Origin of the sequence: Sphaerochaeta associata, assembly GCF_022869165.1 — a bacterium.
In the GTDB taxonomy this organism is placed as follows: Bacteria; Spirochaetota; Spirochaetia; order Sphaerochaetales; family Sphaerochaetaceae; genus Sphaerochaeta; species Sphaerochaeta associata.
The window spans coordinates 172,526-228,881 of record NZ_CP094929.1; the positions used below are offsets into that span (position 1 = coordinate 172,526).

The following is a 56,356-nucleotide window of genomic DNA, read 5'->3' on the forward strand; positions in this document are numbered from 1 at the left end:
GATCTTCCTACTGCGATTCGAATGTTCCTCGTTCGTTCAGTTCTCGAGAAAGGAATTCCGTTTCCAATGAAGCTGGAAGATGATTCCATTACCCGCAATGCAATCTTTGCCATGAAGGAAGCAAGTCGTCTGGCAAAGGAACATGGGATTTCTGAAATGACGCTGGAAGAGATCAATGCAGAGATTTCCGACGCTAGAAAGTAAGTGGTGTAAAACGTGAGAAGACTCTTTGTGGTTATTGATACAAGTGTCTTGGTCTCTGCAATGATTAAATACGATTCAAACCCAGGTCAAGTTATTGAATTTGCATTCAAGGGAGAATTCATACCTGTTCTCAATGAGCAAATCTTTTCCGAATATAAAGAAGTGCTGGCTCGTCCGAAGTTTAAGCTCACAGAAGAACTGATATCCTTCATTATTGATGGAATCGTGGATAAAGCTGTGATGATTGAGGCAGAAGAAATCAAGGTTGACTTGCCTGATCCTAAGGATGTGATTTTCTATGCAGTTACTATGGAAGCGAAGAAGCTGACTGATATATATCTTGTAACAGGAAATTTGAAACATTTTCCAAGCAGGTCTTTTATTGTTACTCCAAAGCAACTACTCGAAGTGCTTTCGCTCCGACGATAGAATCCAAGGCAGTGTAGATGGAAGAAAGAGAGGGAATTCTTGTTCGAAAGAGCAATGATTTCCTCTCCTGTTAGGCTGGGTCTGGATTGCCTCTCTGCCGCGGTGTAGAATCTTCGATAAGGAGAGGGTTCCTTCATGACCGCAGATGAACAGAAAGACAGGATACGGTACTTCTATGAAGTAGTGGTTTCACAAAATCAGTTGGATAGGTTGTACGACTATGTTGCTGATGACTGTACGGTACGGGTGGGAGAAACAGAGTATGCCTGTGGAATTGCCGGAATGAGAGAACACCTCCAGGCAATCAGGGTTACGTACCCCGACTACTCTATGCGCATCATCCGTCAACACTGTGACGGGGAGTATGTAATCTCTGAATTCATTATGCAGGGGAAGCATGAGGGGCAATGGATCGGCATCAAGCCGACGGGGCGAACCTTGAGTTTCAATGGAGTCGACATCGACCGGATGGTTGATGGAAAAATCGTTGAACATGGCGGTGCGGTCAATACATTTGAGACGCTTTTGGAGAATCGGTTGATACAGCCGGTGTGATTGATAAGGAAATACGAGCATGTACAGCTTTGATGCAATCATAGAGAAGGTGCCCGATCAGGATGGAGCCTATTTAGCAGTTCCAATCGATATCAAGCAGGTGTTCGGAAAGGGAAGGCTTAAGGTGCATGCCACCTTCGATGGGCATCCGTATGACGGTAGCGTAGTGAACATGGGCCTTGCAAATGCCGATGGCAGCATCCGCTACATCATCGGTGTCCGTAAGGACATCCGGAAAAGCATTGGAAAAGAACCGGGAGACATGATAAAGGTGACGCTCCAACAAAGGGAGGTCTGAGATGTGGACGTGTGAAAAATGTGGCCGTAGTTTTCAGAAAACCAATCAGAGTCATAGCTGCGGGAAAAGCGAGCCTACCATTGAGGCCTATATAGCATCCCAGCCAGAATCAATCAGGCTTTTGCTTTCCGAACTGCATCAGGCCATCGGTTCATCAATTCCCGAAGCAGAGCACCGTATGTCCTGGGGTATGCCCACTTACTGGAAAGGGGGCAACATTATTCACTTCTACGGTCATGCCAAGCATGTGGGAATCCATATCGGATTGGATGTACTTGTCCATTTTCAGGCTCGGTTGAGTGCATACAAGACCGGCAAGGGCTCGGTACAGTTTCCCTACGACAAGCCCATCCCCTATGCCTTGATCGCCGAAATGGCAAGGTGGAGTTATGAGACACTGCAAGCTCGACATTGAAGCATTGATACAGCAAACCGAGCATCCCAAACCGTACGACAGGGGAAAGGACAGTATGTGGACCGATCCCTATATCTCGGAAAAGCTGCTTGCAATACACTTGGACCCCTCTGTAGAGGCGGCAAGTCGTTCCCCGAAGGCCATCGAGGCGACGCTCGATTATATCCAGAAACTCGTGCCTCGGGGTGCATCCATCCTCGATCTGGGCTGCGGGCCCGGCCTCTATACCCATCAGCTTGCAAAGCGGGGCTATGAAGTGACCGGCGTGGACTTCTCTTCGGTCTCCTTGGACTATGCAAGACAAAGACGTGATGAGGAAGGTCTTTGCATCACCTACCTGAAGCAGGACTATCGGAGCCTGAAACTCGATCAAACGTATGACTTGATCATGATGATTTATTGCGACTTTGGAGCTTTGGTGCCTGAAGAGCAACACCACTTGGCCTCACTGATCAAGCAGCATCTGAAAGAGGGTGGCCTATTCCTCTTCGACTCCATCACCGAAGTAGGAATAAAGCAGATGCACTTCAATGCTTCCTACAGCTTCTCCAAAGGTGAAGGGTTTTACAGTCCCGAGCCCTACCTATGCCTGGACAGGAATTTCCATTTCCCTGACCAGTGTGCAGTGCTGGAGCAACACTTCATTATCTTCGAGGATGGCGAAACCAAGCTCTATCGCTTCTGGAACCATTACTTCTCAAACGACCAAATCAAAGCGCTGGGCTTTTCACGCATATCCAGGCAAGCAGGCTTGCTCTATGGACATGGACCGTACAACAACGAAGAGGTAGTTTTTTATGCAGTACAACCTTAGGCCGCTCAAACAAGAAGAGTATTCTTTGCTTGAGGACTTTCTCTACGACGCCATCTTTGTTCCTGTCGGGGAGGAAGTTCTGCCTCGGTCGGTCCTGCTTGAACCCTCCATCCAAAATTACTATCAGGATTTTGGAAGGGCGCATGACTACTGCCTTGTTGCAGAGCAGGAGGGTAAACTTCTAGGAGCCGTCTGGGCAAGAGTGCTGTCGGGGCCTGTGAAAGGGTACGGCTATGTGGATGAGCATACCCCTGAACTTGCCATTTCTGTACAGAATGAATTTCGCGGGATGGGCATAGGTACTGCATTGCTTCGTGCAATGCTCGATTTGCTTCAAAGGGCGGGGTACGGACAAACCTCCCTCTCGGTTCAGAAGGAAAATCCTGCAGCGGACCTCTACAAACGCCTTGGATTCACCACCCTTGAGGAAAAGGATGAGGATTATCTGATGCTGTATGCCTTTGCTCGGTAGGCAGAACACTTCTCATACTCGAAGTGACACGGTATTGTATGGAAAAAGGATGCCGATATGTTTCTTTACAGGCTCTCTGTGTTCAGCAAATGGGCCAAGTATATAGGCCTTCTTTCTTACCTGCTCTCCTTGTTCAGTGACTATGCCCTGTTCTCCTACCTTACGCTGTTTGCCTTGTTTGTGGTGGTGGAGATAGCCCTCAATGCATCGGTGTTCTTTGGGTCGATTGCACTGCTGTGGGGCATGCTTGTGATCAAGAGGCGGTACCGGAACAAGCTACCTTCGGTGGAGACTTTTCGCAGTAGTGTAATCTACAGCCTTCCCTTCGAAGGGCATTGGGCCGTTGTCAACGGTGGCTTTACCCAGGAGTACTCACACTCATGGAATATTCCCGTCCAGCGCTATGCCTACGACTTTTTGCAAATGGAGAGCGGACGTTCCTATTCAGGGAATGAACGGGAGGTAGGAAGCTATTACTGCTACGACAAGGCGATTCTGTCTCCTGCAGACGGGGTGGTGGTGAAGGTGAACAACCGCTCAAACGATAGCCTAATATTGGGAAAGGGTAGGTATTTCAACCGGTCAAACCACATTGCAGGCAACTATGTGATAATAAAGCATGCAGAGGATCAATACAGTCTTTTGGCCCATTTGAAGAAGGACAGCATAGTGGTCAAGGCCGGTGAAAAGGTTGTTCGAGCTCAGACGTTGGCACGATGCGGGAATAGTGGAAACTCCACTGAACCGCATCTGCATTTTCATCTGCAGAACGGACCGAATTTCTATACCAGCGTCGGCCTTCCCATTCGTTTCTCCGACATAACAATCCAACCCTGCCAGTTGGATGGCCGGCCTGTCATGCCTCTGCCCTCGATTCCAGACGGGTTCATCAGCAGAGGCTATATCGTGCAAAATGGATGAGGAGGGTGTCATGAACATACAGGTGATCCAGCATACGAGTGTCCCAATCGCCCGGGTGACAAGTAATTCGATTCTCATCTTCGATGTAGACTCGGCCTTGGACCTCATGGCCAGTGTCCACTATCAGAGTGGGGTGCGTAGGCTCATTCTCGACAGCAGTGCCATTGACGAGCGGTTCTTCGACTTGAAGACTCGTCTGGCCGGCGATATTCTGCAAAAGTTCGTCACCTATCAGACGAAGCTGGCCATTATCGGGGACTTTTCAGTGTATACGAGCAAGAGCCTGAGAGACTTCATCCGAGAGAGCAACAGAGGTAGCGATATCTTCTTTGTCGGCAGTGAAGAGGAGGCGATTGCAAGACTCTCGTTCTGAGCAGGTCTTTACAGGTCCTGCTCTTCTCGCTACAGTGAGGACGTCGGTAGGAGCTCTGTTGCATCTCCTTATTCACCCTTACGTTGAGAATATATGCAAGACACCTTACAACAGAAGGCACCCCCATTGTTTTCCAAGCGGGTGGTCCTCTTTCTTCTCAGTCAGAATCTCTCCATCTTCGGCTCTTCTGTAGTCGGATTTGCCATCATCTGGTACATCACCTTGGAAACCTCCTCGGGTATCTATCTCATGCTGGCAACCCTTGCGCAGATGGTGCCCCACCTGGTCATCAGCCTCTACAGCGGGGTATGGGCCGATCGTCACAGCCGCAAGGTCCTGATCATGCTCAGCGACAGCTTCATTGCAGTCGCCACCCTTGTTTTAGCCCTTGTCTTTTCCTTAGGCTGGGAGTCGATCGGGGCCATTCTCGCCGTTTCGGTGATCCGCTCCATAGGTAGCGGAATCCAGAGCCCGGCTGTGAATGCAATCATCCCCCAATTGGTGAGTGAGGAACACTTGGTGCGTATCCAAGGAATCAACCAGAGCATCAGTTCGGCTCTTATGCTGCTCTCTCCTGCAGTAGGGGGCATGATGCTCGGCCTCTTTGGCTTGGTCTCCACCTTTTATCTGGATGTGGTAACAGCAACGCTTGCAGTCGTGGTTTTCAGCTTCATCAAGGTTGCCAAGCCAAAACGGGCGGAAGAGACGCACTCGGTCGCAGCAGATATGAAGGTGGGTATTTCCTACACCTTCTCCAACCCCATCCTTCGTAACCTTCTGATCTGTTATGGCTTTTCGTTCTTTCTCATCACCCCCGCGGCCATTCTTACACCCCTGCTCGTTGAGCGCACCTTCGGCGGTGAAGTATGGCGTTTGACTCTCAACGAGATGGTGTGGACCGGCGGAGCGCTGCTCGGCGGGCTGCTGGTCTCGCTGAAGGGAAATTTCAAGAATAAAGTCACAGCGATATCACTCTCCTTGGTGGCCTTCGGCTCCTGTTTCGCCCTGCTCGGTGTTGCCCCCACCTTTGTCATCTATCTCATCGTCATGGGGTTGGGTGGAATTTTTGTTCCCTTCCTCAATACAGCCGAGATAGTCATGATCCAGGAGATAAGCGATGAGGATAAGCTGGGAAGAGTCTTTTCCATCGTGCAGATACTCAGCGGAAGTGCCATCCCCCTGGGAATTCTGGTTTTCGGACCTCTCGCAGACCGGATTTCAATCCAGATTCTTCTGGTGGTCAGCGGTATTCTCTTGGTTGCAGTGGGCCTGATCTACGGGCGCACTGCGTCAAAGCAGCAGGTGGTCAAGCAGGCTGAGGTACCCACCCAGGGCCAGTGAGAGCTGCTCTACACTGATGTACTCGTCAACCGTATGGGCGAGCTTCTCATCCGATGGCCCGTAGCCTATGGTCGGAATGCCGGCCTCGGCGCAGAAGTGGCTTGCATTGGTGCAAAAACTGTAGTGCGATAGCGTGCTGGAAGGCAGTGCCTTTTTGGCAGTCTGTACCAACGGGTGGTCCTCATCAAGAAGCCAGGCAGGGAAGAATCGCTTAGCACTCATCCCAATACCGGTATAGCAGCAGAGACTGTCCTCGGCCACCGATACGCTTGCCTCGATCGCAGGGTGCTTGTCCAGGACCTGCTGGATCGGAACGAGGATCGATGCTTCCGTTTCTCCGGGGAGCAGGCGCCTGTCGAAGGTGACCTTGCACGATTCGGGTACTACCGACAAACCCGGATAGGGTGAGGAGATTATGTCGGTCAAGACCAGAATCCCGTCCCCAAGCACACTATGGTGCGGTGGTTCGAGGGCAAGAATCTCAGGCAGCAGAGTCAGCATCGCGCCAACTGCATTCACCCCTTCCTGAGGATTGGATGAGTGACAGCTCTTTCCAAACGTTTGCAGCACTATCTCGGCCCGTCCCCGCTGTCCGCGCTTGATGGATAGGGAGGAAGCTTCTCCCACAATGACGATATCGGGCTTTATCCGCGCTGTCACCAGACGGGATGAGACGCCTTCGAAGCACTCTTCAAACACGGTACCCGAGACATGGATTGAACCGTGAAAATTGCCTCCAGTCCTCTTCTTGAAAGTCGCTGCCGAGACGATCATGGCACTCAGGGCGCCCTTCATATCGCTGCTGCCCCTGCCGTAGATGCGTCCATCAACCAAACGGCCTTCAAAGGGACCATATGTCCACAGCTGGGGATTCTCAACTCCCACTGTATCGATATGACCGTCCATGAGGATGGCCGGCCCCTCTGCTTTGCCGTGGATGCTGCCGATCACACTACCATGGGCGTCGATAGAGACTTCATCAAAACTAAGTTTCTGCATGGTTTGCTGGATATAGGAGGCTACGTCGCCCTCGGATCCTGAAAGGCTGGGTCGCTTGATGAGCTCCTGACAAAGAGTGATGAGTTGTTCGTTGGTTTGCATGACCCTATCGTAGGCCGGATAGAGAGAAAGTCAAGCTTTGTTGAGGACCTTGGTGATGAAAGTTTCAATCAAAACAGGATTGAACTGGGTATTCTTGCGTTCTCGCAAGAGGGTGACAGCCTCTTCTTCGCTGACAGAAGTACCATGCAGCCTGGGACCGACAAGGTCGGCATAGATGTTTGCAATGGCAAGAATCTGGGCTTCCTGGGGAATATCCTCGTGCTTCAGGCCTTGCGGATAGCCATTGCCGTCCCACCGTTCGTGGTGATGCAGCACCGCCTCGGAGAAGGGGGCATACTCACCGACAGAACGTAGGATATTGTACCCGATCTCAGCATGGCGTTTGAACTCAAGTAACTCGCTTCGGGTCATTTCTTTGCTTGACTTGTTGATGATCGCCGGTGAGATGGCGATTTTGCCCAGGTCGTGATAGGTGCCTGCAAGGCGCATTTCCTGGATCTGATGCTCCTGGTATCCAAGCACATGGGCAAAGGAGGCAGCGAGTTCGGCAACCTTGCGGCTATGTTCCTCAAGGGTGGGATCCTGGCTGAAGAGCCGTTCAAGCAGTGAGGAAATAACCTGTTTCTTGAATGACAGGCTGCTGGCGAGCTTGTTCTGGTACATGACATCCTCGGCCATCTTGAAAGTGTCCTCGAAGTGGTCGCCGTCCTCTTCCTTTACTGCATAGCCAAAGGAGACCGAGACCTGGATGCCCTTGATGTGTTCTCTCTGGAGTGCCGCATTAAGGCGTTTTACTATGGTCTGGGCATGAAGGGCGTCGGTTTGGGGGAGAAGCAGGACAAACTCATCACCACCGATGCGGCTGATGATGTCGTCCTCACGACAAGTCTTGCGCATCACCTCGGCGACCTTGCGCAGCAACTCATCCCCGGCCTCATGACCGAAGGCGTCGTTGGTAAGCTTCAAGCCATTCACATCGGCGACAACCAAGGTGAGGGGATAGTACGGCTCGGTGTCGAGCTCCTGCTTGACTTGGTCGTAATAGCGGCGGTTGTTCAGCCTCGTCAGGGGATCGGTGAAGCTCAGTGAAAGTATTTCACGTTGTTTCTTGCGCTGCTCGGTGCTGTCCCGGAATACAAGCACTACTCCGGTGATCTGCATTCTGGCATCGAGGATGGGGGCCGCACTGTCGTTGATGTACCGTTCAAAACCGTCACGGGCGATGAGAATGGTATCATCGGCAAGTTCAATGGCCCTCTTTTGCTCAAGCACCTGTCGTACGGGATCGGGACATGCCTGACGGTCCTTGCCGCAGAGAATTTTGAAAACTTCTTCGAACCGCCTGCCTTTCGCTTCCTCCGCATTCCAGCCGGTAAGCGTTTCGGCAGCCTTGTTCATGAATTGAACATTACCTTGGGCATCGGTGGAGATCACCCCGTCACCGACGGACAGCAGGGTGGTCTCAAAGAGGTTTTTCTCGTAGATGAGCTGAGCTTCCGTCTCTTTTTGCTGGGTGATATCGTCGATGATCATCACAAAATAGCCGTGCTCAGGACTGAAGGAGGATATTCTGAAGAGCCTGTGCAGGCCGGCATTGTACGCTTCGAAGGTCATCGACTCTCCGGTTAGGGCGACCTTGCCGTTGTTTTCGAACCATATCGGTTCCACCACATCGATGAGCTCGGTGATGCGCTTGCCGACCGAGTTCTTGTTCTCAAGGCCTGTCTGTGCCTCGAAGTTCTGGTTGACCCTGAGGATGCGGTAGTCGTTGGGAACCCCGTTCTCGTCAAGCAGGATCTGGCTGTAGGCGAAACCTTGGTTCATGCTCTCAAAAATCTTGCGGTTTTCCTCCTCGCTGCGGGCAAGGGCCTGGGCGTCGGCAACACGCTTTGATATATCGGCATGGGTGCCGGTCATGATGAGCGGGTTGTGTTGCTCGTCCCACGTAATGACCTGCCCGCGGTCGAGAATCCAAACCCAGTGGCCGTCCTTGTGTTGCATGCGTACATCGCAGGAGTAGAAGTCCATTTCTCCGCGAAAGTGTTGCTCCAAGAGAGCAATGGAGCGGGCAAAATCCTCAGGTTCCGTCAGCCGCTTGAACGTCTCAATGGTAACCGGTTCGAGCTCCTCTTTTGTATAGCCGAGCAGGGAGGCCCAGCTGTCGTTGACCTGCACCGTACCCGTTACGATGTTCCACTCCCAGGTTCCCAGATTCGAGCCCTTGATCACCGATGCAAACCGGTCGCGGGCAGAACGCAGCTCACGTTGGTCTCGTTCCTGTTGGCGTCGGTATCGGTCCAGACGGACTACTGCTCCGCGGCCCGCAAAGAACGTAATAAGGATAATGAAGATAGGACCGAGGAAGGTGATAATGCGGTCGAGCAAATACCAGAAGTCAACCTCCTGCTGCCGGATCGCCAACAACTCATATTCGGTTGTTTCGATTTGGTCGAGAATCGATTCCAACTCAAGAGAGAGGGATTTGGAGATTTCCATCAACTGATTGAGTTCTTCCTCTTCGATGTGAACGGTAACTTCCCCGGTTAGCGTATCGCGGAAGGCGAGCATTGGTTGTACCGCCTGGACGATCAATTCATTAAAAGTGTCTTTCAGATCCTTGAGGCGTTGCTGCTGCACTTCGTCACCGCGGGTGAGTATGCTGAGCTTGATGTGGTGCTGGTCGAAGGAGTAGGAACTGACACCGATTTCCTGCAAATAGCGCCGATCCCCGGTGAGCAGGTAGCCGCGCTCTGCAATGCGGATGTTGAGGAACGTGCGCATCAGGCTTTTGGTTTCAGTGATTACCTCATAGGTATGGCTAAGCTTGCGGTTGGTTTCAATCGCACGGGTGGTCAAGCTCATCTTGATATACCCTATGACTAAGAGGGCGGCAAGAATGAGCACTAAACCGATGATGAATCGTCGGGTGATGCTATGCTCTTTAATAGAGAATTCTCCTTCCTTATTTTCCATATCATACTCATATAAAGTACGGCATAACAAGAGTTTTGTACTCCATTCAAATTGCTTTGGCCCACAAAGAGGGATAAAGCTCTATCTTGTTTGATTTTCAGCGGAATAGGTAAGACAAAGAAGCTTAATAGTAAAATATACTAATAAGTACTTGATATTATTAATAGGATTGATTACTATTAGTCCATCAGAAAATCACCATAATTAAGGAGACTTACACCATGGACGAAATGCAGAACACCCCAGCCGGCATGCCCCTGATCGGAGACAAGGCCCCCGCTTTCAAGGCGGTTACCACCCAGGGCCCGATGAACTTTCCCGAGGACTACAAAGGCAAGTGGGTTATTCTTTTCAGCCACCCCGCCGACTTCACCCCTGTCTGTACCACCGAATTCATGACTTTCGCATCGATGGCCGATGAGTTCAGATCCCTGAACACCGAGCTGGTGGGTCTTTCCATCGACTCCCTGTACGCCCACATTGCATGGCTGAGAAAAATCCAGGAACTTGAATGGAACGGCATGAAGAACATTGAAGTGAAGTTCCCGGTCATCGAGGACATCAAGATGGATGTGGCCCGAAAGTACGGCATGGTCCAGTCCCAGTCCTCCACCCAGGCGGTCCGTGCAGTCTTTGTCATCGACCCCAACGCAGTAGTGAGAACCATTCTCTTCTATCCTGCTTCCACCGGTCGCAACTTCGATGAGATCAAGCGCGTCGTGCTTGCCCTTCAGAAAGCCGACAAGGATCAGATCGCCACTCCTGCCAACTGGAGACCAGGCCAGGATGTCATCATCCCCACCCCCGGCAGCTGCGGTACGGCAAAGGAACGCATGGAGAGCAAGGACGAGAATCAATACTGCCTCGACTGGTTCCTCTGCTTCCGAAAGGAAAAAAAGTAACCATACCGGTGCCAATCAGTATAAAACCAAGGAGGGAGAGTCGCCGCTCTCCCTCTTTCTGGTACGTGTACATCCTTCGTTGTTTCGTTACTTGTAAGAAATTGCACCCTTGGTGCAGACACGCTCGCACTCGTGGCACACAAGGCACTCGCCCTTGATGATCCGGTGCTTCTCTTCCTTCACAATGGCTCCACTCGGACAGGCCTTTGCGCAGCGGGTGCAGTTGGAGCACAGTGATGGATCGATGACCATGGCCTTTCTGGCAACTCTGCCCGGCAGCGAGAGGATGGTCCCATAGGGACAGAGCCAATGATGCCACAGCTCCTCCTCAAAGAAGAGGGAGAGTAAAACCCCAACCAGGACAAGTGCAGGAAGAACGGGAAGCTTTTTTCCGGTTCTGAATACGACGACCATCACAGCCAAGAAAGCAAGGAGCATGATAATCCTGAACACTCCATTCTTAAAGAAGGCAGGGGTTTTGAGGCTCTTAATCTTCAGCTTCTTTTTCAGATGGCTCATCGGTCTTAGGATGGTGTTGATCGGACAGAGCCAACCGCAGTAGAAGCGGGAAAAGAGGATGGCGAGGAGGGCCGAAGCGACGAAGATTACCATCCATACCTGTATTTTGCCGCTGATGAGCAGGAAGACGAACAGGGCAAGGGATAGGACCTGAATGGTTCGCTGCAATACTTTTTTCATACCTTCTCCGCCTTATATGCCCGTGGGTGAGGTGCTTTGACAATGAAGAATTCAAGAGCTTCCTTGCCGGTGTTGGAAATGTTCATCTTTGTATGGAACGGCACGTTCACCACCGATGCCTGATAGTAATTCGCCTCCTGCTCATCCAGCTGAATCGTCAGGCTTCCGCGTACGACAACGAGGTAGACGTTCGAGTCTGAATAGTGTTCAGGCAGAGCATCGCCTGTTGCCAACACTACGTGGTTGATCATCGCCACATCGTCACCGACCAGTTTTTCAATGACTTTCTCATGGGTTTGCGTATAGGTATACTGCTTTTCAATCATGGTTGACTCCTTCTTGCTGAAGTCTAGTATAGAAGCCAAGAGAGCGATAGAGTGTTACATATGCTACACTTTTGGAGGATGGCATGGATATCGTACACTCCCTGGGCAAGGTTGCCCTGTTTCAGTGCTTTTCGGATGAGGAGCTGGCTCGTTACCTCAAGCAAGGCGGTATGAATCTCATGCACTTTGAGAAAGACCAGCTGGTAGCCCTGCAGGGCGACGCATGTGCCTCCCTCGATGTAATCATACAAGGCAGCCTCTCGCTGCAGAGCATCGACGAGCAGGGGACCGTCTTCAAGGCCAGGGTGCTTGAGGCGGGGGATGTTTGGGGTGCGACTTTGCTGTTCAGCAGGTACAACCACTACCCGATGCAGGTTGTGTGCGACCGTGCAAGCTCGGTCGTACGCTTGAAGAAGGGTCTGGTTCTTACACTGTGCACTGAAAAGCGGGAGTTCTTGGTGGGTCTTCTTCAGATTATCAGTGACAGGGCTCATGAGCTGGGGCTGACGGTGACCAAGCTCAATGAGCAGACGCTCAGGCAAAGTCTGCTTGAATACCTGCACCAGCTCTGTCGGCAACAGGGCGGCAATACCGTGATGTTGCCCATGAGCAAGACCGAGCTTGCAAACCGCCTGGGGTTTGCCCGGACTTCCCTCAGTCGGGAGTTTACCTTACTGCAACATGAAGGTCTGCTCACCTTCAACGGCCGAAAGGTTTGTCTTCATATTTCTTCAAACAGTTAAAGAGTGTGTGAAGATATACCTGTGCATGTTGCCTTCCTCTTTCTCTGTTGCTATAGAGTTAAGTAACAAGAGATGAAGGAGAATTGTCTATGAAGCGAACACGTATACTCTTGATGATCAGTTTTGTCGTATTAATCGGGATGGTTGCCGTAACGGCTGCCCCGACTGCTGAGAAACAGTATGCAACTCTTCAGACTTCCGATATTACTACCATGAGTCTTGAGGAGCTGAAGAAGTCCATCGATACCCTCAAGGATGCGGTGGTGCGCGAACAGGATGAAGCGTACAAGAACCTGTCCCAAGCCCGCTCCAAGGGCGATAGAACTGCTTATTTCGAAGCATGGGAGAGTCTGAACAGGCTTGCAGACTATCGGATGACCAGTTCACAGACTGAAGCGTTGCTAGAGAGGATTTTGGCACTTGATGAGCCCAAGCGAAGCGAGTATGCAGCATGGCTTTATCAGATCAGCGCCTACTACAAGCCCTCTGTGACGCTCGACTTCTCTTCCGAGGGGGAGAATTACCGATACAGCTACCGTCAGCAGATCAGGCGAGAACCGGGTTCACAGATTACCCTTCCCGATAGTTCCCAGATCAGGTTCAATTCCACTCACCTCGGTGTGCTCGCCGGATGGGGTTTGACACCTGATGAAGTGACGTATCAACCGGGTGAGACGATTACGATGAGCTATACCGATCAGACGCTCTATGCCATCTATCAGAGCGGGGTGCGGTTCGTCGATGACCTGAACAAGACCGATGTCTTCTTTGAGGAAGGGAAGGTCGAGGTCCCCACTCCCGCTTCGGGTGATGCTTCTGCGATTTTTTCCGGCTGGTATGACCAAACGACAGGAAAGCTCATCACCGACCCTGTTTCTTATACCACCGAAGGAAAGGGGGCTTTCTTTGAGGCTTTATGGAAGCGCCTCGCCATCGAGGATGTCACGGTTCTCTACTACGACCAGACAAAGCTTCCGACCAATACCCAGATCGGTATCGGCTTCTCTTACAGCAATACAGGTAATGTGAACCTTTCCGGCTTGAAGGCTGTGCTCTCTACACAAAGTGATTATGTTCGGATTCTAAGGGATGAACTGCAGTTGGGAAGATTGTCCGCAGGACTGTCCAGTACGAACAACAGTCGCTTTGCAACGAAGAGCAAGCAACAGGTACGTGGTGAAGCCAATACCTTCCGCTTCATTGTAAGCGATTCGGCTCCAGCAGGTTCTGTTATTCCGTTCACCCTGACGATCACCAACGACAAGGGTGACAGTTGGTCCCATTCCTTTGAGGTGACGGTGCGTTAGCAATCAGTATTGTTCAGCAATGTAGACGCCCTGCATTGATGTGTCAGTGCTCATCCCCATCGGGATGGGCACTGCTTTCTTCCTGTCCAGCAGACGGGTCAGGAAGGAGTTTTCCAGGGTGTGCACCTCTGTAACAGCATTGGATGCAAGCAAAGCCAGCAGCTCTTTGGCTGCGGTTTCGTCACTGGCACAGGTTTCAACGGCTTTGCCTCCACTGATGAACGCATAACCGTTTTGAACACAGAGCGTTTGATAGCCTTCGGTCAGGAAGTCCCAGGCTTTCCTGTCACGAAGCAGGCATCCATGAAGAGCGTGTTCGGTTCGGTAGAGGCTGTCCAAGTGCTCGATATCCATGGGAATCGAAGCAGCTGATGAGGCCTCAATACCCTCCAAGGGGAAGGCGAGTACCGAGGAGGTGGTGTAGTATCCGTTTGCTTCGTAGAAGGGGCGTACCGCTGGAAAGAGCGTGATGGGGTGGTTGTATGCCTGCTTAACGGCGGCAAGCAAGGCTCCCATGATGCCCTGCTTGCGATGAGAAGCATAGGTTGCTGCACCTACGATGAAGGAACATTCCTTGATGGTCCCCCCTTGTAGATACTGAGCAGGCAGTGCGTGCAGGGCGCTTACGATGATCCCATCCTTGCGGGCGACAAAGATGTGTTCGCTGGCAAACCGAACAGTAAAGAAGTGTTCAAGGAAGACCGGGTCTTCAGAAAATACTTCCGACCAAAGGCTCTTCAATGAAGAGAAATCTTCTTGGTTTGCCCGTTCGATGATCACTGCTTGGTAACCCTGTACTTTTCGACCATGAGGTCGGGTTTGTAGGAGAGTTTGGCTTTTCTCAGGCCTTCAACTCCCGCGTCTTCCTGCCTGTTTACGTATTTGACATCGGAGAGGTACTGGGAACAGAAAAGCTGGTTGATAACCGAATAGATGCCGATGTAGGAGGTGTCACCCTTCTCAAAGTGAACGATGGCCAGTTGGTCGTCGATGATTTCTCCTACCGTAAAGGCTGTCAGGTGATGGTCCACACAGACCAGCATTCCCACGAGGCCGAGGGTGTCCCAGTTGTCGAAAGCAAGGCGCAACGCCCTCAACTCGTCCTGGATTTCCTTCGTGTCGCAATCCTTGGTTTCCAGCCAGGTGGTGGAGGCCATTTTATAGCACTCGTCACGCATCTCCTTGGTGGAGAGCGAGCGGACTGAGTAGGTGTAGTTCCGCTCGAATTGGGAGATGTGGTTTCGTTTGGCCTGCAGCTTCCTTCCACTGAGGTGGATCAGTTTCTGGCTTTCATAGATGTAGTCATCCAGCGCACGCACATGCTCGATGGTGTAGCCGAGTTTCTGTAGTTCCAAGGCTTGTTCGGAGGGGACGCATTCCAGATGGAAGCGTTGTCCGCTTTCGTTGCAGTGGGCCTCTAGCTCTGCCATGGCTTTGGGCAGATCGTCGGTGATGGGCAGCAAAAAGCAGTCATCCACATCCAGATGCATGTACAGAGCCGTATCTGTTTTACAAATGGTCAATCCGATGGCTTCTTTCCAGAGAACCGAATAGGAAAAAAAATACTCGTAGGCAAAGTACTTGCTGTACGAGGGGAATAGGGCTTTGTCCGCAAAGGACGGTGTATAAAAATGTAACATGACACCTCAAATATTTATATGTACGCATGTATTGATACGTCGTTTCGCACCAATAGTCAAGGCAAGGAGAGCCCGACAGACGTAAGATACTACTTTGAGTGTGGAGGGGCAAGGAAGAAAGACAGGTTTGTACTATGGTTGAATAAAGAAAAGGAGGGCGGTGGAGCTGATGACAATTCCCTAAACCCATAGGAGACTATAGGTGGCAGGAGGGTCTGCTATGAAGAGAATACTGACTGTGTGCTTTCTGGTTGTACTGGTATTCTTGGTGGTTGGGTGTGAGGAGTCGGTTAGCTATGAGCAAGAGCCCAACGATATTCGTGAACAAGCAACTGTTCTCTTGCGGAAAATCGGAAATGGAGCGATTAGTTCAGATTCAGACGAGGATTATTGGGTTGTTACTGTACCTGATGATGGAGAAACCCACTCATTTAGAATTAAAAATCTTACAGGCAATCTGCAGTTGATGCTGTATGCATATGATACCGAAAATTCGATGATTGATGCGTCTGCTGCGTATGAGACAAGTATGCATGAAAATCCGTTACGTTCAGATAATCCTGATCTCTGGTCAGAAGAAATCCACATAACAGTACGTGATCGACTTGTTCTTTATTTGTTGGTACAAGTCCAGGCAGATGGGGGAAGTTCAGGCTCGTATACCATAGAGCATGTGATAATTGACTGATTGCAACACATCCTCCTGCTTTTGTTGCAAAAATTCATATTGGCGTTTCTTGTTGTTGCAGAGGATGGAATCTGGGCGTTTGTGTATATATAACTATATATAATATAAGTAATAATAGACAAACCTTGACACTTGATAACCTATGCCTGTATCTTTAGAGTATGAATACACAATATGAACGCATTACTGAACTTGTAGAGAGGATGAAGCAGGACAATCCTGAGGTTGTCGCATTATTCCTTGACCGAAAGCTTGATGATGCGGCCCTCGTTGCACACCTGCGTGAGCATTTTTCTGCCGTCATGCAACAACACTACCCGAAAGCTTGGGCCTATTATACCGGAGAGGAGCAGACCGAACAGGACTATTACAAACTCATGAGTATTTCCATGGCGCATCTAAGGATGATGGATTACCTGGACCATGAGGGAGAGGCCTTCGAGGATGGGAACCTCCACGGTCGGAAAGTCGTTTCCCAGCCGATTACCCTGCTTCGCAAGGTGCTGCTGGGTCAAGATTGCTCCTGCTCGGTAGATTTTGTCGAGGACATGGCCCATCTGCTGGCCCAGCTCAGCGGAGTGGAAGACCGCGATATTCCACCAAGAAGCAAAGTCTTGGAGTGGATGGAACGCCATCCCAGCGGGCTTGACCAACCGGTCATCGCCTGGAGAGCCAAGAACAAGGAACGCATTGTCGAGCTCTTGGTGGAGAGAATTGAGAACCAGACCAAGGCGGGATCATTCTATCACTTCAAGCAAGGGATGACAAAAATCGAGAAACGCAAGCAGGTGCTGCTCTGGTGGAAGGAGGATAGGTTCCATCTCCACTTTGCCATTCGGTCGGCCGATGACTTGAATCGCTACCTCGATTACAGCATGGATGAGAAGACCCTCGGCATCATGCACGAAGCAGAGCAGAAGGGGATACCCATCTTCGCCACTCCGTACTTCCTCTCCCTCATCGACACCCGTCCTCTTGAACAGCAGGAGCGGGCGCATAGCGACGAAGCGATACGCAGCTACCTCTTCTACAGCCGCGACCTTGTCGAGGAGTTCGGCTCGATCGTTGCATGGGAGAAAGAGGACATAGCTAAGCCCGGCGAGCCGAATGCCGCAGGTTGGCTGCTTCCCTCGCACAACGTCCACCGCCGCTATCCCAATGTTGCCATCTTCATCCCCGATACCATGGGAAGAGCCTGCGGGGGCCTGTGTTCCTACTGCCAGCGCATGTATGACTTCCAGGGGGGACGTTTCAACTTCGAATTGGAGAAACTGCGCCCGAAGAAAAGCTGGAAGGAACAGCTTGCGCTGAACATGGAGTACTTCAGGAACGACCCATACCTGTGGGACATCCTCATCACCGGAGGCGATGCCTTCATGAGCTCGGTCAAGTCCCTGAAAACCATTTTGGATGCCGTGCTCACCATGGCCGCTCAGAAGATCGAGGATAATAAGGCTCGAAGTCTTGAAGAGCAGTATGCTCCCATGAGAAGGGTCCGCTTAGGAACCAAGATACCTGTCTACCTTCCCCAGCGTGTAACAACTGAACTTGCCCAGGTCCTTGCTGATTTTAAAAAGAAAGCTGCAATGGTGGGAATCGACCAGTGCGTGGTACAAACCCATGTCTCCTCGGCGATGGAGGTCACACCCGAAACCAAGAAGGCGGTACGCAGGTTGCTCGATGCCGGCTGGGCTGTCACCAACCAGGAAGTATTCACGGTTGCCGCCAGTCGCAGGGGTCACTCGGCCAAGCTGCGCAAGGTCCTCAATGACATCGGGGTGCTTCCTTACTACAACTTCAGTGTCAAGGGCTTTAAGGAGAACCGCGAGCTCTTCTCCACCAACGCCCGCAGCACGCAGGAGCAGGTTGAGGAAAGTTCCATCGGACAGATCGCCCAACGCTATCACGCTACCATCCGCACCTTCATGAAGGATGCACAGAACATGGTCGAACAAATCGATTCAATCCGTCAGGGCGATGAGATACCCTTCATCTCCCCCGACCGAAATACGCTCAACCTTCCCGGAGTCGGCAAGAGCAATACCTACCGAACCATCGGAATCACCGAGGATGGAAGACGTATTCTGCGCTTTGAATTCGACCATACCCGGCCGCACAGCAAGGTGATCGAGGATATGGGGTTTGTCATTGTCATAGAATCCAAATCGATAGCCCGTTATCTCAATCAGCTATCTGAAATGGGTGAGAATGTCAGTGAATACGATACCATTTGGGGCTATTCTGCAGGAAGCCTTGAACCAAGGAGTCCGGTGTTCGAAGGAACAACCAAGTAATATTCAATGCCCCTTTCTTTTACGAGAGGGGCTTTTTTGCAAGCAACCTCTCTCCATACTGGAACGAGAGGGTTAGTGCCAAACCCACCAGGCAACCCAGCAGGACTGCAGCAATGCGCTGCAGGGCGTAGGACCACATGGGCTTGCCCATCTCCTGCAGAAGGACGATGACCAAGGCGGCCAATGCGCTTCGCGTGGAGGTGGGAATCCTCAGGATCGTACAGACAGCGATGGTCAGCACAACCCCGATGCACAGCTGTGTGAGTTGACTCAGTGGCAAGGTGAAACAGAACAACCCTAATAAAGCCCCGGTGATGTTTGCCTTGATTCTTGCGATAGGCAGTGTGATCGAGTTGTCCCAGTCGGGGGCCAAGACCAACAGCAGGCTCACGATCGACCACGAGAGATAGTATTGGGGAAATGCCTTGTAAAACCCATGGCAAATGATGGTTCCGATGAGGCATTTGATGATATAGAGCAAAAAAATGGGGTTGAAAAGCTGTCGTTTCATGAAGGCAAGTATGAAGAGCCCCGCTTTGGTCTGTCAAGGAAAAGCGGAGAGGTCTGATGTTCATTGCAAAATACATCCATCCTCGAACCAAATCTGAGCTATACTGCAGAAACTATGGGAAGCACAGTTCCAAAACGAATCGGGTTTCTTGCAACCCAATTCGATGAGTATTATCAGAATCTCGTCTTTCATGGTGCCTTGGAGGAAGCAAGGCGATATCCTGTGCAGCTCATCTTCTATGAAGGGAGCAACTCCGACACCTTGAACAAGGCCGGTGCGTTGGACGACACCGCCTTCAGCCTGGCGGCGAAAACCCAGCTCGACGGTCTTATCGTCATGACCAATACCATGGGTTCTTCCTTCTCCCGAGAACGAATCGCAGGGTACCTCGCTTCCTTCTCCCACATACCCATCGTCTCGATCGGTCTGTCTTTTGACAATGTCTATACGCTCAGCCCCCATGCCAGCGGCGGTATGAGTCAATTGACCAGCCATCTGGTCGAGGTGCACAAGCGTCGGCACTTTTTATTCCTTGCGGGGCCACAGGGGCATCCTGAGAGCGAGGCTCGCAAGCGTGAATTTTTGGATACGCTGTCTGAACTGCTTCCCGAAGCAAAACCGACTGTCGTGTATGCGGATTTTCTGGAAGAGAAAGCGTATGAACGTACGCTTTCGGCCATTGAGGGGACGTGGGACTTCGATGCGGTTGTGGCCGCCAACGACCAAATGGCCTTCGGTTCGATTCGGGCTTTGGAGGAGTATGGCCTCCATGTACCTTCCAGGGTTTCGGTGACCGGTTTTGATGACATACCCTACAGTGTTCTTTCCATTCCCGCTCTTACGACCATCCACCAACCTACGACCGAACTCGGCAGAAGAGCCATCGAGTACCTGGCATCCGAGCTGGAGCTGGGCACTGCCGATGAAGTCAGCAGGTTTACCGACCTTACTACCTCATTCGTCATACGCCAGAGCTGCGGATGTATGAACGGCGGGGCCGAATATGCCGAATCCACCGTCGATCAACTTCAGGGTCGTCTGAGGAACCTTTTCTCCCTGCAGGTGAGCGAACGCTCTCGCTCTGGCTTTCTCAGGCGTATCGAAGCTGCGGTTGTCAGGACGTTCAAGCTTGAGGAACTTCTTTATGAGTTGGCCAATGGCCTGAAACGGCTGGGAATTCGTTTTGCCGCTGTGGTTATGGTCGATATGCATAAGAAGAACACCAGCCAGGCAAGTCTTTTCATGCGCCTCGATGGGGATGCCGTACACATTCAAACACCCAACGGGCAACAGTTCTCCACCAGAGCCCTGCTTCCCCAAGGACTTCCCGGGGACTTCCAGGCATATGTATGCGAGCCGCTGCAATTCGGCTCGGAGCAGATGGGATACTTCATCTGCACCCCCGATGCCAAGGACATGCATGTCTACGCTACGCTGCGCGACCTTATCACCACCTCGGTGAAGGGTGCCTTGATCATGTCCTTGGAGAAGGATCGTGAACTTACCTTACAGCGGGAAGTGAACAAGCGTACCATGGAGCTTATGGCAGCCAATAAGCAACTGAAGAAGTAAATCTCCCAACGCAAGGAGCTTGAACACGAGCTGCTGGAGATCTCGAACAACATCATGACCCGCATCGGTCAGGATATTCACGATGATTTGTGTCAGGATTTGGCGGCTCTTGGGATGCTTGCAGCCACGCTGGAATCGACACTCAAGAAAACCGAGTTGACCGGGGCCCAGCAGCTTGCCAGACACATCAGTGAGTCGGCACTCAAGAGTGCTTATACAGCCAAGCAGATTGCACGTGACCTGTTCCCCTCCGACCTGCAGGATAATGGCTTGACGGCTTCGGTGATGCAGCTGGTGAAATCGAAGAACATCACCGATGGAGGGAGGATCGCTCTTGAGATTCAGCCCCATTTTCAGGTTGATGATACGCAGATGGCGATACAGCTCTACCGTATTATCCAAGAGGCGTTGAACAATGCCATCAAGCATGCACATGCCAACCATATCACTGTACGTCTGCAATCTGACAAGCAGTCGATAACCGTTGAGGTTGCCGACGACGGGGTGGGTTTTGAAGTGAGGAAAGGCAAGGCGGCAAGCGGTATGGGAATGAAGATCCTTACCTACCGAGCCAACCTGATCGGAGGAAGCCTGAACGTTTCATCGTCGCCAGAGGGGACGGTGGTCAGCTGTACTGTTACCCTGCAGGAGGGTGTATGAAACAGAAAACATGTATCATCATTGATGACCATCCGCTTTATCGAAGCGGTATAAGCGCGTTGGTGCGTGAAGGGTTGGGTTTGGAATGCATCGGTGAAGCAGGCTCGCTGCAAGAGGGAAGGCAACTGCTTGATACCATCGACCCAACACTTGCAATCGTCGATATCTCCCTGCTCGGTGAGAGCGGACTGACACTCGTCAATGAGTGCAGACTCCGCCATCCCCAGCTTAAAATCCTGGTCGTATCCATGCATGATGAAAACCTCTATGGCGAACGCGCCCTCTCAAGCGGTGCGAACGGATACATCATGAAGCATGAAAGCCCCGATGTCCTGCTTGATGCAATCAAGCGTATTCTTCATGGAAAGATAGGGATCAGTGAGAATCTGAAGCAGCGGATTGCCGATAAGAATCTCTCGTAGTCAATACATCAACGTACTTCCAGGTTCTTCCGCAGGAATGTAGGCCCTCTGAGACTGAAACCTCCCTTGACGCTTCTACATAAGAACAATATCATAATGTCATGACATTTAACACCAAAGGCTTTCCTTCATCTTGAAACCTGGGAGTCTTGAAGGTGCGAGGCAATCGAGCTGCAGGCTTGGGAGGCAGGTATGACCAGATATATTGTTCTCGATGTAGGTGGCACAACCATAAAAGGGAATGTAGTTACCCAGGAGAACGAACTGTTTTTTCCTGAAGAAAAAGTCTTTGATGCATGCGCCGATGGAACCAGGGAGGAATTGTTGCTCAATTTCCTGTCCATTCTCAACCAGTTGAATCCCCGGGGAGATTGTGTCCAAAGCATCTGTTTTGCTTTTCCAGGTCCCTTCGACTATGCACGGGGCATAAGCTACATGAAGGGGTTATCCAAGTATGAGGCACTCTATGGCCTTGAAATGCAGAAAACCTTGCAGGACTTGGATGAAACAGGCTGGATTAAAACAGCAAGTTTTCATTTTGTGCACGATATCGAGGCTTTTGCCTATGGAATCTGTCGCCGATATCCCTATTTGGCAGACAAGCGCGTGTTCTGTCTCTGCTTGGGAACCGGTGCCGGGTCGGCATTTCTCGCCAACGGGACTGTAGTGAAAGGCACAGAGGGTGTTCCGGAGAATGGCTGGATCTACAATGTTCCGTACAAGGAGTCCATCATCGATGACTATATTTCAGCCCGGGGCTTGGCACGATTGTCCAAGGAGAAGCTGGGAACCGAACTGGATGGATACCATCTGAAAGTAATGGCTGATGACGGTGATGAGAGAGCCGTTGAAGTATTTTTGAGATTCGGAGAAGAAATCGGCTCTGCCATTCAAGGCTTTCTGAATGGATTTCACCCGCAGGTCTTGGTTTTGGGTGGGAACCTGGCCAAAGCCTATCCCAATTTTCAGGATGGCCTGCATACGACGGCAAGCCTTGAAGGTATTGAGGTACTGGTGGAGCATGAAACGTCTGTCAGGATTTTTGAAGGCCTTCTTGCCAACTGCATGAGGAGGAAATGAACATGTTTGAGGCATGCCATTTGGACAAGTCAAAGGGGGCTGCTCCTCTGTATCATCAACTTAAGCAGATCCTTAAGAAAGAGATAGAAGAGGGGAATTTCATCAAAGGCTCGCTTTTTCCTTGCGAGAAAGACTTGATGAACACATTCGGAGTAAGCAGGACCACTGTAAGACAGGCACTTGGGGACTTGTCGAACCTCGGCTACCTTCGAGGAGAGCGGGGGATCGGCACGATGGTTACGTTCAGCAAGATCAATGAGCGCATGCAATCGGTGATCAGCTTTTCCGAGGAGATGCAAAGGCATGGAGTCATCATGTCCACGAGTCATTGCTCAATTGGATCAGAGGCCGCCTCCAAGTACATCGCCCAACACCTGGACGTCATGGAAGGAGAGCGGGTCTTTCATCTGATTCGCGTCCGTTGTGCAGACGGCGTTCCCTTGGTGTATTCAGATACGTATCTGCCCGGATGTCTGGATCTTCCCCTGAATGAGGCAACATACAATGCATCGTTGTATGCTTTCCTCAGGAAAGAGAGGGATATCGTCGTGGCATCGGCCCAAGACACCCTGGAGGCGATGCTTGCCGATGGTCAGATGGCTGCATTTCTGAAAATACCGCTCTATACCGCGGTTTTCAAGAGGACGAGAAAAGGCTTCGACCAGGATGGAAGACAGGTGGAATTCTCCGTGAGCTGTTATCCGGGTGAAAAATATAAATACACGATAGAACTATAGTACGGAGGCCGATATGCGCAAGCCAGGGTATGAGTTGCACCCGGTGATTGAAATCAGCGGGTGTGATGATGCCGTTATCGTTGGATATGAAAAGATGGTAGAAACAATCAGGGAGACGAAGCATCGGATTGTGGTTTGTGATGTCTACCCCGGCGTTGATACGAAGCAGGTGGTCCATGCATTATCGGCCTTGCATCCGGTGGTGGTTGTCGATACCAGCGACTTGCTCAAGCCCCTTCCAATCCTGGAAACACAATTCAGTCGGAACATCACTGATGACCGGGTGTTCGGGTTCATGTCCCACCATGTCATCGAGTCATGTTTTGACGAAGCAAAGCTCAACAGCGCCCGAGAACTTGTTGCGTCCACTGATTCAGCAGTTGTTCTCATCGTAGGCGTCGGTGCCAGTTTGGTCAGTTGTTCAGGCTTGTTGCTCTACTTCGACCTTACACGCTGGGAGATACAGAAGCGCTATGCACAGGACCTGCCTAATTGGTTGGCTGATAATCCAAAGGCGGACGCTCTGGAAAAATTCAAACGCGGGTATTTCCTTGAGTGGAGAATTGCAGACAGGCATAAGATTTCGCTCTTTGACTCTGTTGCGTGGTTCATCGATACCCATGAGAACGATCACCCGAAAATGATTGCAGGTGATGTTCTCAGGGATGCGATCGCTGCAGTTGCAACCCGGCCTTTCCGGATGGAGCCTTACTTCAACCCGGGAGTCTGGGGAGGTCAGTGGATGAAGCAGCATTTCGGTCTTCCGAACGAAGCACCTAATTATGCATGGTGTTTCGATGGGATTGTTGAAGAGAATTGCATCAATCTCGAATTTGGCGGTGAGATCATCAAAATTCCAGCCAATAATGTGGTCTTTTCAAAACCGCATGAACTTCTTGGGGAAAAGGTCCATGGACGATATGGCTTGGAGTTCCCGATACGATTCGACTTGCTTGACACCATAGGGGGAGGGAACCTGTCGCTTCAGGTACATCCCTTGACTGAGTACATCCAACAGGAATTCGGCATGCATTATACACAGGATGAGAGCTACTACATACTGGATGCAGGAGATGATTCTGTCGTGTATCTGGGAGTGAAAAACGATTGTGACAAAGAAACGATGCTAGCCGATCTCGATGCTGCAGAACATGCAGGTGCTTCGTTCCCTGTTCAAGCATACGTCAATGCATTCCCTGTACAAAAGCATGACCATATCCTGATCCCGGCAGGCACCATTCATTGTTCAGGCAAGGATACGATGGTTTTGGAAATCAGTGCCACCCCATACATTTTCACCTTCAAGCTCTGGGACTGGGGGCGATTGGGACTCGATGGACAACCCCGGCCGGTGCATCTGGCCCATGGGAAGAGAAACATCCAATGGGATCGAGATACCGATTGGGTGAAAGCCCAACTTCTCGAACAAGCACACACTGTGAGCAGAAACCCCGATTACGAGATTGAACAGACCGGCTTGCATATTCGCGAACCTATCATCACGTTCCGTTATACCGTGAGGACGGCATGTCCTGTAATCATGGATGACAGTGTTCAAGTGTTGAACTTGGTTGAGGGGGAACGTGCTCTCATCACAAGTCCAAGCAACGCTTTTGCGCCGTTTGAAGTGCACTATGCACAAACGTTCATCATACCCGCTTCAGTCCGCGAGTATTGTATTATCGCTCCTGATGATGATCCTGTAATCCTGATATGCGCTCAAATACGATGACTGTATGGAAAAGTGGGCCATCGTTTATTGCGTACACTTGATTGGATGCGTGAGGATACCAAATTTCTGATTTTATTGTATGCTACGATATGAAAACTTTTGAAGGAGCATCCATGCAGCACACCATTGTCATTCTTGATGGCTACACAGAAAACCCCGGAGACCTGAGTTGGGACGGTTTTGCCGGGCTCGGATCCTTGACTGTCTACGATCGCACCAAGGAAGAGGATATTCTCTCACGTATCGGTGATGCCGATATCGTCATCACTAATAAGACGCCGCTTGGCAGGGAGATCATTGAGAAGGCTCCCAACATCAAGTACATCGGCGTTCTTGCCACCGGCTACAACGTAGTCGATACCCAGGCGGCGAAAGAGAAGGGTATTCCTGTTTGCAACATTCCCACCTACGGCACCGATGCAGTCGCCCAATTCGCCTTCGCCCTGTTGTTGGAGATAGCCCACCACGTCCAGCATCACAGTGATGCGGTGAAACAGGGACGCTGGACAAGCTGCCCGGATTTCTGCTTCTGGGACTATCCGCTCATTGAGCTTGCAGGAAAGACCATGGGCCTCATCGGCTACGGCAGGATCGGGCAGGCGGTGGCCAGAATCGCGCGTGCATTCGGCATGGTGGTCATTGCCTATGACTCCTATCAGGACCCGAAGCATCAGGATGTCTATGTATCGCTGGACGAATTGCTGCAGAGAAGCGATGTTGTCTCTCTGCACTGCCCGCTCTTTGAGGCGACCAAGGGAATCATCAACAAAGAGACCATTGCACAGATGAAGGACGGGGTCATCATCCTCAACAACAGCCGCGGTCCCCTCATCGTCGAGCAGGACCTGGCCGATGCCTTGAACAGCGGCAAGGTGTATGCAGCGGGCTTGGATGTGGTATCGACCGAGCCGATCAAAGAGGACAATCCCCTGCTCACTGCAAAGAACTGCCTGATTACCCCCCACATAAGCTGGGCGCCGAAGGAGAGTCGTCAGCGTCTGATGGACATAGCCGTCGAGAACCTGAAGGCATTCCTTGCAGGCAAGAGTCAGAATGTGGTCAATGCATAACCTGCAAAGAATCAGTGCGAATGTGTGGCTTGTTGTTAACCCATCATTCTTCTCCTACACTATTGAAGCTTAGCTTGTGTCCCTGATACGGAATACTTTTGTTGCACTTACACGGAACATGTGATACTATGTCCGTGTGGATGCAACAAAAGAAAAGGTATATGGATTATAAAAAGCACATAGAGCAGTATCTGGAGAACTCAGGTGGAATAATCACGGCATCATACTGTCGTAGCAAAAAGATCCCAACGATCTATCTTAGCAGGCTCGTTCGAGAAGGGATTCTGCAAAGAGCGGCAGAGGGTCTCTATATTTCGGAAGCAGGAATGTATGATGCCTATTATTACTTTCAATATCGCTTTAAAAAAGCAGTGTTTTCTTATGAGACAGCACTGCATCTGCTTGGGGCAACAGACAAGATTCCCCAAGACATGGATGTCACGGTTTACTATAGCTATAAGTTCAATAAAGCCCCCCTCGGCGTGAACATCCATTATGTGAATAAGAAGATTCACAATCTGGGAGTGGTGGAAACGAGAACCATGTTCAATAACCCTGTCCGAGTGTATTCATATGAACGAACACTTTGCGATTTCATCGCCCACGAAGATGCAATGGATAGGGAGGTGTATATCAAGCTTGTCCGTTCTTATGCACACTATGCCAAAAGAGATATCCACACTCTCTATGAAATAGCAACAAGCATGGGACTTGATGCAAAGGTGAAGACACTTATGGAACTGGTCTATGAATAAAGCCGGATTGACAGCACTTTGCCATACGATCAGCAAAGATACCGGATTAACCTTCAACTCAGTCATGCTCTACTATTTTCTCGAGAACATATTGAGAAAGCTTGTGCAAGGAAAGTATGGGGAGACTCTTGTTTTCAAAGGTGGCTTTCTCCTTTCCAACGTCGTGGGAATAGAATCTCGCAGCACAATGGATATAGATATTCTTGTACGAAACATGCAGATATCGGAAGAAAATGTTTTGGCGATGCTTACTGAATCATTGAAAGAGAATGAAGGCGATGAAATACAATATGAAATTATGGGCATCTCACCAATCAAAGAACAAGATCAATACGGAGGGTATCGAGCAAGTATTCTTTGCAGATTTGAAAATATTAGACAAGTCATTCCACTTGATATTGCAACGGGAGATGTTATAACACCGAATCCAATACAGTATTCATTTTCCAGTGTCTTTGGGGATGACGAAATCCCCATCAAGGCATATCCGATTGAAACAATGCTTGCAGAGAAATTGCAGACAATTTACGCAAGGGGATTCTTGAATAGCCGGAACAAGGACTATTATGATCTCCATATCCTTTACAAACTGAAAAGCAAAGCGATAGACATGCCAACATTGGTAAGGGCTTGTGAGCAAACATTCCAGTATCGAAAAACAGAATTTGATCTAGTAAAAATACAGGAGTTGCTCGAAAGATTAAAGGTGGATGACTCTTTTCAGAAGCGTTGGAATGCTTATGCAAAGAAGAACAACTATGTTCATGGTCTCAGTTTTGAAGCTGTCATCCTTGATGCTATAAGACTCATTAACAAAATGAGCTGAGTACTGAGAAACCAGGAAGCAAGATGTGACAATGAAGAATTCCATCATCAAAGATGAAGGACGGGGTCATCATCCTCAACAACAGCCGCGGTCCCCTCATCGTCGAGCAGGACCTGGCCGATGCCTTGAACAGCGGCAAGGTGTATGCTGCGGGCTTGGATGTGGTATCGACCGAGCCGATCAAGGAGGACAATCCCCTGCTCACTGCAAAGAACTGCCTGATTACCCCCCACATAAGCTGGGCGCCGAAGGAGAGTCGTCAGCGTCTGATGGACATAGCCGTCGAGAACCTGAAGGCATTCCTTGCAGGCAAGAGTCAGAATGTGGTGAATGCATAAATGATTGATGTGGTCGTATGGTTGACATAAGGAACTCGAAATTACATATTCAGCCGTATGAACATAACTGAAATAATGTCTTAGGAACGGTGGCAACGGGTACTGGAACATTCCCAAGGCCGCGAGACACCGTTCCAATTGATTCTCTCCGATGTGATCGAAGAGAAATACCAGGAGCTTCGTCAAGCACTTCCGTTTGCGAAGGTATATTATGCGGTGAAAGCCAATCCCGCACCCGATGTATTGCGCCTGCTCGACCGTCTGGGGTCGAATTTCGATGTGGCATCGGTATATGAGCTGCGTCGGCTGCAGGAGCTGGGGATCAGTGCCGACCGCATGAGTTGCGGCAATACCATCAAGAAGTTCGAGCACATCAAGGAGTTCTATGCCGCTGGCATTCGACTGTTCGTCACCGACAGCGAAGGGGACTTGAGAAATATTGCAATGGCCGCCCCCGGTTCAAAGGTCATGGTACGCCTGATGGCCGAGGGAGCCCAAACCGCCGACTGGCCCCTCTCCAGAAAGTTCGGCTGCAGCCCTGGGGCCTCTCGTTTCATGTGGGATCGCAGCAGCGCGATATCACCGCCTGGGATAGTGCTCTCTCGAAGGTCAGCTACCTATTCACCTGGCTTAAGGAGAATGAGGATCTAACCCTTTCCTGCATCAATATGGGCGGGGGGTTCCCTGCCACCTATCGCGAACGGACACATCCAGTGCAGACCTATGCCGATGAAATCAAGCGGTACTTGGAAGAAGACTATGGGGACGTGCTGCCTGAGATAATCATCGAACCCGGACGCTCGCTTGTCGGCGACAGCGGGGTGCTTGTCTCAGAGATCGTACTCATCTCCCGTAAATCCCGAACCGCGCTTGAACGGTGGATATACCAGGACTGCGGCCGCTTCGGCGGGCTTATGGAAACCCTTGGAAAAGCCATCCATTATCCGATTGTCTGTGAACGCAACGGGCCGCAGGAGCAGGTCATCCTTGCAGGTCCGACCTGTGACTCCATGGACACCCTCTATGAGGACTACCGCTATGAACTTCCCTTGAGCCTTGCTGTCGGAGACAGGCTGTATTGGCTTTCTACCGGAGCCTATACCAGCAGTTACTCCGCCATAGAAATCAACGGGTTTCCGCCTTTGCAAACGGTGGTGATCTGAGAAAAATCCCTGCCAGTCTTTTTTCCTGCCTTCGGGTGGGTTTTTTGTGGAAAAAGATATGAATATAATGCAATTTGAAAATTATAATAAGAAATATAAAAAATATAATAGAATCTATTGAATTTATAATTTTAGTTGACAATCGCTCACTCTGCTCGTACTCTATATATGTGGGCAGTTCCGTCCGTATGCACTCTGTGATACGAACGTGCCTGTTGTTTGAGACGCATTATAATTCTGAGGAGTGAAGATATGAAGATTGGATTCATCGGACTAGGCATCATGGGCAAGCCCATGGCAAAGAACCTGCTGAAGGCGGGCCACGAGGTGGTGTGCTTCGATGTGAACAAGGATAACGTGGAGAACGTGGTGGCGGCCGGGGCGAAGGCGGCGGCGAGCGCGGCCGACGTAGCCTCCCAGGTCCCCCTGGTGATCACGATGCTGCCCAACAGCCCCCACGTCAAGAGCGTGGTCATGGGCGAGGGCGGGGTGCTGGAGGGGGCGGCCGAGGGCCTGATCCTCATCGACATGTCCTCCATCGCCCCGCTTGCGAGCCAGGAGGTGGAGAAGGCCTGCGCGCAGAAGAAGGTGCGCATGCTGGACGCCCCCGTTTCCGGGGGTGAGCCGAAGGCGGTGGACGGGACGCTTGCGATCATGGTGGGCGGAGAGAAGGCCCTCTTCGAAGAGGTGAGGGAGATCCTGCTGGTGATGGGCTCCAGTGCTGTGCATTGCGGGCCGATCGGGGCGGGGAACACGACCAAGCTGGCCAACCAGGTCATCGTGGCGCTGAACATAGCGGCGGTGGCGGAGGCTTTCACGCTGGTGCGCAAGGCGGGTGTGGACCCGCACCTGGTGTTCGAGGCGATCAAGGGGGGTCTTGCGGGCAGCACGGTGATGAACGCCAAGGCGCCGATGATGATGGATTCAAACTTCAAGCCCGGCTTCAAGATCGACCTGCACATCAAGGACCTTGCCAACGCGCTGGACACGGGCCACGGGGTGGGCTCCCCGCTTCCCTTGACGGCCCTTGCACGCGAGATGATGGAGACCCTGCACGCCGACGGCTTCGGCGGTGACGACCACAGCGCCCTGGCACGCTACTATGCGAAGCTGTCCGGCACCGCAATCGGGGAGTGAGCATGGATACTTCCTTCATCAAGGGGATCATCCCCCCGATCGTGACCCCGATCAAAGAGGACGAGACGCTGGACGAGGCGGCGCTTCGCAGGCTCATCGACTTCGTCATAGAAGGCGGGTGCTCGGGCATCCTGGCCTTCGGCTCCAACGGGGAGTTCTACATGATGGAGGAGGATGAGATGGAAAGGGCCCTGTCGGTCATGATGGACCAGGCGGCCGGCCGGGTGCCGGTGTACATGGGCGTGGGAAACATCCGCACCACCAAGTGCATCCGCCTCGCCCGGATGGGCGCCTCGATGGGAGCGAAGGCCGTCTCGATCCTGCAGCCGATGTTCATCAAGCCCACCGACGAGGAGCTGAAGGGCCACATCAGAAGCATAGCCGCATCGGTGCCCGATACGGCGGTGCTCTTGTACAACAACCCCGGGCGCTGCGGCTACGCGATGAGCCAGGAGCTGGTAGAGGAGCTTGCACACTCGGTGCCCAACCTGGTGGGCATGAAGGACTCCAGCGGGGACCTGACGCAGACCATCGAGTTCATCAGGCGCAACGCCGACGTGGGCTTCAAGGTGATGTGCGGCAAGGACACGCTGATCTACTCGGGCCTGTGCGTCGGGGCCGTGGGGGCTGTGTGCTCTACGGCCAACTACCTGCCCAAGCTTGTCTGTTCCATCTACGACAAGTACGTGAGCGGGGACCTGAAGGGTTCTTTGGAGGCGCAGTGGGAGCTGAACCCGATCAGGCTGGCAACCGACAAGTCGAGCTTCCCTGTTGCGACCAAGGACCTGGCGAACCTGGTGGGCATGCAGGTGGGAAGCCCGTTTTTGCCCAACCTGAGTTCGCCGCCCAAGCAGATCGAGCACCTGAAGAGGCAGCTGGTCGACGGCGGCTTCGAGGTGGTCGGCTGAACACCTGAAAAGCAAGGCAAACGAAGTCGAGGCTGTCCGAAAGGGCAGCCTCTTATAGTCAGGATGAAGTACAAAGACATGATTTACTAAAATATGTTTTACTAAAACGTAATTGAGTGATGGGCTACATCCATGAATGAACACCTATCCATCGGAAGAGAAGCAAAGCCGGCCACCTTGGTTGGCGTAGAGCATATGGTGCCGATCACATAACCGGTTGTGTAGTATAGCCCATCATGTAGGAGATCTTGGAAGCGGTGTCCTTCAGCCTTGGGATGGCTGCCTCGATCTCCTCGACGGCCATATTGGAGGTGAGGGCGCTTACGCTGATGCCAGCGATGATTCTTCCATCACGGCCTCGTACGGGAACCGCCGAGCAGTTGTCGCCTTCGATGAACTCATTGCGGTCGCGAGCGACCCCTTCTTTGCGGGCCTTAGCCAGCTCTTCCTTCAAGGCCTTGGGGTCGGTGATGGTCTTTTCCGTATACCGATTCAAACCCTTGTCATGAATGATCTTGTCCAACTCTGCCTCAGGTAGTTCACAGGTGAGGACCTTGCCAAGGGCCGAGCAGTGGAACGGAAGCTGGCGGCCGGGGGTGAAGTACGTTCTGGGAGTCGATTGGGTATCGATTCGGTCGAGCATCAGCACCTCGCCGTTGTAAAAGACCGCCATGTTCACATTTGCTTTGGGGAACTGGTTCCACAGCAGTTCAAGGTACGGCATCGTCACCTTGCGAATCTCCTGTGACTGGAGGGCGCTTCTGCTGAGCTTCAGGGTTTTCAGGGAGATGGCATAGAGGCCTGTATAGGGGTCTTTTGTCATATAGCCTGAATTCTGCAGGCTCGCAAGCAGGCGAAATGCCATATTGCTGTTGGTATCGAGGGCTGCACATACATCCTGGATGGAGATGGGACCGCTCTGCTCGGAGGCGTAATCCAGAATTTGAAAACAACGGGCAACAGTCTTAATATTATACTTGTCGGTGTCTATGGGCATGATGGTTCCTCGATTTGCATTAGAAAGTATGGCTGATTTATATAATGTTGTTATAGTATTGCACGTTTGGATTGGAAAATCAAAATAATTGTGCAGATTTCCTCTAGGAATCTTGGATGCACTCTTCGCAGTCTATGCCAAGGTGTGGGTTTATACCATGCTTTTTTACTAATTGGTCAAATAGTATTATAAAAAATTGCTAAGGTATTATAAAAATACAACAATAAATTGACAATTAGGGAAAACCGTTATAGCCTTGAATGTAAGCGTAGTCTGAATACCATGTTTCCCTATCAGGAGGAGAACTCATGACACCGTATATCCAGAAGATGGAAGTCTATCCCGTAGCAGGCAAGGACAGCATGCTGCTGAACCTCAGCGGAGCCCATGCCCCCTATTTTACCCGTAATATTGTCATCCTCACCGACAGCCAGGGAAACTCCGGCGTAGGAGAGGTTCCCGGCGGACAGAAGATTACAAAGGCTCTTGAGCAGGTAAAGCCTGTTGTCGAGGGCTCCAAGCTCAGCGAATACAAGCAGACGCTGTTGAAGGTCAAGGCTGCATTGGGCAACGATGAAAGCGATGTGCGCGGCCTTCAGACCTTCGACCTGAGGACCGGTATCCATGTGATCACCGCCGTCGAGGCTCCGCTTTTAGACCTGCTCGGCCAGTACCTGGAAGTTCCGGTGGCCTCCCTCTTGGGTGATGGCATGATGCGTGACCGGGTGAAGGTGCTGAGCTACCTATTCTTCATTGCCGACCGAAAGAAGACCGACCTGCCGTACTACAGTGACGAGAACAATGCAACCGACTGGTACCGCCTGCGCCATGAGGAGGCCCTGGATGCCGATGCCGTTGTTGAACTTGCCCGTGCCAGCGAGAAACTCTACGGCTTCAAGGATTTCAAGCTCAAGGGCGGTGTCCTGGAAGGCAGAGCGGAGATCGAGGTGATCAAGGCGTTGAAGAAAGCATATCCCGAATCCCGTATGACACTCGATCCCAACGGCGGTTGGTCGCTGAAGGAAGCCATTTCGCTGTGCAAGGATATGCACGGCATTCTTTCCTATTGCGAAGATCCCTGTGGAGCTGAGAAGGGTTACAGCGGACGCGAGGTGCTCAGCGAGTTCCGTCGTGCCACCGGGCTTCCGACCGCCACCAATATGATCGCCACCGACTGGCGAGAGTTCGGCCATTCACTTGAACTACAGAGCGTGGATATTCCTCTTGCCGACTGCCACTTCTGGACCATGAGCGGCGCGGTCAGGGTCGGTCAGATGTGTGATGAGTTCGGCTTGACCTGGGGATCGCACTCCAACAATCACTTCGACATCTCCCTGGCCATGATCGCCCATGTCGGGGCGGCTGTTCCGGGCAATCCCACCGCGATCGACACCCACTGGATCTGGCAGGAAGGCATTGAACGACTGACCGTCGATCCTCCCAGGATCGAGGACGGTCATATCGCCATCCCCGCTAAGCCCGGCTTGGGCATCGAGGTGGACCGCGACCAGATCATGAAAGCCCACAAGGTGTATGAAGAGAACTGCCTTGGAGCGCGTGATGATGCAATCGGCATGCAGTATCTGATCCCCGGCTGGAAGTTCGACCCCAAGCGTCCTGCACTGGTACGATGATGGAGAACATGCAGGCAGAGCCGTGTGCTCTGCCTGGAGGGGGCGTTTGATGGATTTTTCCAGTCTTTGGAACCTGCAGGGCCAACTGTTCGCTTTGCTTGCAGTCGGCCTGTTGCTGCGAAAGGTCGGTCTCTTTAACGAGACCGCCAAGACGCTGCTCACCGACCTGGTCCTCTATGTCACCCTGCCGTGCAGCATTATTCTCTCCTTCCAGATAGATATCAAGGCCGAGCTGCTTGGTTCCTTGTCCATCATTTTCCTTATTTCGGTAGGGGTCCAGGTAATCTGCTACCTACTGACCCGCATCACGTTTCTCAAGGTGGATCCTGCCAAGCGAAGCGTGCTCCACTATGGCATTCTTGTTTCCAATGCAGGGTTTCTTGGACTTCCGATAGCAGGGGAGCTCTTCGGTGCAACCGGCCTGATGTACGCTTCCATCTACCTCATCCCCCAGCGGGTGGTGATGTGGACGGCGGGCCTATCGATTTTCAGCCCTGCGGCTGTCAACAAGAAGCAGGCAGCGAGAAAAGTCATCCTGCATCCTTGCATGGTTGCAGTCTATGTCGGTCTTGTTCTGATGGTGATACGTCTGTCGATTCCCGCCTTCGCCCGTATGACCCTTTCAAGTCTGGGAGGTTGCACCACGGCCCTCTCCATGCTGCTCATCGGTTCGCTGTTCGGGGAGATGAAGCGGGAGCACCTGCACATCGATAGGAATCTCGTGCAGTTCTCCTTTCTTCGGCTTGTCCTGATTCCTTTGGTCTCCTTGGTGATCGGGCAGCTGCTGGGTATCGACAGCCTACTCATCGGAGTGGGGGTGATTCTTGCCGCGATGCCCGGCGGCTCTTCTACGGTCATCCTGGCATCCAAGTACGGCAGGGATACCACCTATGCATCCAAACTGGTGATCATCAGCACGATGCTTTCGTTGGTTTCCATCCCATTCTGGGGGATGATTCTGTAGGTTTCTTTTTTTGTTTTTCATTTTGAAAAATCAAATAGAATTATAGAAAATTTATCATTATTTGAATTTTTATGCACTTTTAATCCGGTATGTGGTGTTGATGAATTTTATGATTATGAAGGTAAAAATAATATAAATCTTTTAATGGTAATATTATAAACTCAATTCTAATGGTTATGGTTTTAGTAGGAGATAAATACAAATACAGCAATTTTACTTCATTAATTAGTTGATAAATCGATGTTTTCATTATAAAAAATCAAAAGGATTTTGAAAAATAACATTTTTTCGTTGACAGATGAAGAATCCAAGCGTACGCTATCAATACAGGGTTGGCTGCTAGTGCAACCATCTATGTGGATATGGACCTGCGTGCAGGTGTATGACATATCGCCGCTTCTTTTAGGGGCGGTTACGATCCAGAAGGAGAACGTTCCATGAAAAAATTGTTGATTCTCTCTCTTTGCTTGATGCTTGCAGGAGGTATGCTGTTTGCTGCCGGAGCTACCGAAACTGCAGCTCCGACCTTCAAGGGCCAGAATGTCCGTGTTGTTATCGGATCCACCGCCACCGGTGGTGACTCGTATTTGATCGCCGAGACGGTAAGCCGCTACCTCGGCAAGGAACTGGGTGCAAACCTCAAAGTCGATGCCGTCGGTGCTGCCAAGGCCCTCGATGCCATGCAGACATCCAAGGCCGATGGCGCCACCATCATGATGTTCCATGACATGACGTACCTGGGCATCTCCTTTGGTGCTTATGACGACATGTACAGTCTTGAGAACATGACCGTCGGTCCCCGCATCGCCCAGAACCCCGGTTCGGCTTGGGGTGCCAAGGCCGATGCTCCGTACAAGGACATGGCCGACATTCCTGTATACCTGCAGAAGAACCCCGGCGCAATCGTGCGCATGGCTTGTGAAGCAGGTGGCGTCTCCCACATCGGTTTCATCGTGTACTACCAGTGGGTGGTCGATACCTACGGCAAAGAGATTGCCGACCGCATCAAGGTCGTAATCGGTGGATCCACCGGTGACAAGCTGCAGATGCTCTGGGATGGCAATGCCGACGTAATTTTTGCCGACTACACCAGCCTGCTCCAGTACACCCAGACGACCGACAAGAAGCTTGCCATGAAGTTTGTAGGCCTTTTGGACAACATCGATGGCGTGGATGCGACCAGCTATGCTGACCAGGGCATCACCCTTGACGGCAAGGAATTCCGCTTCTCCAAGGACTTCCTGATCTACCTGCCCAAAAATTTCCCCGCCGCTTTGGTTGCCGAACTTGATGCTGCCATGAAGCGTGCCAATGCAGATCCCGGCTTGATCGCCGACCTTGGCAAGATGACCTACCGCCCCGGCAAGTACCTCACCGCCGCCGAAAGCAAGGACTTCATCTATGCAAAGCGCGACAGTCTTCAGGGCTTGATCGACAGGGCTCCTTCCTTGGACGACCTGGTACTGTAGATTCTTGATTGTTTGTATCAACATGACTGCAGACCTCTAGGTCTGCAGTCACTCTGTAAGGAGAGATCCCATGCCGCGTATCAGTTATAAACCATCCACCTCCCACTGGCTGTTTCCGCCGATGATCATGGGGATTTTGGTGTTCTTGATGGTCATCATGCTTATTCAACGTGCAATCAAATGCAAGAAGCAGGGCAAGCCCTTCTTCAATTTCAAGAATTATCACTTCTTTGTGGCCAATTGGGACAAAGTCAGGTTGCCAGGCTCTCTGTTGCTCCTCTTGCTGTACATCCCGGCTATGAACTTTATGGGGTTCCTTCCTGCCTCGATTATTTTCATTTTCCTGTTCAATGTCCTGTATGTAGGAATCGAGCAGCTTGCTTCAATACCCGTGGCTTTCAAGACCAAAAAGTTCTGGTCGAACCCTGACTTCAGATCGCTCTTGATTTCCCTGATCATCTCAGTCGTTTCCTCGACCTTGATCTGGTTTCTGTTCGGAACGGTCTTCAAGATTACCCTGCCCTAAGGAGTGAAGCAATGGAAGTATTTACCTTTGGAATTACCCAGCTTGTCATGTCGTTCATCGGAGTGGTGATCGGAATTGTGTTCGGCGCACTTCCCGGCATGACGGCCACCATGGCCATAGCCATTTTCCTGCCCCTTACCTATGCCTATGACCTGACGACCAGCTTGTTCCTCCTTCTGGGGCTCTACGTCGGTGGCATCTCCGGCGGACTCATCCCTGCCATCCTGATCAACATCCCCGGCACTCCCTCCTCCATCTGCACAGGCTTTGACGGTTTCCCGATGGCCAAGCGGGGGGAAGGTCTCAGGGCTTTGAGGATCGGCATCACCGCCAGCCTTTTCGGTGGTTTGATCAGCCTTGCATGCTTGTGGTTCTTCACCCCGCCGCTTGCAAAGGTTGCGATCAACTTCTCGGCTATCGAGAAGTTCCTCATCATTTTGTTTGCGCTCACCATTATTGCCGCCCTCAGCAAGGGTGCGATGATCAAGGGAATCTTTGCAGGCTTTTTGGGTGTTCTCATCGCCCTCATCGGCCAGTTCGCCGACAACAACAAGATGCGCATGGTTCCCGACCTCTTGAAGGTCGACCTGCGCATGGGCTTTCAGCTGCTGCCGGTCCTCATCGGACTGTTTGCCCTGGTCCAGATCTTCCAGGAAGCAGAGACAGGCATGAAGGAGGAGCATCAGAAGATGGACCTCAACCACGAAACCCGTGGCTTTTCCTTCAAGGACTTCAATGGTCAGTGGTTCAACGTCCTTCGTTCCGGCTTGATCGGAACCTTCGTAGGCGTCCTTCCCGGTGTCGGCGGCTCTGCTGCCTCCCTGCTTTCCTACTCTCAGGCAAAGAGCATGAGCAAGCACCCCGAGAAGTTCGGAACCGGAATTGTCGACGGGCTTGTAGCAAGTGAAGGCTCGAACAACGGACTTACCGGTGGAGCCCTTATTCCGCTTCTCTCCCTGGGTATTCCCGGTGACAGTACGACAGCGGTGCTCATCGGAGCCTTCATGCTCCAGGGTATCCAGGTAGGACCGCTGTTCATTATGAACAACCCTGAAATCTGGAGGGCGATCCTGATTGCCTTGGGTCTTGCGAACATCCTGATGTTTGTGGTTATGTTCTACCCGATCAAGCATGTGGTGAAGATCATCAACTTCCCCAAGACCAGGATCTATCCGGTGATCATCCTGCTCTGTACGGTGGGCAGCTACGCCACGCAAAACGGCAATATGTTCGATGTCTGGGCGATGATTTTCTTCGGCCTGGTCGGCTATGTATTGTGGAAATTCGGTTTCAGTATCCCCTCATTTTTGATCGGCTTCATCCTCGGAGACGACCTTGAGAAGTACTTTGTCGACTCCATCAAGGGAGCCGGCGGAAACCTTGGAACGTTCTTCAGCCGCCCGATCGGCAATGTCATCTGGGTTTTGATTCTCATCTCCTTGGTCTATGCGTTCTACGATGAGTACAAGACCAAGAAGAAGACAAGGAAGGAGAAGGCATGAGAGCACGCCTGATTCAGATCGATCCCGCCGACAATGTTGCCATCGTAACCGAGGCTGCAAGCAAGGGTGAAACGGTGTCCGGTCTCACCCTGCTTTCCGACATCCCCCAGGGCCACAAGGTGGCCCTCAGGGATTTGAAGAAGGGAGAGGCCGTCCTGCGCTACGCTGTGGTGCTCGGCTACCTGCTTGAGGATGTAAAGAAAGGGATGTGGATCAACGAGCATATGCTTGAGCTTCCGCTGCAGCCTTCGCTTGACGAGTTGCAGTTCAGCCAGCCTGATGATGTGCTTCTTCCAAAGCCTGGTCGGACTACCTTCGAAGGGTATGAAAACCCTGACGGCGGGTACGCTGGAACGCGAAATATTCTTGCCATTACCACCACGGTCCAGTGTGTCAGCGGGGTGGTCGACCAGCTGGTCAGGCGCATTAAAAGTGAATTGCTGCCGAAGTATCCGAATGTCGATTCGGTGGTCGCAATCAACCACGCCTACGGCTGCGGGGTTGCGATCAACGCCCCCGATGCCGTCATTCCCATCCGTTCGATACGAAATACCATCAAGAATCCCAACTTCGGCGGCCAGGTGATGGTCGTAGGTCTTGGGTGTGAGAAGCTCACCGTCGACAAGCTGCTGAACGAGGAAGAGATCAATGTTGAGAATGTAATCATGCTGCAGGACCATTCAGGCTTTGTTGCGATGATGGATGCGCTGATGCAGATGGCCGACTCGAAGCTGAAGAAGCTGAATGAGCGCAAGCGAACGACCCTTCCTCTCTCCAAGCTCTGCATTGGCATGCAGTGCGGGGGCAGTGATGCTTTCAGTGGCATTACCGCCAATCCTGCTGCAGGCCATGCCAGTGATTTGCTTGTATCAGGTGGGGCTACGGTGATGTTCAGCGAGGTGACCGAGGTACGCGACGGTGTACACCTGCTTGCCAAACGCTGTACGAGCAAGGAAGCTGTCGACAAATTGGTTGCCGAGATCGGTTGGTACGATCAGTATCTTGCAAAGGGTAGTGTCGACCGCAGTGCCAACCCGACTCCAGGCAATAAGAAAGGAGGCCTTTCAAACATTGTCGAGAAGGCGATGGGATCGATTGTGAAGAGCGGCAAGGCTCCCATTGTCGAGGTCATCGGACCCGGAGAGCTGCCGACCAAGCGCGGTCTACTATTTGCAGCGACGCCGGCCAGCGATATTGTCTGCGGTCCTTCCCAGCTTGCCAGTGGTATTACCCTGCAGGTCTTTATGACCGGTCGTGGTACGCCCTACGGCCTGGCCGAGGCTCCGGTGATCAAGGTCTGCTCACGCAATGTCATGAAACAGATGTGGCAGGACCTCATCGACCTCGATGCAGGCGGTATTGCCACCGGTGAAGAGACGGTGCAAGAGGTGGGTGAACGCTTGTTCAATCTCATCCTCGATGTGGCAAGCGGCCAAAAGCCGTATGCAGAGCAGTTCGGTCTGAACAACTTCCTCTGCTACTTCAATCCGGCTCCTATCACATGAGAAGCAGGAACACTCGATGCAACGACAGAAGGGACACTTTTAAGGAGGTGTCCTTTCATTCATTACGATTGTTCAATAATTGAACAGGAACAGGCGTCTTATCACTATACGATTTATACATTTCTTACCGCTTGTTCATACTTTCTTCATCAATACCGTGTTTACTATAGCCAAGAAACCAAGGAAGCAGGGCAATGCCACAAGCGATACCTTGGACGGAAGAGATAGGTTGCCAGACAACCTGCCTGCGGCACAGCAGGGGAGCAAGGAGACTCGATCCCTTGTCCTGTTGGAAGGCCGCAAGGCCAGAATCGGAACCCCTTCCAAGAAGCCGACTGTGAAGTCGGTCTTTCTGTATTATTGGAGTTCTTGCAGTACCAGAAATGTTGGTGTCACTGACTAACAACTGCGGCATTGCTGTCTCTCATATAACGACTACGATAAAACTCCATAACAGATTGGCCAAGCAACTCTGCTGCCTTTGCCTCTTCATTTGTTCCTGCCTCATAGCAGTATGTTCAAAATATGAACAAGCTTTTCTCTGATGAACTCTACACTAGTAAAAGTATTTTATATGGGCACAATAAACTACAAATCACAAAAAACCTGCATAAAGTGTGATAAAACTCACATAATCTGCTGGAATTATGTGATTAATTTTGACTGCTTTTCGATTTCGTTCTATACTTAACCAGAAGAGAGGAAAGGGTGAATGGAAAGAAATGCAATGCAGGATTTGGTTGCTTGGAAAGAGTCACCGTACCGAAAACCACTACTTCTCCAAGGCATTCGCCAAGTAGGAAAAACTTGGCTGCTCAAGGAATTTGGTAGGAGATACTATGAGCGGGTGGCCCTTTTCAACTTTGATGAACATCCAGAATATCGACAATTCTTTTCATCGACCAAGGATATAACGAGGATTTTAAGCAATCTCCAGTTTGCCATCGGCTTTCCAATTACAGAAGGCTCGACGCTCATAGTGTTTGACGAAATCCAGGATGCTCCTGAAGTATTGAACTCGTTGAAATACTTTCATGAAAATGGAAAGGGATATCATGTTGCCTGTGCTGGGTCGTTGCTGGGAGTGGCTTTGGCAAAACCCTCTTCCTTCCCCGTCGGCCAGGTTGATTTTTTACGAATCCTGCCTCTTACGTTTAGGGAAATGCTGGTTGCAGAGGATGAGAAGAATTTGATTGCATATCTGGATGCGAAAGTTGATTTGGATCCAATTCCCGATGCTTTCTTCAATCCTTTGGTTGAGAACTTAAAGAAATATTTTCTGATTGGTGGGATGCCTGAAGCCATGGCTCGATGGGTGAACGAGAAACATAGTGGACAGATAGACGGTATCTTATGGTCGATCATCCAAGCCTACGAACGGGATTTTGCAAAACACCCCGAGCCGAGGGAGTATCCGAAACTGATGCATATCTGGCATTCGCTTCCTTCCCAACTAGCAAGAGAAAACAAGAAATTCTTGTACCAACTCGTGAAACAAGGAGCGAGAGCAAGAGAGTATGAGGATGCACTTCACTGGTTGGTTTCTGCTGAAGTTGTTACAAAGGTGCCTCGCTGTACCAAACCTGCTTTACCCTTGTCGGCATATGAGGATCTGTCTGCTTTTAAAGTCTATGCAGCCGATGTTGCTTTACTGAGGAGACTGGCTCAACTGGATATCTCATCATTCCTCCATCCTACACAATTGTTTACCGAGTTCAAGGGAGCATTTGTAGAGAATTATATTCTGCAAGCATTGACTGCAGCGTTTCCTGTCCCTTTACGGTACTGGACCAGTAGTGATAACCGATATGAGGTTGACTTCCTTCTCCAACATAAGAATCATATCATCCCTATCGAGGTAAAGGCAGACACCAATATCTCCAGCTCTTCGTTGAAAGCCATCAAACGCCTGCATGACAATGATTTTGGTTTGAGAATTCGGTATTCCTTACAGAATCTCAAACTCGATGGTGATGTACTCAATATCCCTTTCTTTATGGCTGATTGGACTGAGAAACTCATAACCCTGGCATTGCAGCGTAGCGTTTGAGAAGCAATCCGAGCCTGCTTCTTCCTTAGGACATACCGGATTACCCTATAGGACCAATGTTGGTCCGATAATAGTGTAATCGGCTCATTCTGTCATAGGCTAAGGAGAAATGAGGTGATTGAAGTGCCGCAAAGCAGAGATTGCGAGTATACGGTTGTATACACACCCTCTTGTTTGAAAACAGTATCGGCCTTTGCCAACTATCTTGATGGCCGACTTATCTTCGGCATCAAGGATGACCGTACCGTTCTTGGTGTTGAGAATGTCCAGCAGTTGATGCTGCAGATCGAGCATGCCATCAATGACGGAATTTCTCCACGCCCGTCGTATAAGCTTTCCACGTGTACACGAGAAGGCCGCCAATTAGTTGTCCTCTCAGTCTGCAAAGGAATGAATCCACCGTATTATTATCAGCATCGTGCCTATGTGCGTTTCGATGCCTCTACTGCACCTGTTGATGCCGCACAATTGAGACAGTTGGTTCTCCAAGGTAGTGCCCTCGCATACGAAGAGCTGCCGGCAAGCAAACAGGATCTGAGCTTCAAACAATTAGAGGCAGAGTTTCAGAAGGTTCTGGGCATCGAGACCCTGAGCAACGATCTTCTCAAAACTCTGGGACTGGTCGATCGGCAAGGGTATACCTATGCCGGTCAGCTTCTCAGTGATAGTCCCGGGCCTTTTCACGCTTCACTGGACATTGCCAGGTTTGGAGAGAGTTCTTCCATATTTCTGCATCGGGAGAGTCTGGAGGAATGCTCGGTATTGTATCAATACCATCGTGTTCTTGAGCTTTTGGATGCATGGTATGGTCAGTATGAGCAAGTCAGTGGATTCTACCGGGAAAAGCGTATCCAGATTCCACGAGAAGCTTGCCGGGAGGTCTGCCGTCAGGCCTTTCTCTTGCTGAATATCTTGGCGGCCGAATTTCAGTTCCGAGAAATGTAATATTGGCCCAAGTATTCCATCGGCTTGCAATCATGGAACGCTTTGCCACCGGAGTACGAAGGATTCAGGAGTCCTATATGGACTTTCTGCAAAAACCATCCTTTCTGGTTGCTGAGAACACCGTAACCGTTGTACTTCCGAAGGTCAGCTATGGTGAGGTTCATGAGAGAAAACTGTATGCACCCGATATGAAGGCTGTACACCAGCGTGTACTTGCTCTGTTTTTTACATCGGAGACGATCACCCGATCCGATGTCGAGCACCAGCTGGGTGTCAGCGCCACCAGTGCCAAGCGAGTCCTTGCCGGGATGATGCAGTCGTATTTGGTGAAAAAGGAAGGCGATGGTCCGGCTACTCGGTATAGGAGGTTGTAGATATACCTTGTAAGGTATATATACAAAAACTACCCTATAGGGTATGCTGATACAGCATAGGAGGATGTATGCAATACCCTATCCAGACACCGGTCCAATTAGGTTCTTACCTCAGGACACGCAGGAAGGCTTTGGGCTTGACGCAGAAGGAAGCCGCTTTGAGAATCGGTCTGCTTCCTAAAACCATCTCTGCGTTGGAGAACGATCCTCTTCATTGCTCGATCGAGAGTCTGTTGCGGCTGCTTTCAGCTCTGAATTTGGAATTCCTCTTGCAAGGCAAGGAGGATGCTCCTCAAGGGAATATGTGGGAATGAGAACACAGACGACACTTGATGTATGGATGAATGGAACATTTGTGGGCCGTTGGTCGAGAGACAAGGGTGTCCATACGTTTGAGTATGATGTTTCCTATGTACAAAACCCAAACGCCTGCCCGCTTTCTCTCTCTTTACCCTTGTACCAAACTTCTGTTGGTACGTTTGTTGAATCATTTTTTGATAATCTCCTTCCCGATAGCTTTGAGATCAGGCGAAGACTTGCTCGACGGTTTGGATGTGCATCGGATTCTGCCTTCGATATTCTCGCTGAGACCGGGCGTGATTGTGTCGGAGCTCTACAGATACTGAAAAAGGATAGTCCGATACCTTCAGTACGCACTGTTGAGAAGCAAGCTCTTACTGAACATGAGATTGAACTGCTTCTTCTGGATGCTGTCTCCAATAATCCAATATCGGTGAACAATGACGATTTCTTTCGTATTTCCCTTGCTGGAGCACAGGAAAAAACAGCATTGCTGTTTCATGATGGTTCGTGGTGCATGAGCCTTGGTGCAACTCCCAGCACCCATATTATTAAATTACCAATACGTGCAATGAATTCACTTAGCCTCGATTTGCATAACTCAGTCGAGAATGAGTGGCTTTGCCTGCAGATTCTTCAAGCTTTCGGTCTGCCTGTTGCTCAAGCGGATATGCATGATTTCGGCAACCAGCGTGTGCTGGTGGTAAAGCGTTTTGATAGAAAGCTTTCCGGTGATGGCTCTTGGTATGTTCGAATCCCTCAGGAGGATTTTTGCCAAGCTCATGGACTTCCTTCAAGCCGGAAGTATGAAGTTGATAAGGGAGTGGGAATACAAGCGTGTATGGATTTGCTCCAAGCTTCCAGCCAGGCGTATGGAGACAGGAAGACCTTTCTTAGTGCACATTTCCTCTATTGGCTCATGGCCGCACCTGATGCTCATGCCAAGAATTTCAGCCTGTATCTTGAACAACAGGGACGCTTTCGGATGACACCGCTCTATGACGTGCTTTCTTTGCATCCGGTGATTGAACAGGGCAAAGGACAGATATTTGATCGGAAAGTAACGCTGGCAATGGGGTTGGAGCGCAGAGCTCATCGATATGGTTGGTCGACTATGCAAAGGCAGCATTGGTTGGATACTGCAAAACTTTGCGGTGCCGAACACATAATGCAGACTATCATGGATGAAACGTTGCATGACCTGCCACAAGTCCTTGAGCGCTTGGAGAGTCAATTGCCGCAGGATTTTCCACAAGACGTAGCACAGCCGATATTCAATGGAATGCGAAAGGCCGCTTTACGATTGCAATCCTAGCAATTGGATTTCTCCCTCAAGAGGGCGAGGGTCCGCATGCAGCTGTAATAACGCTTCTTCACAGGGCTCGTCGCTTGCCTATGCCATGTCTGAAGCACCTCAGGCTCCTCGTACCAGTCGTTTCGCACCCTCCCTTGGTCAAGCAGTGTCTGTAGGCCCGGGATGGGTTTCTTGCTCTTTAGGACTGCTTCAGTCAATGCATCGGCAAGCTCGTCATAGGAAGGATGGATGAATCGATCGGTGTAGGAAAGATACCCCTCCTGCACCATCTCAATGCCCTCCTCCAGTAGATTGGCATCTTCTACCGTGTCTGCCAGGGAAAGGTAGAAGAGACTTGCCTTGTGCTTGCCCTCCTGGCGTCTGAGCACCCTTCCCATGCGCTGCACACGCTGGCGTTGTTCACTGGTGGAGGAGAGGATGATCCCCACATCGGCAGACGGTATGTCCAACCCTTCGTCGAGAGCCTTGCAGGAGACAAGGATTCGGGCCTCCCCGCTTCGATAGTTCTCCAGTGCAATGGTCCGCTCGACATCGCCCATCTCACTATGGTAGTGCACCACTTCCTTGGGGTAGCGACGTTTGAGTCTCTCATACAACTCCTCGCTTTGGGTTATCCGCTCGCCGAAGATGATGATCTTGCTTGTATGGTCAAGAAGAGCGATGAGGTCGAAGGTACAATCGAGGCGCTGGGGTGCCAGGTTGATGAGGGCCCTGCGTTGCTGATAGAGACCTAGGAGCAGTCTGGCAAGTTCAGCGATGGTTTCATCCTTGCTGGAGCAAAGATCCTCAAGGGCGTAGAAGAATGCAAGCCCTTTGAGTTTGTCCAGGTAGGGAGCAAGTTTTTTCAATCGTTTTGACGTGTTGCTGATTCTTCCTGAGAGCTCAGAATAGGTAAGTTTCTGCATCTCCGTCATGGTAATTTCGATGTTGTGGATCACCGCTTGGTTGATCACCCCTTGCTGCATCGCTTCATTGAACCCGTAGGTATAAAAGAGCGGGCCAAGGGCTGGTACCAGATGGGCGGCGAATCCATTGGTCTGGGGTGTGGCCGACAACCCAAGGGCGTGATAGCACTTGTTCTCTTCTTCAGACAACCCATCGAGGAAGGAGAATATCTTTCGGTTCTCCGCACTGGCATAGTGATGGCACTCATCGGCGATGAGCAGCACCGGTTCCTTGTTCTTGATCTTCTGCAGCAGGATGTTTGCTAGTGTGTACCGCGCTGAGTTGACTACATAGATCATCACCGGCTTGTCATGCGCCTGGTGGTGATTTCCATGGACCCAGCCGATATCATCACGTCTAAGGCCCAGATCGTGCTGGTGCGAGAGGATGCTCGCCTTCCACTGACCGACGAGGAAAGTCTTTGGGACGACGATGACGATATGAAGTCTCTTTGCAAGGTGCAGTTGCAGCTGTCTGGCGGCGTAGAGTGCCAGGATGGTTTTCCCGGCTCCGGTGACCACTTGCACAATACCACGGCCTTTGTTTTGCAGCCAGGATTCAATGCATGCGCTCTGCCATGCATATAGTGAGAAGCTCATCGCGTAGGTACACTCCTTCAGTCACCCTAACATAGCAACCTTTGTATGGCAATGTATTGTTTTGTTCCTTTTAGGATTGAACAGCTTCTGCACATACTCTATGATTTTACCGATGTACAGTGAAGGAGAAGTCATGGATTACGATACCTTGTATGGTGAGTATTTGGTCTTTGAGAAGTCTTTGAAGGAGAAGCTCAAGACGTTGACCAAGTTGCAGAAATCAGTTGCGAAGCAGATGGAGAGCGGCGATGTGTTCCGCTGTGTTTCCGATACCGCCTCTCTGAATCAAGTCGGCGGGGAAGTCGAGTCCATTGCCGGTGAAATGCATGCCTTGTTGGAAGGCTTCGATGCAAGAGAGTACCTGGAAAGCGGCTTGTTCACCGAACAGTTGCTCGCCGAATGTGCAAAGAAGGGTGTCGACGTAATCGGGTCCTTCCCTGTATTTGAGATGTTTCCCTACACCGTACGCATCGATGTGGAAAACCAGGAGGTTTTTGTCGACCGCAAGAAGGTTTCGTGTCTGAGGCCTTCGGCTTTGGTGAGCACCATCAAGGGCGGGCAGGAGAAACTCTACAAGGCGAGTTTCAATGCAACCCAGTTCGCCAACGAGTTGGCTGTTGCCTATGACCTTGCTCTCTTGAGCTTGAACAAGCCAGCCGGATCGGATCTGTATCTGACAACGCTGTATAAGTATCTGGTACCGATGAGCCGGTTCCGCAAGGACTACGACCAGCAAAGCTATGCCTTCGATATCGCCCGCCTGTTCGATAATGAGATGGTGGAGGTCAAGGGAGGGAGAAGCTATCAGTTCGGCCCGAGCCGCAACAGCAACAAGACGCTTCGCATTCTCGACCGAAGCGGAGCAGAACATTTCCTGGCCACAATCAGGTTCTTTTAGTGAGGTAGCAGATGGAGACAGAGACACGGATCAGCGCAACCATCGCCCAGCTTTCCCAGGGCGAGGTTCCTGAAAGCGAGGAGTTGCTCGACCAGCTTACGGTTGGTTTGCAATTCCTTACCGACTTTTGGCGCGAGAAGTACCTGCAGCAGTTCATCCTGCAAGGCGGCAGCAAGATCAAATTCCTGACCGGCGGCAAGGGCAGTGGGAAGACGCACTGCCTGCACCTGTTCCAATCGGTTGCCAAACAGGAGGGATATTTGACGGTTTCCCTCTCTGCGCGGTCGCTCTGGCTCCACGATTTTCGTGAGTTCTATCTGGAGGTGCTCAAGCAAGCTGATGTGATGGGCTTGCTCGGGCGTTGCAGTGAACGAATCGTTGAGGCTATGGGATTCTCTGCCGATGATATCGAACCTGGTTCTACGTTCTTGGACCGCCTTGCCATCGAAGGCTTGGCCGACGGCCTTACCCGCCGCGAGATCCGCAACCAGCTGAAGCAGATGTTTCTGGACAACCGTCGGATGGACAACAACTTCAGCCTTGCCTGCAGTCTGCTCTGCGGCTCCTTGCTCGGCCATCCTGCTCTTGAGCAGGCAAACAAGGATCTTGTCCTTGGATGGATGCATGGTGATAAGAAGATCCGCATGACCAGCCTCAGGCCTTTGGGGATGGCTCCAAGCAGAATCACCAAGTACAATGCCCGCAACCTCTTGCGCTCGCTTGCAGAGCTGGTGCACCTTGCAGGCTACAACGGCCTGGTGGTCACCGTCGATGACCTGGATGTGATGGTGGACAATTCGGGCATGAATCCGTTCCACTACACGAAGATGAAGCGTGAGGATACCTATGAGAGCATCCGCCAGCTCATCGACGACATCGATACATTCAGCCACTTCCTTGTTGTGTTCGGTTTTGGCCGCGAGCTTATCGACAATGAGAATGCGGGTCTGAAGGCGTATCAGGCACTGTGGATGCGCATCCAGAACGAGGTGGTCTCCGATAGGATCAACACGTTCACCGACATCATCGATCTCGATGCCGTAGCCATGCAGGTGTATACACCAGAAATGCTGGTGCAGATGAGCCAGAAACTGGCCGCGATCGTACAGCATATCAATGTAGAGACACGGCCCATCGATGAGCAGATCGCCCAGCACTTGATCAAACAGGCAAAGTTGGGCGGGGTTTCGATCCCGCGTTTGGTGAATCAGGCGACATTGGGGTTGCTCAAGGCCGATACAGAGGAGGGTCAGTATGAGCTGGGGGTATGAAGAGAGACATATGATCGAGGCCCTGCGCTCGGGGATCCCTTCGAAGGCGATCGGGCATCATTTTTGCGAGGCGCGTGCCGACTTGTTGAGCAGCATCATCGAACAGCTCGATCAAGTATGTGAAGAAGGCACCAGCGATGCCATGATTTTCAGCGGCAAGTATGGCGAGGGCAAGACCCACCTGCTCAATACCGTCTATACGCTCGCCCATGCACGCAACATGGTGGTTTCGGTGGTATCATTGAGCAAGGAGACTCCGCTGGACAAGCCGTATCTGGTCTATCCGAAGTTGATCAGCAATACGTACCTGCCCGGGCATCTGCAGCCGGGGTTCATCCAGGAGCTGGATAAGCTTACTCCCAATGTCCCGCTCACCAATGACCTGCTTCTGTATGCAGCTACGCAGCTTGAGACCGATAGGCTCTACTATCTCTTGCGTTCCTATGTACATACCGACGACCAGGAGGAGCAGTTCCTTCTGCGTACCGATATGGAAGGGGATTTTGTTCCCAACCCCATGATCAAGAAGATGTACCGCAGGATTTTCAATGAAAAGGTGTCGTTCAATCAGAACTTTGTGAAGTCACGGCATACCAAGGACTATATCGCTTTTGTCAGCCACTTGTTCCGGCAGCTGGGCTATCGGGGTTGGGTGGTGCTCTTCGATGAGTCCGAGTTGATCGGTCGCTTGAGCAAGAAGGCTCGCTCCAAGGCTTACCAGACGATTGCTTCCTTCCTGTTTCCTCCCAAGCAGCTGGAGGCAACGTTCAGTCTGTTTGCGTTCAGCTCCTCCTATACCGAGGATGTGATCGAAGCCAAGGCGGAGTACCAGAATCTGGAGGAGTTGTACCCTGAGGACCAGATGCCGATGAAGGCTGTTCTGGATGCGATTGTGAATGCTCCCCAGCTCAAGCCGCTGACACCACGTGAAATCCAGCAGATTTTGGAGAAGATCGTGGATTTCCACGGCAAGGCGTATGACTGGAAGCCCGATGTCGACTTGAAGGCGATGCTTTCACAAGTTGACCGCAGCGGCTATCTCCTGCGTTCCAAGATCAGAAGTGCCATCGAGTACCTCGACCAACTTTATCTCTACCACTCGGTGGGCAATAGTACGGTCAGGGCGTTGGAGGAGGAGAAGTACGAAGAGGATGCGGTCGACAACACTCCCACCTTCGAGGAGTTGTTCGAGGAGTAGATGGATGGGCCCTCCGGGAGGAGGGCCTGGTACGCTAGAAACATGGTTCCCTTGTTTTAGTAAACATTTTTACAATCCCAGACATCCAATAGGTACTACATGGACACCATCCTTTCTAGTATATGCATACTTTGTTCCTGTAAGTATCATGAGAAAAGAGGGGTGTTTCATTCTGTTTGTATCTAGCCGCTCCTGAAGTTTTAGAAGATTTCCGGCTGCCGTATCGATAGCACTGCCTCCAAGCTTTACCTCAACCAATCCAAAAGAACCATTTCTAAGATGAATAACTGCGTCACACTCGAGATCGGTTTTATCTCTGTAATGGTAAACATTCCCATCAAGAGCTTCTGCAAAGACTCGTAGGTCACGTATGCAGAGATTTTCAAAGAAAAGTCCCATGGTCTGTAAATCGTCTAACAAATCTTGTGGCCCTATTCCCAATGATGCAGTAGCAATAGATGGATCGGTAAAATGCCGTGTATCAGTCGTTCTGATTGCGGTTTTTGAACGAAGCTTTGGGTTCCAAGCTGGAAGGTCTTCTACAACAAAAATCTTTTTTAATGCAGAAATATATGTATAGACAGTGTTATAATCAAGAGTATCAACATCATTCGCTACCATATCATCACGAATTGTGGTTATTTTTGCATCTGAAGCTATAAATCTAGAATACGAATGCAATAAGTTTTTCATGCGTTGTGGATCTTTCGCGATTCCATCAACTCTAGATGCATCTTTATTAACAATCGAGTCTACATAATCAAATGCTTGTTGCAAGGCAACTCTTTGTGACTGGCCGATGGCTTTGGGCCATCCACCTCTACAAATAAGGAATGCTAATTCCTCAATGGAAATGTTGCTATCTGCTGAGATTTCATTTTTTGAGCCAAATAGGGACCGTAAGGAGACCGACCCATCAGAATCTTTACTCTCAAAAAGTGACATAGGCCGCATAGTCATTCTTGTTATGCGACCCGTCCCCGAGTGTGAATTTGACATATCGTCAGCTGGGACAAAGGATCCGGTGAGAATGAATTGATTGAATTCATCCCGCTTATCAACATCAAAACGGATGGCATCCCATAGTTTTGGTGCAAGTTGCCATTCATCGATAAGCCTGGGAGTTTTTCCTTTAAGTAGTTGCAATGGATTCAACTCTGCTAAAGCGAGATTTTGTTCTTTGTCCAAGGGATCTTGCATATACACAACGCTTTTCGCTTTTTGCAATGCTGTAGTTGTTTTTCCACACCATTTTGGCCCTTCAATAAGTACGGCACCTTTGGCTTCAAGCCCATCGCTTAATACTATATCTGCAATTCTAGGAAGATACTCTTTCATATGGATTTCTCCTTCAAGAATAAATTATTATAAAAAAATGAAATAGTCAACCAAATTCAGTAGAATGGACCGTTTTCATTCAGTAGAATGGACCGTTTTCATTCAGTAGAATGGACCGTTTTCATTCAGTAGAATGGACCGTTTTCATTCAGTAGAATGGACCGTTTTCATTCAGTAGAATGGACCGTTTTCATTCAGTAGAATGGACCGTTTTCATTCAGTAGAATGGACCGTTTTCATTCAGTAGAATGGATTAGAATCCATACCTCGATCCGGTTCCTCTCACACTGCGATACGCTTGAAATAATCCTTTGCTTCTTTTCTATTGGGGAATTTTTCCTTTGAGCTCTTTTACGAGTATGCGAACTGTTGTACATGGGCACATCTTGGAAGGAAGGGTGATGCACTGGTTTTTGTATTCTGCATATTTTGTCTCAACGATTGAAATTGCTGAATTGGTGAGAAGGTGCTTTATCAAAGGAAAATGACCATATAAATGAGATAAAACCTCACTAAGATGTATATTTCTCGATAACTATCCGGACTTACTCATTGAGCTCTCTTGTCTAGTCTGCTCGATGCCTGTTTAGACCGACAACGATTCTTGTCGGTCCGTCTCAGTACAGAGAGACAATTGCTTGAACACTGAGAGTAATAAAGCAGGCCGGCCTCCTATGAAGCCGACCTGCAAAGGGTGTTATGAAGAACTCAGAAGTAGGGCCTACCCCGTATCAACCTTTGACGCCTCCGAGCATGAGGCCTGAAACGAAATGTTTCTGCACGAACGGGTAGATGATCAGAACCGGAAGCATGCCCAGTACCATGACTGCCATCTTCAGGTTGTTGTAGACATACTGACCACCGCCGAGCGACTCGTCGGATTCGAACATCAATGAGCGCAAGACCACCTGCAGGGTGTACTTGCGGCTGTCGTTGATGAACATGATAACCTCGAAATACCTGTTCCAGTAACTTACAAAGTAAAACAACGTAACAGCGGCAATGATGGAGACCGAAAGAGGCAGGACGATTTTCAGCAGGATGGTAACGTCGTTGCAGCCGTCGAGGGTGGCGCTCTCAATCAGCGAGACCGGGATGCTGGTCATATAGTTCTTGATGATGACCAAATTGAACGTCGAGATGGCAACCGGGAATATGATCGCCCCCATGCTGTTGATGAGCCCAAGCGACCGTACAACGATGTAGAAGGGCATAATGCCCGCATCGAAGACCATCGTGAACACAATCGCCTTCATGATGATTGACCTGCCCACCAGATGCTTCTGCGCCAAGGCGAAGCCCATCGGAACGGTGATCAGCATCGAAAGCGCGGTGCCCAAGAAGGCTACGAACAGCGAGTTCTTGAAGGCTCCCATGTAGCCGCTGTTGAGCACGCGCCAGTAGTTCTGCAGCGTGAACGAACGGGGCATGAGCAGGTAGTCGGCACCCATGACATCAATGTCTTTGGCAACGGAGGTGATGAGGACGTTCCAGATGGGAATGATGAAGATCAGGCAGATGAATGCCAAAAGCAGGGTGTTGATCACCCGAAAGAGCTTGCGGCTCCCGCTTTCGCGGATTGTGGTCGGTGTGGTTTGCTTCATGCTCTATCTCCTACAGAATCGGTTCGTCCAGGAACCGGGCGCTGAGCTTGTTGGTGGAGAGCACCAACGTCAAGCTGACAATGGACGTGAACATACCCACTGCGATCGAATATCCCAAATCACCTGCAAGCACCCCTTCGCGGAATACATAGGTCTGCAGTACATCGGCCACGTCGTAGACGGCGGCGTTATACATGACCAGCACCTGCTCGAATATCAGCAGCACATGGCTGAGGTTGAGAAGCAGCATGGTCACAATCGTGGAACGGATGCCCGGAATCGTCACATGCCACAGCCGTCCCCAGTGGCCGGCCCCGTCGATGGTCGCAGCCTCGTAGAGCTCGGGCTGGACCGTCGTCAGGCTCGCCACATAGATGACCGCCCCGTAGCCCATCTGACGCCAGATGTAGGAGCTGACCAGAACAGGACGGAAGAATTTCGCACTCGCCATGAAATAGACCGGCTCGCCACCGAATTTGGTGATGATGTTGTTCACCAAGCCGGTGGAAGGGGAGAGCAAGTTAACGAAAATACTGCCCACCACAACCCAGCTGAAGAAGTAGGGAATGTAGATGAGAAACTGAATGAACCGCTTGGACTTCACGCTCTTCAGCTCATTGATCATCAGGGCGACGATGAGCGGGGCGGGGAAGTAGAAGACAATGTTCGCCAGGCTGATAACCAACGTATTACGGAACGCATTCCAGAAAATCGTCGAGGAGAGCAGGCGCTGGAAATTCTCCAGTCCTACAAACGAAACCTTCGAGCGGAATCCATAGTCGGTGAATCCCAGGCTCAACCCCAAGAGGGGAAGGTATTTGAACAAGAGGTACCAAACCACGCCCGGCAGGAGCATCAGAAGCAGGAACTTCTGGCTCTTCAGCCGAGTCAAGAGCGGTGGTTTTGTACGAATAACTAATGGTTTGTCTGCCATCGCATGACTCCTTATCGAATACAACGTAATACTGCGGGTTTGTCCGCGCCAAGCATCAAGCTTTTCTCATCCGGCTGGCTCGAGCCTGCATACAGGGTATAGGGACCGCTCACTGTATGGCGGATTCCCTCTGTGTCAACGGCAGTGAAGCGCCGCTTTTCAATGCGTAAGTGTACCAGTTTTTCCTCGTCCCCTTGAAGCAGCACACTGCTCATGCCGCAAAGCACAGGATGAGGTGGAAGATCGGGTCCTTCCATCTTCAAGTAGAGCTGCACCACCGTTCTCGATGCAATAGAGGAGGTATTGCGAACCGAAACCGCAACCTCTACATCACCCTCATCGGTCTCTTTTGCCTGCAACCCGTCAAAAGAGAAGGATGCATAGGACAGGCCGAAACCGAAGGGGTAGAGCACATCGCAATGGTCACAGTAACGGTAGGTTCGACGATTCAGCGAATAGTCGGTGAAGGCGGGCAGCACCGCCTCGGCCTTGTAGAACGTGACCGGAAGCTTTCCCGACGGACTGAAGGCGCCGAACAAGAGGTGTGCGATCGCCCTTCCTCCCTCCTGGCCTGGATACCAGCCCTGGATGAGGGCCCTCACATTGGAATACTGCTCGATTTCGGGGTCGAGGCTGCCTCCGGACAACAGGACCACGATGATCGGCTTGCCCGTCCGGGCTACTGCCTTGAGCAGCTTTCTTTGGCACAATGGAAGTCGCAAGTCATCCTTGTCTCCCGCCCAGCCGCCGTTGCCGTCGTCGTGCATCTCACCTTCGACCGTCTCGTTCAGTCCCAGACAGAGTACCACCACATCACTGGCCTTGGCCATGAACACAGCCTCGGAGAGCCTGTCGTCCTCCTTGGCAAGTCGTTCCACCTTGTTCTTTGTCAGACCCGAGCCTTCGCTGTACAAGATTCTTGCATACTCTTGGGTATACTCCCGCAGACCTTCAAGAATCGTGACATACCTGCTTGAGGTGCCATGGTAGTTGCCCCAGAGGGCCTGGGTGCTGTCGGCATTCGGTCCGATGACCGCAATGGAGCCGACATCCTTCTTCCTCAAGGGAAGCAGGCCATCGTTCTTCAGCAGAACCAACGAGCGGCAGGAAGCCTCATAGGAGAGAAGGGCATGTTCTTCGCTGTCCAGGCTCTCAAGGCCCAGATTGTCGTACACGGTAGCCCGGTCGAACTGGCCCAGCTTGAAGCGGGTGGTCATCACCCGAACTGCGGCCTGCTTGATCTCTTCTCGGCTTATCAGGCCTTTCTGAAAGGCCTTGTCCAGGCTCTGGTACTCGCAGCCGCAGGCAAGGTCGCACCCCCGCTTCAAAGCCAGGGCCGCCGACTCCTCCTCGCCCTTGGTGACCTTGTGGTTGAGGTGGAAATCGCGAATAGCCCAGCAGTCGGAGATGTACATGCCTTCAAAGCCCCACTCGCCTCTGAGCTTGTGCTCCATCAAAAAGGAGCTGGCGCAACACGGTTCGCCGTTGAGGGCACTGTATGCGCCCATCACAGCATCGACCATTGCTTCCTTCACAGCCGCCTCGAAAGCGGGCAGGTAGGTCTCCTCCAAGTCTTTCTTGCTTACTACAGCATTAAAGCCGTGCCTAAGAGGCTCAGGGCCGCTATGGGCGGCAAAGTGCTTGACGCAGGAGGCCGTCTTGAGCACCGACTCTTCACCCTGCAGTCCCTTGATGAAGGCTACCGCAAGACGTTCAGTCAAATACGGGTCCTCTCCAAAGGTCTCTTGGCCGCGTCCCCAGCGGGGGTCGCGGAAGATGTTCACATTCGGCGACCAGACGGTAAGGCCCTTGTAGATGTCCCGGTCTCCCTCGGCTTTGTAGAGATTGTATTTGGCCCGCTGCTCGGTTGAGACTACAGAAGCGATCGATGAGATGAACTCGGGATCGAAGAGGGAAGCCAAACCGATGGCCTGGGGGAACACGGTGGCGGTTCCGCTGCGTGCGGCTCCATGCAATCCCTCGTTCCACCAGTTGTAGGCAGGGATGCCCAGGCTCTCGATGGCAGGGGCGTCGTGGCGGAGCTGACTCATCATCTGAGGCAGGTTCATGCGTTCTACCAGCTCTTGCGCTCTCTGTCGTGCGTTCATTGCATCCTCTTCATGGTCAATCTAAAGAATCGGTTTCCAGGGGACCCCGGAAACCGATAACCAGTCGTTGTTCGCTTCTTCTCTTAGCGGGCTGCGTTCAGTTCCTCGAGGATCTTCGGTCCGTTGATCGATTTCCAGAAGTTCTCGTACTCGGCCAGGCCCTGCTCCAGGGAGACGGTTCCGACGATGATCTTCGTAGCGATCGACTCACGGGTGCTCTTGATCGAAGGAGCGACGCGGTCGTAGGCAACCGATACTCCGACAGGGACATCGGCGGCATGGTTCGGACCGAGGTTGGCCGACATTGCCTTGATGTGCTCTATCTGCTTGGGCAGACCCTGCTTGAGAGCCGGGGTGAGCGCGAAAGCGAGGTTGTTGATATCGATGTCGATGAACGAGTCGCTGAGGTAGTTGAGCGTGTACTTGTACCCGCTGTTCGCTGCCTTGGCGCTGGGGACAATGGCCTTGTTCGCATCGAGGGTGTAGTGCTTGCCTTCAAGCCCGATCCCGAAG

General features: G+C 51.2%; 57 protein-coding genes and 2 pseudogenes (2 of these 59 cut by a window edge). 44 read left to right on the forward strand and 15 right to left on the reverse strand.

Translation table 11 applies throughout. From position 1 onward, the window contains the following. The 10 genes from MUG09_RS00755 to MUG09_RS00800 all read left to right on the forward strand — a co-directional run. On the forward strand, window positions 1-204 hold the 3' portion of the coding sequence (locus MUG09_RS00755; protein ID WP_244772673.1) for a type II toxin-antitoxin system RelB/DinJ family antitoxin. Its footprint begins 81 nt before the window's first position; the window shows 204 of its 285 coding nt (coding positions 82-285); the start codon falls outside the window, past its left edge; its stop codon occupies window positions 202-204. A 27-nt stretch (window positions 205-231) separates the two neighbouring features. Next, window positions 232-633, forward strand: coding sequence for a putative toxin-antitoxin system toxin component, PIN family (locus MUG09_RS00760; RefSeq protein ID WP_244772674.1), 402 nt, complete (start codon window positions 232-234; stop codon window positions 631-633). A gap of 135 nt (window positions 634-768) precedes the next feature. Further along, a complete protein-coding gene (locus MUG09_RS00765; protein ID WP_244772675.1) occupies window positions 769-1,188 on the forward strand; it encodes an ester cyclase in 420 nt (139 codons plus the stop codon). Between the two features lie 19 nt (window positions 1,189-1,207). Then, window positions 1,208-1,486, forward strand: a complete 279-nt coding sequence (locus MUG09_RS00770; protein ID WP_244772676.1) for a DUF1905 domain-containing protein — start codon at window positions 1,208-1,210, stop codon at window positions 1,484-1,486. Window position 1,487: 1 nt separating this feature from the next. Continuing rightward, window positions 1,488-1,901 carry an iron chaperone gene (locus MUG09_RS00775; protein ID WP_244772677.1) on the forward strand — a complete coding sequence of 138 codons (414 nt, stop codon included), beginning with the start codon at window positions 1,488-1,490 and terminating at the stop codon, window positions 1,899-1,901. Next, complete coding sequence (locus tag MUG09_RS00780) at window positions 1,876-2,715, forward strand: class I SAM-dependent methyltransferase (protein WP_244772678.1); 840 nt, start codon at window positions 1,876-1,878, stop codon at window positions 2,713-2,715. Before MUG09_RS00775 ends, MUG09_RS00780 begins: the two co-directional genes overlap by 26 nt. Further along, on the forward strand, window positions 2,699-3,187 hold the full coding sequence (locus tag MUG09_RS00785) for a GNAT family N-acetyltransferase (RefSeq protein ID WP_244772679.1): 489 nt from the start codon (window positions 2,699-2,701) through the stop codon (window positions 3,185-3,187). Before MUG09_RS00780 ends, MUG09_RS00785 begins: the two co-directional genes overlap by 17 nt. A 57-nt stretch (window positions 3,188-3,244) precedes the next feature. Beyond that, window positions 3,245-4,108, forward strand: a complete 864-nt coding sequence (locus MUG09_RS00790) for a M23 family metallopeptidase (protein ID WP_244772680.1) — start codon at window positions 3,245-3,247, stop codon at window positions 4,106-4,108. Between the two features lie 10 nt (window positions 4,109-4,118). Continuing rightward, on the forward strand, window positions 4,119-4,481 hold the full coding sequence (locus tag MUG09_RS00795) for a DUF4180 domain-containing protein (RefSeq protein ID WP_244772681.1): 363 nt from the start codon (window positions 4,119-4,121) through the stop codon (window positions 4,479-4,481). Window positions 4,482-4,574: 93 nt separating this feature from the next. Continuing rightward, window positions 4,575-5,822 carry an MFS transporter gene (locus MUG09_RS00800; protein WP_244772682.1) on the forward strand — a complete coding sequence of 416 codons (1,248 nt, stop codon included), beginning with the start codon at window positions 4,575-4,577 and terminating at the stop codon, window positions 5,820-5,822. Here MUG09_RS00800 and MUG09_RS00805 read toward each other — a convergent pair. Both MUG09_RS00805 and MUG09_RS00810 read right to left on the reverse strand, forming a co-directional pair. After that, entirely contained in the window at window positions 5,772-6,923 is a 1,152-nt protein-coding gene (locus tag MUG09_RS00805; protein WP_244772683.1) for a YgeY family selenium metabolism-linked hydrolase, read from the reverse strand. The genes MUG09_RS00800 and MUG09_RS00805 overlap by 51 nt on opposite strands. A gap of 30 nt (window positions 6,924-6,953) precedes the next feature. After that, window positions 6,954-9,857 (reverse strand): PAS domain S-box protein, encoded by a 2,904-nt coding sequence (locus tag MUG09_RS00810; RefSeq protein WP_244772684.1) that lies wholly within the window; start codon window positions 9,855-9,857, stop codon window positions 6,954-6,956. A gap of 221 nt (window positions 9,858-10,078) precedes the next feature. Between MUG09_RS00810 and MUG09_RS00815 the strand changes: the two genes are divergently transcribed. Next, a complete protein-coding gene (locus MUG09_RS00815; protein ID WP_244772685.1) occupies window positions 10,079-10,759 on the forward strand; it encodes a peroxiredoxin in 681 nt (226 codons plus the stop codon). An 87-nt stretch (window positions 10,760-10,846) separates the two neighbouring features. Here the strand turns inward: MUG09_RS00815 and MUG09_RS00820 are convergent, their stop codons facing one another. Together MUG09_RS00820 and MUG09_RS00825 are read right to left on the reverse strand one after the other, a co-directional pair. Next, the gene (locus MUG09_RS00820) at window positions 10,847-11,458 is read right to left on the reverse strand and encodes a 4Fe-4S binding protein (RefSeq protein WP_244772686.1); all 612 of its coding nucleotides are present in this window, start codon (window positions 11,456-11,458) and stop codon (window positions 10,847-10,849) included. Continuing rightward, window positions 11,455-11,784 (reverse strand): cupin domain-containing protein, encoded by a 330-nt coding sequence (locus MUG09_RS00825; protein WP_244772687.1) that lies wholly within the window; start codon window positions 11,782-11,784, stop codon window positions 11,455-11,457. The genes MUG09_RS00820 and MUG09_RS00825 overlap by 4 nt, the downstream gene beginning before the upstream one ends. A gap of 83 nt (window positions 11,785-11,867) precedes the next feature. Between MUG09_RS00825 and MUG09_RS00830 the strand changes: the two genes are divergently transcribed. Together MUG09_RS00830 and MUG09_RS00835 are read left to right on the forward strand one after the other, a co-directional pair. Beyond that, window positions 11,868-12,527 (forward strand): Crp/Fnr family transcriptional regulator, encoded by a 660-nt coding sequence (locus MUG09_RS00830; RefSeq protein ID WP_244772688.1) that lies wholly within the window; start codon window positions 11,868-11,870, stop codon window positions 12,525-12,527. Window positions 12,528-12,616: 89 nt separating this feature from the next. Continuing rightward, on the forward strand, window positions 12,617-13,834 hold the full coding sequence (locus MUG09_RS00835) for a COG1361 family protein (RefSeq protein WP_244772689.1): 1,218 nt from the start codon (window positions 12,617-12,619) through the stop codon (window positions 13,832-13,834). Between the two features lie 3 nt (window positions 13,835-13,837). Here MUG09_RS00835 and MUG09_RS00840 read toward each other — a convergent pair whose 3' ends face one another. Next, complete coding sequence (locus MUG09_RS00840) at window positions 13,838-14,614, reverse strand: GNAT family N-acetyltransferase (protein ID WP_244772690.1); 777 nt, start codon at window positions 14,612-14,614, stop codon at window positions 13,838-13,840. Then, window positions 14,611-15,474 carry a DUF2156 domain-containing protein gene (locus MUG09_RS00845; protein ID WP_244772691.1) on the reverse strand — a complete coding sequence of 288 codons (864 nt, stop codon included), beginning with the start codon at window positions 15,472-15,474 and terminating at the stop codon, window positions 14,611-14,613. The genes MUG09_RS00840 and MUG09_RS00845 overlap by 4 nt, the downstream gene beginning before the upstream one ends. A gap of 220 nt (window positions 15,475-15,694) precedes the next feature. Between MUG09_RS00845 and MUG09_RS00850 the strand changes: the two genes are divergently transcribed. Both MUG09_RS00850 and MUG09_RS00855 read left to right on the forward strand, forming a co-directional pair. After that, on the forward strand, window positions 15,695-16,162 hold the full coding sequence (locus MUG09_RS00850) for a hypothetical protein (RefSeq protein ID WP_244772692.1): 468 nt from the start codon (window positions 15,695-15,697) through the stop codon (window positions 16,160-16,162). Window positions 16,163-16,323: 161 nt separating this feature from the next. Next, complete coding sequence (locus MUG09_RS00855) at window positions 16,324-18,456, forward strand: KamA family radical SAM protein (protein WP_244772693.1); 2,133 nt, start codon at window positions 16,324-16,326, stop codon at window positions 18,454-18,456. Window positions 18,457-18,475: 19 nt separating this feature from the next. Here the strand turns inward: MUG09_RS00855 and MUG09_RS00860 are convergent, their stop codons facing one another. Further along, window positions 18,476-18,967: an FUSC family protein gene (locus MUG09_RS00860; RefSeq protein ID WP_244772694.1), complete on the reverse strand. Its 492-nt coding sequence runs from the start codon at window positions 18,965-18,967 to the stop codon at window positions 18,476-18,478. A gap of 114 nt (window positions 18,968-19,081) precedes the next feature. Here MUG09_RS00860 and MUG09_RS00865 point away from each other — a divergent pair, with 114 nt between their 5' ends. The 14 genes and pseudogenes from MUG09_RS00865 (at window position 19,082) to MUG09_RS00930 (ending at window position 31,367) form a co-directional block, all read left to right on the forward strand. After that, the gene (locus MUG09_RS00865) at window positions 19,082-20,539 is read left to right on the forward strand and encodes a LacI family DNA-binding transcriptional regulator (RefSeq protein WP_244772695.1); all 1,458 of its coding nucleotides are present in this window, start codon (window positions 19,082-19,084) and stop codon (window positions 20,537-20,539) included. Between the two features lie 54 nt (window positions 20,540-20,593). Beyond that, entirely contained in the window at window positions 20,594-21,199 is a 606-nt protein-coding gene (locus tag MUG09_RS00870; protein ID WP_244772696.1) for a sensor histidine kinase, read from the forward strand. Next, window positions 21,196-21,621, forward strand: coding sequence for a response regulator (locus tag MUG09_RS00875; RefSeq protein ID WP_244772697.1), 426 nt, complete (start codon window positions 21,196-21,198; stop codon window positions 21,619-21,621). Before MUG09_RS00870 ends, MUG09_RS00875 begins: the two co-directional genes overlap by 4 nt. A gap of 192 nt (window positions 21,622-21,813) precedes the next feature. Further along, the gene (locus MUG09_RS00880) at window positions 21,814-22,701 is read left to right on the forward strand and encodes an ROK family protein (protein ID WP_244772698.1); all 888 of its coding nucleotides are present in this window, start codon (window positions 21,814-21,816) and stop codon (window positions 22,699-22,701) included. Between the two features lie 2 nt (window positions 22,702-22,703). Next, on the forward strand, window positions 22,704-23,438 hold the full coding sequence (locus MUG09_RS00885; RefSeq protein WP_244772699.1) for a GntR family transcriptional regulator: 735 nt from the start codon (window positions 22,704-22,706) through the stop codon (window positions 23,436-23,438). 13 nt (window positions 23,439-23,451) lie between these two features. After that, entirely contained in the window at window positions 23,452-25,170 is a 1,719-nt protein-coding gene (locus MUG09_RS00890) for a class I mannose-6-phosphate isomerase (protein WP_244772700.1), read from the forward strand. Between the two features lie 113 nt (window positions 25,171-25,283). Next, window positions 25,284-26,240: a D-2-hydroxyacid dehydrogenase gene (locus tag MUG09_RS00895; RefSeq protein ID WP_244772701.1), complete on the forward strand. Its 957-nt coding sequence runs from the start codon at window positions 25,284-25,286 to the stop codon at window positions 26,238-26,240. Window positions 26,241-26,380: 140 nt separating this feature from the next. Continuing rightward, window positions 26,381-26,995, forward strand: coding sequence for a type IV toxin-antitoxin system AbiEi family antitoxin domain-containing protein (locus MUG09_RS00900; protein ID WP_244772702.1), 615 nt, complete (start codon window positions 26,381-26,383; stop codon window positions 26,993-26,995). Next, entirely contained in the window at window positions 26,988-27,821 is an 834-nt protein-coding gene (locus MUG09_RS00905) for a nucleotidyl transferase AbiEii/AbiGii toxin family protein (RefSeq protein WP_244772703.1), read from the forward strand. The genes MUG09_RS00900 and MUG09_RS00905 overlap by 8 nt, the downstream gene beginning before the upstream one ends. A gap of 53 nt (window positions 27,822-27,874) precedes the next feature. After that, a complete protein-coding gene (locus MUG09_RS00910; protein WP_244772704.1) occupies window positions 27,875-28,159 on the forward strand; it encodes an NAD(P)-dependent oxidoreductase in 285 nt (94 codons plus the stop codon). 153 nt (window positions 28,160-28,312) lie between these two features. Beyond that, window positions 28,313-28,908: pseudogene (locus MUG09_RS00915) on the forward strand (type III PLP-dependent enzyme domain-containing protein); the annotation flags it as partial. A 72-nt stretch (window positions 28,909-28,980) separates the two neighbouring features. Beyond that, a complete protein-coding gene (locus tag MUG09_RS00920; RefSeq protein WP_244775347.1) occupies window positions 28,981-29,322 on the forward strand; it encodes a type III PLP-dependent enzyme domain-containing protein in 342 nt (113 codons plus the stop codon). A gap of 237 nt (window positions 29,323-29,559) precedes the next feature. Continuing rightward, window positions 29,560-30,459, forward strand: a complete 900-nt coding sequence (garR, locus tag MUG09_RS00925; RefSeq protein ID WP_483315931.1) for a 2-hydroxy-3-oxopropionate reductase — start codon at window positions 29,560-29,562, stop codon at window positions 30,457-30,459. A 2-nt stretch (window positions 30,460-30,461) separates the two neighbouring features. After that, on the forward strand, window positions 30,462-31,367 hold the full coding sequence (locus MUG09_RS00930; protein ID WP_244772706.1) for a dihydrodipicolinate synthase family protein: 906 nt from the start codon (window positions 30,462-30,464) through the stop codon (window positions 31,365-31,367). Window positions 31,368-31,572: 205 nt separating this feature from the next. On the opposite strand, the gene MUG09_RS00935 is transcribed toward MUG09_RS00930, so the two are convergent. Further along, window positions 31,573-32,364: an IclR family transcriptional regulator gene (locus tag MUG09_RS00935; RefSeq protein ID WP_244772707.1), complete on the reverse strand. Its 792-nt coding sequence runs from the start codon at window positions 32,362-32,364 to the stop codon at window positions 31,573-31,575. Between the two features lie 308 nt (window positions 32,365-32,672). On the opposite strand from MUG09_RS00935, the gene MUG09_RS00940 reads away from it, so the two are divergent. The 6 genes from MUG09_RS00940 (at window position 32,673) to garD (ending at window position 39,964) form a co-directional block, all read left to right on the forward strand. Beyond that, window positions 32,673-33,998 carry an enolase C-terminal domain-like protein gene (locus MUG09_RS00940; protein ID WP_244772708.1) on the forward strand — a complete coding sequence of 442 codons (1,326 nt, stop codon included), beginning with the start codon at window positions 32,673-32,675 and terminating at the stop codon, window positions 33,996-33,998. A 49-nt stretch (window positions 33,999-34,047) separates the two neighbouring features. Then, window positions 34,048-34,962 (forward strand): AEC family transporter, encoded by a 915-nt coding sequence (locus MUG09_RS00945; RefSeq protein WP_244772709.1) that lies wholly within the window; start codon window positions 34,048-34,050, stop codon window positions 34,960-34,962. 437 nt (window positions 34,963-35,399) lie between these two features. Beyond that, the gene (locus tag MUG09_RS00950) at window positions 35,400-36,431 is read left to right on the forward strand and encodes a type 2 periplasmic-binding domain-containing protein (RefSeq protein WP_244772710.1); all 1,032 of its coding nucleotides are present in this window, start codon (window positions 35,400-35,402) and stop codon (window positions 36,429-36,431) included. 70 nt (window positions 36,432-36,501) lie between these two features. Next, on the forward strand, window positions 36,502-36,957 hold the full coding sequence (locus tag MUG09_RS00955) for a tripartite tricarboxylate transporter TctB family protein (protein WP_244772711.1): 456 nt from the start codon (window positions 36,502-36,504) through the stop codon (window positions 36,955-36,957). An 11-nt stretch (window positions 36,958-36,968) separates the two neighbouring features. Further along, entirely contained in the window at window positions 36,969-38,459 is a 1,491-nt protein-coding gene (locus MUG09_RS00960) for a tripartite tricarboxylate transporter permease (RefSeq protein WP_244772712.1), read from the forward strand. Next, window positions 38,456-39,964 carry a galactarate dehydratase gene (gene garD / locus MUG09_RS00965; RefSeq protein ID WP_244772713.1) on the forward strand — a complete coding sequence of 503 codons (1,509 nt, stop codon included), beginning with the start codon at window positions 38,456-38,458 and terminating at the stop codon, window positions 39,962-39,964. Before MUG09_RS00960 ends, garD begins: the two co-directional genes overlap by 4 nt. A 124-nt stretch (window positions 39,965-40,088) precedes the next feature. Here garD and MUG09_RS00970 read toward each other — a convergent pair whose 3' ends face one another. Beyond that, on the reverse strand, window positions 40,089-40,379 hold the full coding sequence (locus MUG09_RS00970; protein ID WP_244772714.1) for a hypothetical protein: 291 nt from the start codon (window positions 40,377-40,379) through the stop codon (window positions 40,089-40,091). Window positions 40,380-40,676: 297 nt separating this feature from the next. Between MUG09_RS00970 and MUG09_RS00975 the strand changes: the two genes are divergently transcribed. The 6 genes and pseudogenes from MUG09_RS00975 to MUG09_RS00995 all read left to right on the forward strand — a co-directional run bounded on the left by MUG09_RS00975 (window position 40,677) and on the right by MUG09_RS00995 (window position 44,948). Beyond that, entirely contained in the window at window positions 40,677-42,014 is a 1,338-nt protein-coding gene (locus tag MUG09_RS00975; protein ID WP_244772715.1) for an ATP-binding protein, read from the forward strand. Window positions 42,015-42,137: 123 nt separating this feature from the next. Beyond that, on the forward strand, window positions 42,138-42,959 hold the full coding sequence (locus MUG09_RS00980) for an AlbA family DNA-binding domain-containing protein (protein WP_425314090.1): 822 nt from the start codon (window positions 42,138-42,140) through the stop codon (window positions 42,957-42,959). Next, window positions 42,938-43,036, forward strand: a pseudogene (locus tag MUG09_RS16560) (ATP-binding protein); the annotation flags it as partial. The gene MUG09_RS00980 and the pseudogene MUG09_RS16560, both read left to right, overlap by 22 nt. After that, window positions 43,037-43,333 (forward strand): Fic family protein, encoded by a 297-nt coding sequence (locus MUG09_RS00985; protein ID WP_244772717.1) that lies wholly within the window; start codon window positions 43,037-43,039, stop codon window positions 43,331-43,333. Window positions 43,334-43,401: 68 nt separating this feature from the next. Then, the gene (locus MUG09_RS00990; RefSeq protein WP_244772718.1) at window positions 43,402-43,647 is read left to right on the forward strand and encodes a helix-turn-helix domain-containing protein; all 246 of its coding nucleotides are present in this window, start codon (window positions 43,402-43,404) and stop codon (window positions 43,645-43,647) included. Then, window positions 43,644-44,948 carry a type II toxin-antitoxin system HipA family toxin gene (locus MUG09_RS00995; protein ID WP_244772719.1) on the forward strand — a complete coding sequence of 435 codons (1,305 nt, stop codon included), beginning with the start codon at window positions 43,644-43,646 and terminating at the stop codon, window positions 44,946-44,948. Before MUG09_RS00990 ends, MUG09_RS00995 begins: the two co-directional genes overlap by 4 nt. On the opposite strand, the gene MUG09_RS01000 is transcribed toward MUG09_RS00995, so the two are convergent. Then, window positions 44,945-46,492 (reverse strand): DEAD/DEAH box helicase, encoded by a 1,548-nt coding sequence (locus tag MUG09_RS01000; protein ID WP_244772720.1) that lies wholly within the window; start codon window positions 46,490-46,492, stop codon window positions 44,945-44,947. The two genes, MUG09_RS00995 and MUG09_RS01000, sit on opposite strands and share 4 nt — an antisense overlap. Before the next feature lie 133 nt (window positions 46,493-46,625). On the opposite strand from MUG09_RS01000, the gene MUG09_RS01005 reads away from it, so the two are divergent. Genes MUG09_RS01005 through MUG09_RS01015 form a run of 3 tightly spaced genes read left to right on the forward strand, consistent with a single transcriptional unit; the run spans window position 46,626 to window position 49,859 of the window. Further along, a complete protein-coding gene (locus MUG09_RS01005; protein WP_244772721.1) occupies window positions 46,626-47,390 on the forward strand; it encodes a hypothetical protein in 765 nt (254 codons plus the stop codon). Between the two features lie 11 nt (window positions 47,391-47,401). Continuing rightward, entirely contained in the window at window positions 47,402-48,661 is a 1,260-nt protein-coding gene (locus tag MUG09_RS01010) for a BREX system ATP-binding domain-containing protein (RefSeq protein ID WP_244772722.1), read from the forward strand. Continuing rightward, window positions 48,645-49,859, forward strand: coding sequence for a BREX system ATP-binding domain-containing protein (locus MUG09_RS01015; RefSeq protein ID WP_244772723.1), 1,215 nt, complete (start codon window positions 48,645-48,647; stop codon window positions 49,857-49,859). The genes MUG09_RS01010 and MUG09_RS01015 overlap by 17 nt, the downstream gene beginning before the upstream one ends. Before the next feature lie 69 nt (window positions 49,860-49,928). On the opposite strand, the gene MUG09_RS01020 is transcribed toward MUG09_RS01015, so the two are convergent. The 5 genes from MUG09_RS01020 to MUG09_RS01040 all read right to left on the reverse strand — a co-directional run. Then, on the reverse strand, window positions 49,929-51,197 hold the full coding sequence (locus MUG09_RS01020; protein WP_244772724.1) for an ATP-binding protein: 1,269 nt from the start codon (window positions 51,195-51,197) through the stop codon (window positions 49,929-49,931). Window positions 51,198-51,928: 731 nt separating this feature from the next. Continuing rightward, on the reverse strand, window positions 51,929-52,801 hold the full coding sequence (locus tag MUG09_RS01025) for a carbohydrate ABC transporter permease (RefSeq protein ID WP_244772725.1): 873 nt from the start codon (window positions 52,799-52,801) through the stop codon (window positions 51,929-51,931). 10 nt (window positions 52,802-52,811) lie between these two features. Next, a complete protein-coding gene (locus MUG09_RS01030; RefSeq protein ID WP_244772726.1) occupies window positions 52,812-53,735 on the reverse strand; it encodes an ABC transporter permease in 924 nt (307 codons plus the stop codon). An 11-nt stretch (window positions 53,736-53,746) separates the two neighbouring features. Next, complete coding sequence (locus tag MUG09_RS01035) at window positions 53,747-55,843, reverse strand: glycoside hydrolase family 3 C-terminal domain-containing protein (protein ID WP_244772727.1); 2,097 nt, start codon at window positions 55,841-55,843, stop codon at window positions 53,747-53,749. 83 nt (window positions 55,844-55,926) lie between these two features. Beyond that, window positions 55,927-56,356, reverse strand: partial view of a type 2 periplasmic-binding domain-containing protein gene (locus MUG09_RS01040; RefSeq protein WP_244772728.1) — the 3' portion only. 350 nt of this gene lie beyond the right edge of the window; the window shows 430 of its 780 coding nt (coding positions 351-780); the start codon falls outside the window, past its right edge; its stop codon occupies window positions 55,927-55,929.

What these genes read in the sequence shown, in the direction of transcription:
- MUG09_RS00765 (WP_244772675.1), top strand. Translation starts at nt 769, where the DNA reads ATGACCGCAGATGAACAGAAAGACAGGATACGGTACTTCTATGAAGTA.
- MUG09_RS00770 (WP_244772676.1), top strand. Translation starts at nt 1,208, where the DNA reads ATGTACAGCTTTGATGCAATCATAGAGAAGGTGCCCGATCAGGATGGA.
- MUG09_RS00775 (WP_244772677.1), top strand. Translation starts at nt 1,488, where the DNA reads ATGTGGACGTGTGAAAAATGTGGCCGTAGTTTTCAGAAAACCAATCAG.
- MUG09_RS00780 (WP_244772678.1), top strand. Translation starts at nt 1,876, where the DNA reads ATGAGACACTGCAAGCTCGACATTGAAGCATTGATACAGCAAACCGAG.
- MUG09_RS00785 (WP_244772679.1), top strand. Translation starts at nt 2,699, where the DNA reads ATGCAGTACAACCTTAGGCCGCTCAAACAAGAAGAGTATTCTTTGCTT.
- MUG09_RS00790 (WP_244772680.1), top strand. Translation starts at nt 3,245, where the DNA reads ATGTTTCTTTACAGGCTCTCTGTGTTCAGCAAATGGGCCAAGTATATA.
- MUG09_RS00795 (WP_244772681.1), top strand. Translation starts at nt 4,119, where the DNA reads ATGAACATACAGGTGATCCAGCATACGAGTGTCCCAATCGCCCGGGTG.
- MUG09_RS00800 (WP_244772682.1), top strand. Translation starts at nt 4,575, where the DNA reads ATGCAAGACACCTTACAACAGAAGGCACCCCCATTGTTTTCCAAGCGG.
- MUG09_RS00805 (WP_244772683.1), bottom strand. Translation starts at nt 6,923, where the DNA reads ATGCAAACCAACGAACAACTCATCACTCTTTGTCAGGAGCTCATCAAG.
- MUG09_RS00810 (WP_244772684.1), bottom strand. Translation starts at nt 9,857, where the DNA reads ATGGAAAATAAGGAAGGAGAATTCTCTATTAAAGAGCATAGCATCACC.
- MUG09_RS00815 (WP_244772685.1), top strand. Translation starts at nt 10,079, where the DNA reads ATGGACGAAATGCAGAACACCCCAGCCGGCATGCCCCTGATCGGAGAC.
- MUG09_RS00820 (WP_244772686.1), bottom strand. Translation starts at nt 11,458, where the DNA reads ATGAAAAAAGTATTGCAGCGAACCATTCAGGTCCTATCCCTTGCCCTG.
- MUG09_RS00825 (WP_244772687.1), bottom strand. Translation starts at nt 11,784, where the DNA reads ATGATTGAAAAGCAGTATACCTATACGCAAACCCATGAGAAAGTCATT.
- MUG09_RS00830 (WP_244772688.1), top strand. Translation starts at nt 11,868, where the DNA reads ATGGATATCGTACACTCCCTGGGCAAGGTTGCCCTGTTTCAGTGCTTT.
- MUG09_RS00835 (WP_244772689.1), top strand. Translation starts at nt 12,617, where the DNA reads ATGAAGCGAACACGTATACTCTTGATGATCAGTTTTGTCGTATTAATC.
- MUG09_RS00845 (WP_244772691.1), bottom strand. Translation starts at nt 15,474, where the DNA reads ATGTTACATTTTTATACACCGTCCTTTGCGGACAAAGCCCTATTCCCC.
- MUG09_RS00850 (WP_244772692.1), top strand. Translation starts at nt 15,695, where the DNA reads ATGAAGAGAATACTGACTGTGTGCTTTCTGGTTGTACTGGTATTCTTG.
- MUG09_RS00855 (WP_244772693.1), top strand. Translation starts at nt 16,324, where the DNA reads ATGAATACACAATATGAACGCATTACTGAACTTGTAGAGAGGATGAAG.
- MUG09_RS00860 (WP_244772694.1), bottom strand. Translation starts at nt 18,967, where the DNA reads ATGAAACGACAGCTTTTCAACCCCATTTTTTTGCTCTATATCATCAAA.
- MUG09_RS00865 (WP_244772695.1), top strand. Translation starts at nt 19,082, where the DNA reads ATGGGAAGCACAGTTCCAAAACGAATCGGGTTTCTTGCAACCCAATTC.
- MUG09_RS00870 (WP_244772696.1), top strand. Translation starts at nt 20,594, where the DNA reads ATGACCCGCATCGGTCAGGATATTCACGATGATTTGTGTCAGGATTTG.
- MUG09_RS00875 (WP_244772697.1), top strand. Translation starts at nt 21,196, where the DNA reads ATGAAACAGAAAACATGTATCATCATTGATGACCATCCGCTTTATCGA.
- MUG09_RS00880 (WP_244772698.1), top strand. Translation starts at nt 21,814, where the DNA reads ATGACCAGATATATTGTTCTCGATGTAGGTGGCACAACCATAAAAGGG.
- MUG09_RS00885 (WP_244772699.1), top strand. Translation starts at nt 22,704, where the DNA reads ATGTTTGAGGCATGCCATTTGGACAAGTCAAAGGGGGCTGCTCCTCTG.
- MUG09_RS00890 (WP_244772700.1), top strand. Translation starts at nt 23,452, where the DNA reads ATGCGCAAGCCAGGGTATGAGTTGCACCCGGTGATTGAAATCAGCGGG.
- MUG09_RS00895 (WP_244772701.1), top strand. Translation starts at nt 25,284, where the DNA reads ATGCAGCACACCATTGTCATTCTTGATGGCTACACAGAAAACCCCGGA.
- MUG09_RS00900 (WP_244772702.1), top strand. Translation starts at nt 26,381, where the DNA reads ATGCAACAAAAGAAAAGGTATATGGATTATAAAAAGCACATAGAGCAG.
- MUG09_RS00905 (WP_244772703.1), top strand. Translation starts at nt 26,988, where the DNA reads ATGAATAAAGCCGGATTGACAGCACTTTGCCATACGATCAGCAAAGAT.
- MUG09_RS00910 (WP_244772704.1), top strand. Translation starts at nt 27,875, where the DNA reads ATGAAGGACGGGGTCATCATCCTCAACAACAGCCGCGGTCCCCTCATC.
- MUG09_RS00930 (WP_244772706.1), top strand. Translation starts at nt 30,462, where the DNA reads ATGGATACTTCCTTCATCAAGGGGATCATCCCCCCGATCGTGACCCCG.
- MUG09_RS00935 (WP_244772707.1), bottom strand. Translation starts at nt 32,364, where the DNA reads ATGCCCATAGACACCGACAAGTATAATATTAAGACTGTTGCCCGTTGT.
- MUG09_RS00940 (WP_244772708.1), top strand. Translation starts at nt 32,673, where the DNA reads ATGACACCGTATATCCAGAAGATGGAAGTCTATCCCGTAGCAGGCAAG.
- MUG09_RS00945 (WP_244772709.1), top strand. Translation starts at nt 34,048, where the DNA reads ATGGATTTTTCCAGTCTTTGGAACCTGCAGGGCCAACTGTTCGCTTTG.
- MUG09_RS00950 (WP_244772710.1), top strand. Translation starts at nt 35,400, where the DNA reads ATGAAAAAATTGTTGATTCTCTCTCTTTGCTTGATGCTTGCAGGAGGT.
- MUG09_RS00955 (WP_244772711.1), top strand. Translation starts at nt 36,502, where the DNA reads ATGCCGCGTATCAGTTATAAACCATCCACCTCCCACTGGCTGTTTCCG.
- MUG09_RS00960 (WP_244772712.1), top strand. Translation starts at nt 36,969, where the DNA reads ATGGAAGTATTTACCTTTGGAATTACCCAGCTTGTCATGTCGTTCATC.
- garD (WP_244772713.1), top strand. Translation starts at nt 38,456, where the DNA reads ATGAGAGCACGCCTGATTCAGATCGATCCCGCCGACAATGTTGCCATC.
- MUG09_RS00970 (WP_244772714.1), bottom strand. Translation starts at nt 40,379, where the DNA reads ATGCCGCAGTTGTTAGTCAGTGACACCAACATTTCTGGTACTGCAAGA.
- MUG09_RS00975 (WP_244772715.1), top strand. Translation starts at nt 40,677, where the DNA reads ATGGAAAGAAATGCAATGCAGGATTTGGTTGCTTGGAAAGAGTCACCG.
- MUG09_RS00985 (WP_244772717.1), top strand. Translation starts at nt 43,037, where the DNA reads ATGGACTTTCTGCAAAAACCATCCTTTCTGGTTGCTGAGAACACCGTA.
- MUG09_RS00990 (WP_244772718.1), top strand. Translation starts at nt 43,402, where the DNA reads ATGCAATACCCTATCCAGACACCGGTCCAATTAGGTTCTTACCTCAGG.
- MUG09_RS00995 (WP_244772719.1), top strand. Translation starts at nt 43,644, where the DNA reads ATGAGAACACAGACGACACTTGATGTATGGATGAATGGAACATTTGTG.
- MUG09_RS01000 (WP_244772720.1), bottom strand. Translation starts at nt 46,492, where the DNA reads ATGAGCTTCTCACTATATGCATGGCAGAGCGCATGCATTGAATCCTGG.
- MUG09_RS01005 (WP_244772721.1), top strand. Translation starts at nt 46,626, where the DNA reads ATGGATTACGATACCTTGTATGGTGAGTATTTGGTCTTTGAGAAGTCT.
- MUG09_RS01010 (WP_244772722.1), top strand. Translation starts at nt 47,402, where the DNA reads ATGGAGACAGAGACACGGATCAGCGCAACCATCGCCCAGCTTTCCCAG.
- MUG09_RS01015 (WP_244772723.1), top strand. Translation starts at nt 48,645, where the DNA reads ATGAGCTGGGGGTATGAAGAGAGACATATGATCGAGGCCCTGCGCTCG.
- MUG09_RS01020 (WP_244772724.1), bottom strand. Translation starts at nt 51,197, where the DNA reads ATGAAAGAGTATCTTCCTAGAATTGCAGATATAGTATTAAGCGATGGG.
- MUG09_RS01025 (WP_244772725.1), bottom strand. Translation starts at nt 52,801, where the DNA reads ATGAAGCAAACCACACCGACCACAATCCGCGAAAGCGGGAGCCGCAAG.
- MUG09_RS01030 (WP_244772726.1), bottom strand. Translation starts at nt 53,735, where the DNA reads ATGGCAGACAAACCATTAGTTATTCGTACAAAACCACCGCTCTTGACT.
- MUG09_RS01035 (WP_244772727.1), bottom strand. Translation starts at nt 55,843, where the DNA reads ATGAACGCACGACAGAGAGCGCAAGAGCTGGTAGAACGCATGAACCTG.